General features: G+C 45.9%; 35 protein-coding genes. 22 read left to right on the plus strand and 13 right to left on the minus strand.

All coding sequences use genetic code 11. From position 1 onward, the window contains the following. Window positions 1–164 precede the first annotated feature (164 nt). The 3 genes from AB5935_RS13530 (at window position 165) to AB5935_RS13540 (ending at window position 2,866) form a co-directional block, all read left to right on the plus strand. Window positions 165–1,517 (plus strand): MATE family efflux transporter, encoded by a 1,353-nt coding sequence (locus tag AB5935_RS13530; RefSeq protein ID WP_368327456.1) that lies wholly within the window; start codon window positions 165–167, stop codon window positions 1,515–1,517. A gap of 35 nt (window positions 1,518–1,552) precedes the next feature. Continuing rightward, the gene (locus AB5935_RS13535; RefSeq protein WP_007831010.1) at window positions 1,553–2,137 is read left to right on the plus strand and encodes a Crp/Fnr family transcriptional regulator; all 585 of its coding nucleotides are present in this window, start codon (window positions 1,553–1,555) and stop codon (window positions 2,135–2,137) included. A 189-nt stretch (window positions 2,138–2,326) separates the two neighbouring features. After that, on the plus strand, window positions 2,327–2,866 hold the full coding sequence (locus AB5935_RS13540) for a beta-class carbonic anhydrase (protein ID WP_007843492.1): 540 nt from the start codon (window positions 2,327–2,329) through the stop codon (window positions 2,864–2,866). Window positions 2,867–2,990: 124 nt separating this feature from the next. Here the strand turns inward: AB5935_RS13540 and AB5935_RS13545 are convergent, their stop codons facing one another. Continuing rightward, entirely contained in the window at window positions 2,991–4,406 is a 1,416-nt protein-coding gene (locus tag AB5935_RS13545) for a Gfo/Idh/MocA family protein (protein WP_007831013.1), read from the minus strand. A 281-nt stretch (window positions 4,407–4,687) separates the two neighbouring features. Continuing rightward, entirely contained in the window at window positions 4,688–5,659 is a 972-nt protein-coding gene (locus AB5935_RS13550) for a hypothetical protein (RefSeq protein ID WP_038611510.1), read from the minus strand. A 758-nt stretch (window positions 5,660–6,417) separates the two neighbouring features. On the opposite strand from AB5935_RS13550, the gene AB5935_RS13555 reads away from it, so the two are divergent. The 4 genes from AB5935_RS13555 to AB5935_RS13570 are packed head-to-tail and all read left to right on the plus strand — an operon-like array spanning window position 6,418 to window position 8,501. Next, window positions 6,418–7,098 carry a zinc ribbon domain-containing protein gene (locus tag AB5935_RS13555; RefSeq protein WP_007831021.1) on the plus strand — a complete coding sequence of 227 codons (681 nt, stop codon included), beginning with the start codon at window positions 6,418–6,420 and terminating at the stop codon, window positions 7,096–7,098. Between the two features lie 5 nt (window positions 7,099–7,103). Further along, window positions 7,104–7,448 (plus strand): DUF3795 domain-containing protein, encoded by a 345-nt coding sequence (locus tag AB5935_RS13560; RefSeq protein ID WP_007831023.1) that lies wholly within the window; start codon window positions 7,104–7,106, stop codon window positions 7,446–7,448. A 2-nt stretch (window positions 7,449–7,450) separates the two neighbouring features. Beyond that, on the plus strand, window positions 7,451–8,068 hold the full coding sequence (locus tag AB5935_RS13565) for a DJ-1/PfpI family protein (protein ID WP_007846893.1): 618 nt from the start codon (window positions 7,451–7,453) through the stop codon (window positions 8,066–8,068). A gap of 4 nt (window positions 8,069–8,072) precedes the next feature. Beyond that, window positions 8,073–8,501, plus strand: a complete 429-nt coding sequence (locus tag AB5935_RS13570; protein WP_007831026.1) for a hypothetical protein — start codon at window positions 8,073–8,075, stop codon at window positions 8,499–8,501. Between the two features lie 865 nt (window positions 8,502–9,366). Here AB5935_RS13570 and AB5935_RS13575 read toward each other — a convergent pair. From AB5935_RS13575 to AB5935_RS13610, 8 genes are all read right to left on the minus strand, one after another. Beyond that, complete coding sequence (locus AB5935_RS13575) at window positions 9,367–9,867, minus strand: NUDIX hydrolase (protein ID WP_007831028.1); 501 nt, start codon at window positions 9,865–9,867, stop codon at window positions 9,367–9,369. 117 nt (window positions 9,868–9,984) lie between these two features. Beyond that, on the minus strand, window positions 9,985–11,481 hold the full coding sequence (hutH, locus tag AB5935_RS13580; protein ID WP_007831029.1) for a histidine ammonia-lyase: 1,497 nt from the start codon (window positions 11,479–11,481) through the stop codon (window positions 9,985–9,987). A 34-nt stretch (window positions 11,482–11,515) separates the two neighbouring features. Next, the gene (locus AB5935_RS13585; protein ID WP_007831031.1) at window positions 11,516–12,139 is read right to left on the minus strand and encodes a cyclodeaminase/cyclohydrolase family protein; all 624 of its coding nucleotides are present in this window, start codon (window positions 12,137–12,139) and stop codon (window positions 11,516–11,518) included. 20 nt (window positions 12,140–12,159) lie between these two features. Then, window positions 12,160–13,404: an imidazolonepropionase gene (gene hutI, locus AB5935_RS13590; protein WP_007831037.1), complete on the minus strand. Its 1,245-nt coding sequence runs from the start codon at window positions 13,402–13,404 to the stop codon at window positions 12,160–12,162. Window positions 13,405–13,418: 14 nt separating this feature from the next. Continuing rightward, complete coding sequence (ftcD, locus tag AB5935_RS13595) at window positions 13,419–14,321, minus strand: glutamate formimidoyltransferase (protein WP_008655302.1); 903 nt, start codon at window positions 14,319–14,321, stop codon at window positions 13,419–13,421. A gap of 8 nt (window positions 14,322–14,329) precedes the next feature. Further along, a complete protein-coding gene (locus AB5935_RS13600) occupies window positions 14,330–16,327 on the minus strand; it encodes a urocanate hydratase (RefSeq protein WP_007846896.1) in 1,998 nt (665 codons plus the stop codon). 243 nt (window positions 16,328–16,570) lie between these two features. Further along, entirely contained in the window at window positions 16,571–17,602 is a 1,032-nt protein-coding gene (locus AB5935_RS13605) for a helix-turn-helix transcriptional regulator (RefSeq protein ID WP_038611506.1), read from the minus strand. A gap of 165 nt (window positions 17,603–17,767) precedes the next feature. Then, a complete protein-coding gene (locus tag AB5935_RS13610; RefSeq protein WP_229570797.1) occupies window positions 17,768–20,629 on the minus strand; it encodes a UvrB domain 3-containing protein in 2,862 nt (953 codons plus the stop codon). Between the two features lie 339 nt (window positions 20,630–20,968). Here AB5935_RS13610 and AB5935_RS13615 point away from each other — a divergent pair, with 339 nt between their 5' ends. Then, window positions 20,969–22,204: a site-specific integrase gene (locus tag AB5935_RS13615; RefSeq protein WP_368242013.1), complete on the plus strand. Its 1,236-nt coding sequence runs from the start codon at window positions 20,969–20,971 to the stop codon at window positions 22,202–22,204. A gap of 11 nt (window positions 22,205–22,215) precedes the next feature. Continuing rightward, window positions 22,216–22,578 (plus strand): hypothetical protein, encoded by a 363-nt coding sequence (locus tag AB5935_RS13620; protein WP_004291423.1) that lies wholly within the window; start codon window positions 22,216–22,218, stop codon window positions 22,576–22,578. Window positions 22,579–22,655: 77 nt separating this feature from the next. On the opposite strand, the gene AB5935_RS13625 is transcribed toward AB5935_RS13620, so the two are convergent. Further along, window positions 22,656–22,961 (minus strand): helix-turn-helix domain-containing protein, encoded by a 306-nt coding sequence (locus tag AB5935_RS13625; RefSeq protein ID WP_004291424.1) that lies wholly within the window; start codon window positions 22,959–22,961, stop codon window positions 22,656–22,658. 31 nt (window positions 22,962–22,992) lie between these two features. Beyond that, window positions 22,993–23,292, minus strand: a complete 300-nt coding sequence (locus tag AB5935_RS13630; RefSeq protein ID WP_004291426.1) for a helix-turn-helix domain-containing protein — start codon at window positions 23,290–23,292, stop codon at window positions 22,993–22,995. 201 nt (window positions 23,293–23,493) lie between these two features. On the opposite strand from AB5935_RS13630, the gene AB5935_RS13635 reads away from it, so the two are divergent. The 13 genes from AB5935_RS13635 to AB5935_RS13695 all read left to right on the plus strand — a co-directional run bounded on the left by AB5935_RS13635 (window position 23,494) and on the right by AB5935_RS13695 (window position 46,836). Then, the gene (locus AB5935_RS13635) at window positions 23,494–23,856 is read left to right on the plus strand and encodes a helix-turn-helix domain-containing protein (protein WP_004304264.1); all 363 of its coding nucleotides are present in this window, start codon (window positions 23,494–23,496) and stop codon (window positions 23,854–23,856) included. A 3-nt stretch (window positions 23,857–23,859) separates the two neighbouring features. After that, the gene (locus tag AB5935_RS13640) at window positions 23,860–24,210 is read left to right on the plus strand and encodes a helix-turn-helix domain-containing protein (RefSeq protein WP_004291454.1); all 351 of its coding nucleotides are present in this window, start codon (window positions 23,860–23,862) and stop codon (window positions 24,208–24,210) included. 20 nt (window positions 24,211–24,230) lie between these two features. Beyond that, window positions 24,231–25,802, plus strand: a complete 1,572-nt coding sequence (locus AB5935_RS13645; protein WP_004291455.1) for a DUF3945 domain-containing protein — start codon at window positions 24,231–24,233, stop codon at window positions 25,800–25,802. Window positions 25,803–25,862: 60 nt separating this feature from the next. Beyond that, window positions 25,863–27,950: a type IA DNA topoisomerase gene (gene topB, locus AB5935_RS13650; RefSeq protein WP_004291456.1), complete on the plus strand. Its 2,088-nt coding sequence runs from the start codon at window positions 25,863–25,865 to the stop codon at window positions 27,948–27,950. Between the two features lie 27 nt (window positions 27,951–27,977). Continuing rightward, window positions 27,978–28,565, plus strand: a complete 588-nt coding sequence (locus AB5935_RS13655; protein ID WP_004291461.1) for a DUF1896 domain-containing protein — start codon at window positions 27,978–27,980, stop codon at window positions 28,563–28,565. Next, the gene (locus tag AB5935_RS13660) at window positions 28,555–34,371 is read left to right on the plus strand and encodes an N-6 DNA methylase (protein ID WP_004291462.1); all 5,817 of its coding nucleotides are present in this window, start codon (window positions 28,555–28,557) and stop codon (window positions 34,369–34,371) included. The genes AB5935_RS13655 and AB5935_RS13660 overlap by 11 nt, the downstream gene beginning before the upstream one ends. 657 nt (window positions 34,372–35,028) lie before the next feature. Then, window positions 35,029–36,954 carry a tetracycline resistance ribosomal protection protein Tet(Q) gene (gene tet(Q), locus AB5935_RS13665; RefSeq protein ID WP_004291466.1) on the plus strand — a complete coding sequence of 642 codons (1,926 nt, stop codon included), beginning with the start codon at window positions 35,029–35,031 and terminating at the stop codon, window positions 36,952–36,954. Continuing rightward, window positions 36,954–39,272, plus strand: a complete 2,319-nt coding sequence (locus tag AB5935_RS13670; RefSeq protein WP_004291467.1) for an ATP-binding protein — start codon at window positions 36,954–36,956, stop codon at window positions 39,270–39,272. The genes tet(Q) and AB5935_RS13670 overlap by 1 nt, the downstream gene beginning before the upstream one ends. Then, window positions 39,265–40,587 (plus strand): sigma-54-dependent transcriptional regulator, encoded by a 1,323-nt coding sequence (locus AB5935_RS13675; RefSeq protein ID WP_004291471.1) that lies wholly within the window; start codon window positions 39,265–39,267, stop codon window positions 40,585–40,587. Before AB5935_RS13670 ends, AB5935_RS13675 begins: the two co-directional genes overlap by 8 nt. 279 nt (window positions 40,588–40,866) lie before the next feature. Continuing rightward, on the plus strand, window positions 40,867–41,289 hold the full coding sequence (locus AB5935_RS13680) for a dihydrofolate reductase family protein (protein WP_004291474.1): 423 nt from the start codon (window positions 40,867–40,869) through the stop codon (window positions 41,287–41,289). Window positions 41,290–41,527: 238 nt separating this feature from the next. Beyond that, window positions 41,528–42,133 carry an RteC domain-containing protein gene (locus AB5935_RS13685; protein WP_004304269.1) on the plus strand — a complete coding sequence of 202 codons (606 nt, stop codon included), beginning with the start codon at window positions 41,528–41,530 and terminating at the stop codon, window positions 42,131–42,133. 301 nt (window positions 42,134–42,434) lie between these two features. After that, complete coding sequence (locus tag AB5935_RS13690) at window positions 42,435–43,565, plus strand: ATP-binding protein (protein ID WP_004291480.1); 1,131 nt, start codon at window positions 42,435–42,437, stop codon at window positions 43,563–43,565. A gap of 16 nt (window positions 43,566–43,581) precedes the next feature. Next, window positions 43,582–46,836, plus strand: a complete 3,255-nt coding sequence (locus tag AB5935_RS13695; RefSeq protein WP_004291481.1) for a P-loop NTPase fold protein — start codon at window positions 43,582–43,584, stop codon at window positions 46,834–46,836. 131 nt (window positions 46,837–46,967) lie between these two features. Here the strand turns inward: AB5935_RS13695 and AB5935_RS13700 are convergent. Then, window positions 46,968–48,142 (minus strand): TraM recognition domain-containing protein (locus AB5935_RS13700; RefSeq protein ID WP_229113043.1); only part of this gene is annotated, 1,175 nt, incomplete at its 5' end.

The raw sequence follows: 48,142 nt of genomic DNA on the forward strand, positions 1-48,142 counted from the left end.
GAGCTAAAGAGGCGTTGCTTTTTGTTTAGCGGGTGCAAAGGTAAGAATATCTTTTAAAAGAACAAATTTTTTCATAGGAAAAATTGTTGGAAATTACCATTTGGTAATTTTTACTCCGAAATAACGCTCTATCTTTGCATCCGCTAAACAAAAAAGTGAAGTTTATGAAGGATAGTATTGATTTTGGTAGTATGGAAATTCCGAAATTGTTTCGGAAATTGCTGATACCTACTGTGCTGGGGATGGTATTTTCGGCTGTGTTTGTGATAACAGATGGTATTTTTGTAGGTCAAGGGATAGGTAGTGACGCATTGGCGGCAGTGAATATTACTGCTCCTTTGTTTTTGATAAGTACAGGTATCGGATTGATGTTTGGTGTTGGTGCATCGGTGGTGGCATCTATTCATTTATCTCAGGGACAGTTGAAAGCTGCCCGTATCAATGTGACGCAGGCTGTTGTGGTTTCTTCTTTGTTTTTGGCTGTGTTGTGGGGAGTGGTATGTTTGTTTGCTCCACAAGTAGCTGTGTGGTTGGGAAGTTCGGAACGACTGTTGCCTTTGGCGGTGGAATATATGTATTGGTTTTTGCCTTTTCTGGTATTTAGTGCTTTACTAAGTTCAGGGATGTTCTTTGTCCGTCTGGATGGTTCTCCTAATTATGCCATGTTGTGTAATGCTATTCCGGCAGTGGTGAACATTCTATTGGATTATGTATTTATTTTTATTTTCAAATGGGGAATGATGGGGGCGGCGCTGGCTACCAGTCTGGGCTATATTTTGGGAGCCGGAATGATTGTAGTTTATTTAAGTCGCAGAAAAAATGTGATTCATTTTTGCCGGGTGAAACTTAGCAAGAAGAGTGTGCGGCTCACTTGGCGCAATGTAAGATATATGTGTCATTTAGGAGCTTCCACCTTTTTGTGCGAGGCGGCCATAGCCTGTATGATGTTTGCAGGTAATTATGTGTTCATTCATTATTTAGGCGAAGATGGAGTGGCTGCTTTCAGTATTGCCTGTTATTTCTTTCCCATTATATTTATGGTATATAATGCTATAGGACAATCGGCTCAACCCATTTTAAGCTATAACTTTGGAGCGGGCGATGCCATGCGGGTACGCTCCGCTTTCCGTCTGGCACTGGGAACGGCCGTGACCTGTGGACTTGTGTTTTTTGCGTTAACAGCTTTGTTCAATCATCAGATTGTGGCTATGTTCATTGATCGTTCTTATCCTGCATACGATATTGCTGTGGCGGGACTGCCTTTGTTTGCGTCTGGCTTTATTTTTTTTGCTGTAAACATTGTTTCCATTGGCTATTTCCAAAGTGTAGAGCGGGCACGTCCGGCTATGATGATTACAGTTTTGCGTGGGTTTGTTTTTATGGTACTTTGTTTATTTGGCTTGCCGTTGCTATTGAAGGTGCCAGGGATATGGCTGGCGGTTCCTTTGGCGGAAATACTTACTTTTTTAGTGATAATGGCGATTTATTATCGTAAACATCAGTGGGTTCGCAGATGATTTTTTACCTTTGTGGTAATTAATCGGGTGGATATATGGATGCATTCATACAGAAGTTTTGTGAGAAATATAGTTTGCCAATAGCTTTGAGCTTGCAGTTGTTGGATAATATGGAGAAGTTCACTTTTCGTAAAGGAGATTTTCTTGTACAGGAAGGCGGGCGGAACTCAAACTTCTATATTGTAAGTAAAGGAATCTGGCGGGGGCATTACCTTAATGACGGGGTAGATGTTTCCGTCTGGTTTGCTTCTGAAGGGGAGGCCATCTTCTCGTCATGGGGATATGTGGAAAATACAGCTTCGTTGGTTTCTATCGAAGCGATGTGTGACAGTGAACTTTATGGTATTTCGAAGGCAAAACTCGAAGTATTATATGCCGAATCTGTTGAACTGGCTAATTTTGGAAGACGATTGTTCGAACAGCAGCTTTTAGGGCTTGAAAGTTGGATGATAACGGGAGGAAGCCCCCGGGCCAAAGAACGTTATCTTACTTTGTTGGAAGAGAATCCGGAACTGTTGCAGTATGTACCTCTGAAGCATATCGCTTCTTATTTATGGATTACCCCACAGTCGTTAAGCCGTATCCGTGCCGAATTGGGGAGAAGGAAAAAAGACCAATGACAATTTTAGCATTTACGGGGTTGGTTTTTTCGTATGGAAACGCATTGCTCTCTTAGCTTTTTCTTGTATGGTTCATCCTTGCCTTGATGGATGGTAGAAAAGTTGGTATCCGATAAATATTTATCTTAAAAGTGTCATTGCATTTTATTTTTGCGTAAGTTTGTAGTGAATCCTAAAAAACTTATGGCAATGATAGATGATATTTTAGAGTTTAACAAGAAATTTGTTGAGAGCAAGGGGTATGAGAAATATATTACCAACAAATATCCTGATAAAAAAATAGCTATTCTTTCTTGTATGGATACCCGATTGACGGAATTGTTACCTGCTGCTTTGGGCATCAAGAATGGTGATGTAAAAATTATCAAGAATGCAGGTGGGGTTATCTCGCATCCGTTTGGTAGTGTAATCCGTAGTCTGATGGTGGCTATTTATGAGTTAGGTGTAAAGGAAGTTATGGTTGTTGCTCATTCTGATTGTGGGGCCTGTCACATGAATAGTAATGAGATGATAGAACACATGAAAGCACGTGGCATCAAGCAGGAAACCATTGATATGATTCGTTTCTGTGGTGTAGATTTTGGAGCATGGTTGGATGGTTTTGAGGATACGGAGAAATCGGTGAAAGGGACTGTACGGGCTATTATGGAGCATCCATTAATACCTGAAGATATTATGGTGAGGGGATTTATTATTGATTCGGTGACGGGTGAACTGACAAAAGTATAAAATGTGAGCTTTTTTATACAATCATGTTCATGTGACTTTGTGCATTATAAGAAAGAGAGGTATTTCTGCCCGATGCAGTATGTACCTCTCTTTTTATGGAAGTCTGTATTTATTTCATGTCTTTTTATTGAGCGAAAGCATGATGATATCCATCCACTTTGTTCCAATTGCCACGGGTAAAGTCGGGTACGGCAACAGGTGCATTTCCGTTTTCTATAGAAAGACGGGTCAAGTCGGCCATACAGCACCATTCTGCTAAATCATAAACGTCCATGTCCAGAGGAAGTCCGTTGCGCAAGCAATATACCAAGCGATAATCCATAATGAAGTCCATCCCTCCATGTCCACCTATTTTCTTTGCTGTTTCTTCTAATTCTTGGTGGATAGGATGTTTGTATTGGCTCATCAAAGTTTCTTTTACTTTTTCGGGAACAGCCGAGTGCATACTCAGATTTTCGTGATCGGGTATGCTGGTGCTGTCAATTTGATCCGGGCGGAAACAATATTGCTCGATGGGATATTTGTTGGCAAAACCTTTGGTACCGGTCAGCTGATACATACGGCTATAGGGACGCGGATTCATTACATCATGTTGTATGTGGATGGTTTTGCCGTTTTCTGTGCGGATAAAAGTCATGGTATGGTCGCCGTTTTGGAAATCGGGTGCTTCTTCTTTCTGATATTGTTTTACCAGCTCGGGACCGGTTACAGCTTTGGTGTCCATGGCTACCAGTGTCTTCATGCGGTCACCGCGGTGAATGTTGAGCAATTGGCAGGCAGGACCTAGGCCGTGTGTGGCATAAACGTCTCCACGGAACTCCCGGTTGTAGTCCAAACGCCAGTTGTTCCAGTAATAAGGCCAGAATTCTTCCAGATTATGGATGTATGAACCTTCTACATGGAGCACTTCGCCGAAAAGACCTTTTTGTGCCATATTTAATGTCGTCAGTTCGAAGAAGTCATAAACACAGTTTTCAAGTTGCATACAGTGTTTACGGGTCTTTTCGGAAGTATTGATAAGTGCCCAAATTTCATCCAGTGACATGGCGGCAGGTACCTCGATGGCTGCATGTTTTCCATGTTCCATGGCATAGATACCCATTTCAGCATGGTGTTTCCAGTCTGTTGCAATGTATACTAAGTCGATATCGTTTCGCTCGCACAGTTGTTTCCATGCATCTTCGCTGCCAGAGTAGAGGGCAGGGGCTTCCATACCGGCGTTAGTTACAATTTTTTGTGCTTTTTCCGCATTTTCAGGCAATAAGTCGCAAAGAGCGACAATTTTAGTTCCCGGTATGTGCGTCCAACGTTCTACCGCACTGGGACCACGCATACCCAAACCGATGAAACCTACACGCACAGTGTCAAGTTTAGGAGTTATTAGTTCGATTACATCCTGTTGTCCCGCAGGACGTTCGGGAACTGGAACTTCAAGAGGTGCATACTCTTTTGTTGCAGTTGTTTCTTTGGGAATTGGGGTACAGCCGGCGAGGCATAATAACGCTATACCGACGAAGAAGGTAGATAGGTTTTTAATCATGGCTCTATTAATTGAAATTTATAGGTTAATAGTAGATGGTTGCAAAAATAGGAAATATCGTTGGAAAAACCTCATAAAATCGGCAGATTGCAGCAACTAAAATTGATTATTAAGAAGTTAGTGGCAAATCGGAGAAATTGGGAAGATGGTATAAAACGGTCTTAAAGCGGATTGCAGCAGGAAAACGGTTTCCTAGCCGTTACCCGAAAGCAATGCAGATTTAACACACTCCATTTCGTTTGCGGCATTCTGCGTAGGTTTGCTTATCAAGAGATAATTCGTTAATTTATTTCACATAAAAGTTTTATCGGAAATTTTACGTTTCTAAATATTTCCATGTGTCTATCTATATCATTTAAAATATCTTCAAATCTCTCAAGATTCGATAAATAGTCATAACCTCCCGACCTGTTAAAGTTTTCTTTTATTTTTAATTTGCCAATAACTTCAAACTTGTCTTTCATAAGTGTCATATCCTTATGAGTAACTAATTTAAATGGAAATCCAAAAAAGAACTCTTTTTTTCCTTCAAAAATTTCAATGGAATCATTGCTATAAGTTCTTTGCCTTTGTGCTTCTGTCAGTAGTATGGCATTGTGTGTATGATAATCCCAAAGTATGTCGATTTTGGGTTGTTGCTTTAAGATTTCTTTTCTACTCGGTCTACCCATTAGGTGTCCGACTATAAATTCATCTTTTAACGTTTCAATTGTTGGTTTTTGTTTTCCCTTGTAGGTTGTAAGTACAAAATCATAGGTTATTTGTGATTTTTCTTGCGTGATTTGTGCACAAATTATAGCACAATAATTGTTGTCTGAAAGTTTAAAGGACAGAACATCATTTGATTCAAAATATAGATTTTTTACAACTCTGTATTTTTTTCTATTTCTAACTTTTTTGTTTGGTGCAGATATTTTTTCTAAAAATCGGTCAAGGACTTTTTGTCTTTTTTTGCCTTCCTTTTCGTCTACATCTTTTGTCCAAAGATTTACACCTGCTTTGAGTTCAATAACTCGTTTCACTTCATTTAAGATTTCATCAGTCAGTTCTCCGATTTCCCAAAATGCCAAGGCGTAAGCTGTAACAAAAATTTCGTGATAAAAATCCGTTTCATCTCCATAATCTTCTTTTATGAATGGAATTTCTTTCTTAATTATTTCAGCACTTGCTCCATTATCATACAATTCCATTATATATTCATAGGTGTCGTGTGCTAAATCTCCATCAATTATTTTTACTCCGTCTGTTGCCATTTCGATTTTATGTTTTTACTATCCCGCTTGCCGATAAATATACGCACTGAATTATTTAAAATACGCAATGCGTAAAAAGTATATTGCAAGTGCGAAGAGTTATCTCCCCCCCCCAAAGGTACTAATTCTTGGGGATACAGACGTTGTTTTCCGTGTGAAACTAATATCAACTTACTTTGCTTTCCTTGATTATCTTGAAAAACATAATAAAATTTATGGAACTTTCCTTATGTGGAAAAGCTACTGCCGTTGATTGACTTCTGCCGGAACATATTGAGATTCTCGGAAAAGGTATTTTCAAATATGTGTGAACGATGTTCCACTTGTGCAATGGTTCAGGCAGAATGCGAATGAATGGAGGAACGGTTTGGGGACTGCATCTACTAAACAGGATAAAGAACTGAAAATATAGAATGCACCCTAAATTCTATTCCAAAAGTAAATAAAAGCATTAGAAGATAAAAGATTATCAGAAAAATTTCCGACTTTTGTAGTCGGATAGAGGCAACTCTTTTCAAAACATACGGGAAAAAAAGAAGCGTTATGTTTATCTTGTAGGTTGGAAACGTAGGAAATTTCGGACTTGGTACAAGGGATAGCATAGTGGTTCTCACGCCATAGCGTGGGCTGCTATTATCATATCTGTGCCAAAGGTTTCCTACGACCTCCAACTTAGACGTGGTAGCATTGCAGTTCCACGCTCTCGCATTTTATAACCGCCTATAAAGGGACTGATAGGCATCGAATAGAATACATATATGGAACAACAGTTTTGTCAAAGTTGTGGTATGCCCCTAACTGATGAAAACAGAGGGACAAATGCCAATGGGAGCAGTAGTGAGGATTATTGCGTGTATTGTTACAAAAAAGGTGAGTTTACCCAAGATTTCACAATGAGCCAAATGATTGAGTTCTGCCTGCAATTCTTAGACCAATGGGCTGTGCAGACCGAATGTAAGTTGAGTCCCGTACAAGCAAAGGAACAAATGCTTCAACACTTTCCCTACCTGAAACGGTGGAAAGAAAAAGATGAACGGACACTAACGGAAAAGGCAACCCACTTGCTTGCCCAATGCGAAAATGTGACCATCGCATCCATTGATGCCGACGGTTATCCGCGACCTGTGCAGATGTCCAAGATACATGCCAAAAGTTTTAACGAAGTCTGGATGGCGACAAGTGTCGGCTCCATGAAAGTGAATGATTTTAAGGCGAACAACAAGGCGGGTCTTTGCTATGACCATTACGGGGATGGCGTTGCCCTGCGTGGTACGGTAGAAATTATTACGGACGATACTATCCGCAAGGACATATGGCAGGACTGGTTCGTTCATCATTTTCCCGATGGACCAAGTGATCCCAATTATGTGCTTCTACATTTCATGGGTACGGAAGCCACCTTTTGGATAAATGGCGAATTTTCTCACTCCAACATCTGATATTTATGAAAACTATTGCACCTGATAATAAAAACATAGCCGCTTGCGGTCTTTATTGTGGAGCCTGCCGTAAGTTCTTGGCGGAGAAATGTTCCGGATGTAAACCAAATAAAAAAGCAACTTGGTGTAAAATCCGCTCATGTTGCCAAGAAAACAAGTTTAATACTTGTGCTGAATGCTCCCATGATGTCAGGGAATGCAAGTTGTTTTCCAATTGGATAAGCAAAGTATTTGCATTTTTGTTTAATTCTGACCGTTCTGCTTGCATTAGCTATATTAAGGAACAAGGTGAACAAGCCTTTGCCGAAGAGATGACAAAACGTAAATGTCAAACCATCAGAAGAAAATAAATATGAAGAACGAGGTGTTATATCTATTGTTAAATAACTATGCTGACCATGAAGCCGTGTTCCTAGCTTCGGCTATTGCGTGTGATGAACGTAGTATAAAAGAAAATCCCAAATACATGAACAAAGTCGTAGCTCCTACATTGGATGTTGTACGCTCATGCAGTGGTTTCCATACTTTACCCGACTATTCTTTTGAAACGATGCCTAATGATTATGCCGCTTTGGTGCTAATTGGTGGTTTCGGCTGGTTCGACGAACTGGAAGCAGATAAAGTCGTGCCAATCGTTCGCCGTGCCATAAAGAAGGGGATTATCGTAGGAGCTATCTGCAACGCTGCTTCTTTCCTTGCCAAACATGGTTTCTTAAATGAGATAAAACATACGGGAAATGGTTTGGAACAGCTACAATTATGGGGAGGAGGCAATTATACCAATAAGGCAGGTTATATGAATGAGCAAGCTGTATCGGACAAACGCATTGTTACGGCAAATGGCACAGGTTACTTGGAATTTGCTAAAGAGTTGTTGTTATTGCTGGAGAATGATACCCCTGAACAAATAGAAATGTTTTACTGCTTCAACAAAGAAGGATTGGTAAAGCTGTTCAGTCAATTACCTTGATAGTATGGATTTGTCAGATTGGTTCAAAGGTTTTGAGAAAGGTATCGCTCGACTCTCATCGGAACAACGAGCAGCCTTCTTTTCAGAATGTAGCAAGAATTGCGTGGATGGTGGTGTGCTTTCCATTTACAGGAAACTCTACAAGGATGCCAATGGAGATATGGATGTTTTCTTTCAGATGGCAGATGAATTGCCGGGAGTAAAAAGCGAGATTGTAGAGAAAGGTCGTGTCTATCATCTTATTTTCTTGGAATGTACTTGTGGCTTGTGTAAAAAAGGATATGTCACCACACCTTTGCTTTGTGAATGTTCACGTCAGAGTGTTCTTTATTCTTTGCAAAACCTTTGGAAAGAACAGAAATTTAGAGTAACACTTTGCCATTCTATTTTGCAGGGTGGACAGAACTGTAAAATAAAAATTGAATTGATATAGGATACTATTCTACCGCGAATCATGCAGCAGGTAAAAAGAAAATGAGTTCATCTTTCTTTTTGCCTGCTATATTTTACTATATTTGCATCTGTAAGAGTTACCCAAACCAGCAAAGTGATGCAGATCACGGTAATTAGGATGGTTGCCAACTCATTATCCTAAAATGAGGTGAATTTTCTAACTCTCTTGATTTCAAAGAGGTATATTCTTTTTGAAGAAATACAATATATTTTTAATGTTAGTGTATTGCTTGTCGGATAAATTGATTTCACTTATACTGTATTTATAACAAAAAAGCAGTCTTGAAAAGTCAAGACTGCTTTTTTGTTATAATTGTAATTCAATTCCCTCAATCAAAAAGTACGGTTCTTATTTAGGTCTATAACCATACATTAATGCGGCATTAATTTCAATAGCCCTCATATATTCTTTGAAAATTTTTTTTACTCTTTTCATCCTGCTATCCTTTTTTAAAACATTAAAAACTAATCTTTTGTACCTTTTACTTTGTATCGTACCCCCAAGCACGGAGGGCGTCATTTCCCATATCTTTGAGACCTGCTTTGATGATCTCTTTCAATTTCTTCATAATGTTATCCTTTCTTTGATTAAAAAAATAGGGTTATTTTCTTACTTAATCCCTATACCCCAAGCTCTTACTTCGTTTTCACCCATTAGAGCAAGGGCTTTCTTAAAAATACTTTTTACCTTTTTCATAATCTCGTTATCCTTTCTTTTTATGTTTTACAACACAAAATTATACTGTTTTGTTCTAGATTGTATTCTGATAAAGATAAAATGTATGCGAAAATGGCAAATTCTTGATGCAGGTCAAGAATTTGCCATTTTTGATTAAAAAACTATTTCAGAAGCCTAGCTTCTTAAATTCATTTTCAAAATTAGGTGTAAATATTTCTTTTCCAATATTGCTCCTGATCTCTTCTAGTGACCAAAAACGGCCGCCATCCAGTTCCTCGCTGGGAATAATGAGACCGTCATAAGTGGTTTTATGCGAGAATACCAATTCTTTTTCCCGGGTGGATTCGAATACATAGCTAGTCAGTAATTCGGGAGTAAAGTCGGTGATGCCCAGTTCTTCTTTTACTTCACGTTTCAAGGCTGTTTCCACACTTTCACCCAAATCTATGTGTCCGCCTACGGCTGTGTCCCATTTGCCTGGCTGAATATCTTTCCAGTCAGGACGCCTTTGCAAATAGAGTTCGCCTTTACTGTTGAATACATGCAAGTGGACTACCGGATGTAGCAATTTACTTCCATTATGACATTCTCCACGGGTTGCAGCTCCTGTTATGTTTCCTTGTTCATCTACTATAGGAAACATTTCTTCTTTATTATCATAATTCATCTTCGCTATTTTTTGTTACTGCAAAGATATGAATTCGGACTCGGATTATATGGATCTTATAGTTTTTAATAGTAAAAAGGGATGTGAAATCTTTATAATCCGATTCCGAAATGCCGTTTAATAATTTACTTGATGCCGTTTTAAAAAAGCTACTGTTTTATGTATTTCCTTATACATCACAATATCTTCTTTTATAAAAGGTACCTCGTTGCGGTAGGTGGCGAGAAACTTCTCAATAAACGGTGAACTACGGAGCGGACGGCGGAAATCTATACCTTGTGCGGCGTTCATCAATTCGATGGCAAGTATATGTTCCAGATTATCCATCACTTTGTAGAGCTTGGTGGCGGCGTTGGCTCCCATACTTACATGGTCTTCCTGTCCGTTGCTGGATACTATAGAGTCGCTACTGGCGGCATAACAGTACATTTTATTCTGGCTTACCATGCTGGCAGCCGCATATTGGGGAATCATGAAACCGGAGTTAAGTCCCGGATTGGCAACTAGAAATTCGGGCAATCCGCGAAGTCCCATAATGAGTTGTGCCACACGCCGTTCGGATATGTTTCCCAGTTCGGCCATAGCAATGGCAAGATAATCATATACCAATGCCAGGGGCTGTCCGTGGAAGTTGCCACCTGAAATGATAAGGTCTTCATCGGGGAAGATAGTGGGATTATCGGTAACTGAATTTATCTCGGTCAACAGTACTGAAGCTACGTGGTTGATGGCATCTTTGGTTGCACCATGAACTTGTGGGATGCAACGGAATGAATAGGGGTCTTGTACGTGTTGTTTGGGCTGTACGATGATTTCACTGCCTTCCAGCATTCTTCGGAATGCGGCTCCGGTTTCTATCTGGCCTTTATGCGGACGCATTTGTTGGATACAATCCATGAACGGATCGATGCGGCCGTCAAAGGCTTCCAGGGAGATGGCGGCAATGAGGTCGGCTTTCTTGGAAAGACGGAAGGCTTTGAGTATGGCATACACTCCGTTGGCACTCATAAACTGGGTACCATTGAGCAGAGCCAGTCCTTCTTTGCTTTTCAATTTGACTGGTTCCCAACCAAACTCATCAAGCACGCTGATAGCTTCGCAGCGTTTGCCTTTATAATACACATCGCCTACGCCGATCAACGGAAGGAAGAGATTGGCGAGCGGGGCAAGATCTCCTGAGGCTCCCAATGAACCGCGGTCATAGACAATGGGCATTACATCGTTATTGAAAAAGTCGATAATGCGCTGTACAGTGATGACTTGTACGCCACTGTGTCCCAAAGAAAGAGCATGAGCTTTTAATAAAAACATCAGCTTCACAATGACATGGGGCATTTCTGCGCCTACACTGCAAGCGTGGCTTTTTACCAGGTTCTCTTGCAAAGTACTCAGTTCATCGGAAGAAATATTACGGTTGCACAGGCTGCCGAATCCTGTAGTGATGCCATAGAGAGGGACATCGGATTCCTTGATCTTTCTGTCCAGGTAATCCCGGCATTTCTGAATCCGGTCTTTAGCTTCGGGAGCCAGTTCCAATTTCAGATTTTCATTAATAATACGTTCGATGATGTCAAAAGTGAGGTCACCCGAACCTATTTGATATACATTCTTCATGGTCTGATTCTTTTTTTAACCGCGGAGGTTGGGATTAAAACATGGTTTTCACATAGTCCAGTATTTTCTGTTCTTCGGCAATGGTCGTCTGTTCTATCATATCGGCCTCTTCGCTCATCTCTTTGACGAATTTTTCGTCTTTGATAGAAGTGAGGTTGATACGTACATTCAGCAAGGCTCCCAGAATGGCAGTCCGGGCACACATCATGGACACGCAGGCATCGGTTACAGCGTTGCTGTTCCCTTTTCTGGCTACCACATCAATCATGGGCAGAATGGAGTGGACGGTACGTGCCACCTCCATAGGCACTTGGGCGGCATATTTGCTTTCCTTCTGTATGGTTTCACTGCGGATAGCCTTTTCTTCATCCGTTTCTTTTGGAAGTTTGAATGCGGAGAAAACACGGTCGTATGCTTCTGAATCACGGTCTACATCGGTTATCAGCTGGCGGGTGAGTTCTTCGAAACGAACAGAAAGATCTTCCATAATTTCGTTCACTTCTACATATTTCTTGCGGCCTATGGTAAGATTGGCTACCATAGCTGCCAGTGAGGTGGCAAGGGCTCCATTGAGTGCTGAAACACTGCCGCCACCGGGGACAGGATCATTACTGAGTACTTTATTGATAAATTCTTTGATGGTAAGTTCTGTTAACATGGCTATTAGTATTTAATTGGTTAATTTGAATTTAGAATACGTCCTCCTTTGATGGTCAGCTTGACTGCGTTCATACCTGTATAATAAGGTAATATATGGGGGGTGTCGGTTCCCAGTAAAACAAAGTCTCCCTGTTTTCCGGCTTCTATGCTTCCGATGCGGTCGGCGCGTCCGAGAGCTGCCGCACCGTTCAGTGTGATGGCTGTGATAGCCTCTGCAACGGTCAGTTTCATATAGATGCAGGCTAGAGCAAAAGTCAGCGGGATGGAACCGGAGAAACAACTGCCTGGATTTAGATCGGTGGCAAGGGCTACGGCACAGCCGCTGTCTATCATTTTCCTGCCACGGGCGTAGGGCTCTTTTAGTGTAAAGGCAGTTAGTGGCAATAGAGTGGCTACTACATTATTTTGTGCCAAAGCTTTTATGCCTTCATCGGATGCTTGCAACAGATGGTCGGCGCTGAGGGCCTTCAATTCTCCTGCCAGTTCTGCTCCTCCAAAGCTGACAATTTCATCAGCGTGCAACTTGGCACCGAAGCCTAGAGCTTGCGCAGCTTTCAATAACTTTCGAGACTGATCTACAGTGAATACCCCTTTTTCACAGAAAATATCGCAATTTTCGGCCAATTGTTTCTGATGAATCATGGGCAACATTTCGTTAATCAGAAAATCAATATATGCGTCACTTCGCCCTTTGTATTCTTCGGGTAAGGCGTGAGCACCTAAAAAAGTGGTGGCAATATCTACTTTCCGGTCGGGACATTCATTGATAACTTGCATGACACTGAGTTGTTTCAGTTCTGTATCACGATCCAGACCATATCCGCTTTTTCCTTCCACAGTGGTGACCCCCATCCGGCTCATGGTATCCAGAAACCATTCGGCTTTATGTTTCAGTTCTTCAAAGGAGGCTTCCCGGGTGGCACGTACAGTATTGATAATGCCTCCGCCACGTTCCATGATGCTCATATAACTGTCGCCGTTGAGCCGCCAGATGAATTCGTCGGGGCGAAATCCTCCGAAAACCAAATGGGTATGAGAGTCAACGAATCCTGGCAACAATACATTCCCTCTGGCGTCAAGTACTTTATAGCCGGGCTTTTCATGGCTTATACGGTTTTCGCCAACATAGGTAATAATACCGTCGGTTATTCTTACCGTTCCGCAAGGAATGTTGAGAAGTTCGTTCATGGCTTCTCCTTTCCGGGCGGTTCTGCCTTGCGGAGTAACGATGTGGGCATTGATGATAATCAAGTTGTTGCTCATAACTTTGTTCTTGTTTATTCCATGATACGTGCTTCCAGCACTTGTTGCATGGAGAAGTTTTCCAATCCCAGATAGTAAGAGGCAGTGTCTATCAAGGCCTCCATAGGAACAAGTCCTACGATTTCGCTGCCGATGATGCTTACTCCGTAGCGTTTGGCTTCAAAACGTACCATTTCGAATGCCCGGTAGATAGCGGTTTTACTATAGTCGGTGAGATTCATGGATACCTGAGTGATACCCCGATCCTTCAGTTCCACGCCCATGGCCTTGCAATAGCGCAGTCCGCCACCGATAAAACGGATTTTCTTGGCAATGTCATGCGCTATTTCTAGGCTGGGAGTATTGAGATTTATATTGTAGGCAACTAAGGGCATACGGGCTCCGATGGCTACAGTTCCAGCAGTGGGGTGACGTTCCGCAGGACCAAAATCGGGATGCCATTCGGGTTGGTGAATCTTTTCCTTCATTCCTTCGAATTCTCCTTTACGGATGACAGCAAGATTTTCACGATGTGGTGCACTAGCTGATTTTTCATATAAGAATACAGGGAGATTATATTGAGAGGCCACCCGTTGTCCCACTTCTTTGGACACCGCTATAGCATCTTCCATGGTACATCCTTTGATGGGAATGAATGGAACTACATCTACAGCTCCCATACGGGGGTGCTGTCCTTGGTGATGGTTCAGGTCAATTAGTTCTACTGCTATACCGATAGCTTCTATCACAGCTTCTTTCAAGGCGTCCGGTTCTCCAACGACGGTAACTACCAGCCGGTTGTGGTCTTCATCGTTACTATAATCCAATAATTTTACGCCTGCCTTGGCACGAAACGGAGATACAATCTCGTCTATTTTTTGTAAGTCACGTCCTTCGCTGAAGTTGGGGACGCATTCCATAATTTTTGTCCAGTTCATAATATCACTTATTTAATTCCTTTATCTTTTAATATTTTATTGATTAATGAGTCTTCTGCTAGATGCGGCAGGGTGATATGATAACCATCGGCATGGCTTTCGTTGAACTCCGCCGAAGTTTCCATGGCATGAGGGTTGCGTGCCCACGAACGGCGTGCCACTCCTCCCATTACATCCCATAACATGGATGAGCGGAGAATACGGTCTACCCGTTCACTGCCGTCGCATACCATTCCGAATCCGCCATTGATGGCTTTACCTATACCTACACCACCTCCATTGTGCAAAGCGACAAGGCTCATGCCCCGGGCACAATTTCCGGCAAAGCATTGCACAGCCATATCTGCCATTACATTGCTGCCGTCCTTGATATTGGAAGTTTCCCGGAAAGGAGAGTCGGTACCGCTTACATCGTGGTGGTCACGTCCCAACATGATAGGACCTACCTCGCCCCGGCGTACCATTTCATTGAAACGCAGTGCGATATTCATACGTCCCAGTGCGTCTTGATACAGAATTCGTGCTTGGGTCCCTACCACCAGGTTATTTTTTTCGGCGTCGCGAATCCATATCCAGTTGTCCATATCCTGTCCGCGGCGATCTTTAGGGATACACTCCATAGCAGCATGGTCGGTCTTTATCAAATCTTCCTTTTTTCCGCTCAGGCATACCCAGCGGAAGGGGCCGTAACCATAATCGAAAAGTTGGGGTCCCATGATATCCTCTACATAGGACGGCCAGATGAATCCATCCTTCTCGTCTGTTCCATTGCGTGAGATTTCTTTCACTCCAGCGTCATAAATCGCTTTCATGAAAGAATTGCCATAATCGAAGAAATAAGTGCCCCGTGCCACCAGTTCCTTGATAACATGGAAATGGCGGCGCAAAGTTTCGTCCACCATTTTATCAAAAGTTTCTCTGTCTTCTTTCAGCATACGGGTACGTTCTTCGAATGAGATACCTGCAGGACAATAACCGCCTTCGTAAACGGCATGGCAGGAAGTCTGGTCACTGAGAAGTTCGATGTGGATGTTGTGATGTAGCGCATACTCCAACAGATTGACTACATTGCCATGGTAGGCTATGGAGCAGGGGATTCGTCGGGCCATGGCATCGGTAGCCAGCCGGTAGGCTTCAGACAAATCGGATGTGATATGCTGTACCCACCCTTGGCGGTGGCGGGTTTCTATGCGTGAATAATCTACTTCGGCTATGATGGCCACTGCTCCGGCTATCTCTGCCGCTTTGGGTTGTGCGCCACTCATTCCGCCTAATCCGGAGGATACGAAAAGATGGCCGTTCAGGTTACCGTTCTGAGGTACTCCTAATTTCATGCGGCCGGCATTTAATAAGGTGTTGAATGTGCCGTGTACAATGCCTTGGGGACCGATGTACATCCAGCCTCCGGCCGTCATCTGTCCATAATTGGCTACTCCCATCTGCGCGGCGATTTCCCAGTCTTTCTGGTTGTCGAACATGCCTACCATCATGGAGTTGGTGATGATGACGCGGGGGGCTTCGGGATGTGATTGGAATAAGCCCAAAGGATGGCCGCTTTCTACCACCAGGGTCTGTTCATTGGTCATTATCTCCAGATACTGCTTGATAAGCCGGTATTGCATCCAGTTCTGACAAACTTGTCCGGTTTCGCCGTATGTCACCAGTTCGTAAGGATAAAGGGCGATATCAAATGAAAGGTTGTTGTCTATCATGACTTGGAATGCTTTCCCTTCGATGCAATTCCCTTTGTATTCGTCAATGGGCTTTGCTTTCAAATCACCTTCGGGCCGGAAACGGTAACCGTATATTTTGCCCCTGGTAAGTAATTCGTCCGTCAATTCGGGAGCGAGTTGCTCATGCAGTTCCACAGGAATGTACCGCAATGCATTCCTCAACGCCGTTTCCGTTTGGGCGGGTGTCAAGCGGTAGCCCCGGTCGGGAGCGCGGCGGATGCCTTCCGTGAATGTAGGATAGGCAGGTAAGTCATTGGATAAAGTGATAGTCATAGTATGTAAGTGTTTTGTCACAAAGATAGCAAAACTACTGGAATACTATAAGTTTGAGAATATGTTTAGTGACATAAAGTTATATAAACTCAGTATAATATATTGTTGATTTTAGAAATACAGCGATGGCATGTGCTATGGGAGGCTCTCCGGATTTGTTTTAAGTAAAATAATTATTATTCAATACTAATAGAATAGTGATAATTGTCGCTTACAGGTATAGTATCTTCATAGTATACAGGTTTAGTCTTTATACATTTGGAGAACACGCTGTGCCATTTCTTTCATTTCTTGACGTAAGGTAACCGGAGCCATTACCTCAACGCTATCGCCAAAGGAACGTAGAAGTGAACGTAATTCATAGTTGTCTTGTACTTTCAGTCGAACCTCCCATTTGCCGTCGGCTTGTTTGCTGTTTAGCACAGATTGAGACTCATGCAGCGGCTTTGTTGTAATGTAATTCCGCGCCTGGTCGGTAACGTGCAAAATGACATTTTCCACAGGGGCGCCTTCAACTACGGAAACGCCGACCACGTCACTAAAGAACTCTTCAAAATCAAAGTCATTGTCCAGAGGCTCAAAGGTTCGGGTCGTTTCCTTTATTCCTTCAATCCGGTCTATCGCATAGTTGGACATTTTATCGAAGTCTTTGCGTTTCGCCACCAAGAACCAGCGATTATTGTACTGTTTCAAGTGATAGGGGCTCACCACAACTGTTCTGACATCTTTACCGAATGGATGGTAATTTATTTCTATTACTTTCTTTGCTACAATAGCTTCGAATATGGGCTTGTACCATTTGTCTATACCTGTAAGGTATTGGTTGTGCTGGAAACTGACTGCCTTTTGAGTCTCACTGCCTAGTTTTGAAGTGGTATAAAGTTTCTTTTCCAGGTCATCCAGCCAGTCGAACTGAGGAACACCTTCAAAGCGTTTCATGATGGCGGCGGCTTCGAGTATACAATCCATTTCTTCTTGGGAAGGACCGGATTCGGCCATAGTCTTTGAACCGACTGCATAGCGGTAATACTTTTTATGGCCGTCTTGGATTCTGTCGATAATGACTCCGTACATCAATTCCATATCGTTCATATCGTCAAAGATTTGACGACGCTGTACTCCTTCGGCACCTTTTGAACCGCTATCACCATTCTGTCGTTCAAGTGCCATACGGCAGGCCTCGATGAGATCGTTCATGTAGTATTTTCTGGTTCTGCTGCTAAAGCATTTGTCTAAAGCTCTGTATCGAGCCATCGCGTTTTTATTTGTTGCCATCGCCTTCTGTTTTATGACTGTTTTTTATTTTGGTACAAAGTAAAATAGCAACTGTGCATTCTTGCCGCACAGCTACTATAAATTTCACTTTTCCATGCGGAATAACGCCCTGTCTGTCATGGCATAAAGTTTTCAATGTCTTCTGTCCGGATTAGTCTTTCTGGTTTATTCGTTATGTCTGGTTTCGTCTATGATTTCGCCGAATTTCTCTGCGGTTTCCTTGATGTCGGTGAACTCAGATCGTTTCATGCCGCTTAAGCCGGTACTTGTCCATTCGCTGAGGTCATCAGCAAAAACACCTTTGTTCATACGGTCCAGATAGTTTGCGGATAAACCGTCAGGCATATTTTTCAGATCCATCATGCCGATACGTTGTACAAAGTATGCATAATCGCCGTCGATGATGATGTTCTTGTGCGCTGCCATCTTATAGATTGACATCCAATGACGCTTTTTGGTGAATAGCGGAGTGTAACTTTGCGCTTTCAGAATGCTGCGTTTCAAAAGGTCCATCTTCTCTTCTTCGTTCATCTTGTTAATAGGACACTCTGCCACCTTTTGGACAGGCTCATCCTCTTCGGAATTATCCCTGCTGTAAGTATCCATTTCGTAAGAGGCTGCAGGAGCTGAAGGATACATAACAGGAACGGTGACTCCCGAATTGTCAAGTTCACAACCTGCCATTTCCAAGTCTGTAATGCTGACCATTACGGCATAGATATACATGCTGACCACCATGTGGATGGCTGGAGCAACCTCTGCATCGGGGAGTTCCGGAGCATGGTGAACGTTCTCGTTTCTCCACTTTGAAATACACTTGTAGTAGGTTTCAAAAGTGTTCAATTTCGGATTTTTGCCATGATTATAGTAGAGGTTATCTATTTCATGGAAAGTCTTTACAATGGCCACCCAACCGTCTGCACCTTTTGTAGACATAAATTGTTCTCCCTCTTTCAGGTAATAGAGTTTGCGGAGGAATGCCTCATACTTGGGCAACAATGCTGCGAATATCACTTTCAAGTCTACCGGCTCGTTCTCACCACGATAGAACTTGTTCAATTGATTTGGAATCATGGTGTTCAGACCATCCAAGTTTTTCACAGTATGGGTCTTCAAGATGGCGAAAAGACAATCGAGCACTTCTTCAAGTTCACGATAGCCGTGTCCGCAGAGTTCACTGAAAGTATCTTCTAGTTTCTCAAACATCACATCTTTAAGCAACTCCTCATTATATTCAAGCACGTTACTTGTATGGAAACTTTGCCCCAGGAAGGTTACCAGCATGTTTAAGAATTCCTCATTGAATGCTTGGTTGCTGTTGAGCAGTTTCTTCAAGTTGATATACTTGCCTAACTGTGTTGCGACTTTTTTGTTGAACTCCTTTTCTACCATCTTCAACAGGCTGGAACGAGAGTTTTCTGCGCTGAATGCCTGCTTTATGTTGGGGTCATTTCTCAACTGGCGCAGCAACTCAAGGATGATCTGGTCATTTTCGTTAAGAAAACCTTCATAAGGCTCGTTCATCATGTGGATGAGATGATCGAGATGATCAAACTCCTTCTCCCCGCCGCTAATGCCAGCAGTACTTGGAGGCGTCAGTTCACCATCTTCTCCTTCTAATGTGATACAGCCCTGTTCTGCCAGCTGGATACGATACTTGTCGAGGTCAATCTTTTCCAAGATGTCCAGTGGCAAAGTCTCCTTAGTATAAGGCAGGTATTTGTAGTAGAGCTTGCAGAACATGTAGAAACGTTCCAAGTCAGGATCAAGGAATTTCATTAACTGAGCAAGCAATCCGTACTGGCGGATGTAACGGTTCACTTCCTTGCGGATGAGTTCCTGTTCCTCTTCAGGTAACGGTTTCACATATTCGTTTACCAGTTGTCCTAAGATAGATGGAATGCCGGCTATCTGTTGTTCATCTCCGCAGAGCAATAAGGTTACCACCTTATCTATATCGTTCTGTGTAAAGAGTTTCCTGCGCTCGATGTCATTCTTATATTCATAGATGTTCGACGGGTTATAGTTTCCTTGCAACCAGGTCGTATCATAGTAGGGCTCGAATGCAGCCTTTATGTCTTCGTGTTTGTTTACGAAGTCGATAATCAGGGTATCTTGCTTGTCGGGATGGCAGCGGTTCAAACGACTCAGCGTTTGGATGCACTGCACACCGCCTAGCTTTCTGTCTACAAACATAGTATGGAGTAAAGGCTGGTCGAATCCGGTCTGGAACTTGTCGGCTACGACTAAGAACCTTTGATTAGGCTGTTTGAATTCAACGGCAATGCCGTTGTCTTTGATTCCGAAGCCGTTTATTTTCTCCTCTGTATATTTGTTGCCATTGATTTCTACTTCACCACTGAATGCCACAAGTGCTTTTATCTCGCCATTGTATTTCTCTTTCAACCGGCGTGTGATGGCTTGGTGGAACAATATGGCGTTGGCGCGGCTGGAAGTCACTACAATGGCTTTGGCCTGCCCTTTCATCTTTTGGGCAGAGTGCTGCATGAAGTAGTCTACCATCATATTGGCTTTGTAGTTGATGACGTATGGGTGCTGGTTCACATATTGCATCATCAAACGGAGTGCGTTCTGCTTTTCGTATTCAGGTGTGTCTTCAGGAAGGTCTATCTTGCTTACCAGCTCAAACATGGTCTGGAAGGTGGTATAGTTTTTCAGCACGTCAAGGATAAAGCCTTCCTCGATGGCTTGTTTCATGGAATAGGTGTCGAATGCCTTTCCGTTACGGCCATAGAGTGCAAAAGTCTGTGACTTTGGTGTGGCTGTGAAAGCAAAGTAACTGATATGGCCGCTATTGATGCTGCGGGCAGCTTGCAGTTCGGCCAACATTTGGTCTTGCATATTGTTCTCGGCTTCACGGCTCTCAATTCCAAACTCTTCTACTGTTTCGCGAAGTTCATTCTTGTCGGTGAGAACTTGACGCACATTGTGCGATGCTTGCTTGCCAAAGGCTGTATGCGCTTCGTCTATGATGACAGCGAAGTGTGAACCGGCAGCCTCCTTCAACTTAGGTAATGCAAAGTTACTACAAAAAAGTGAAATGCGGAAAGATATAGTGATAGAATTGAGTTACAAGGGTTTTGGTTGAAGTGGCGATAATCCGTGAAGCCATTACAATCCCTGCCGAAGCCAAATCCTGACGCCGCTACGTTACTTGTTCGTAACCATGCCCGAAAATGCGACAAACGGGTACGAATAGCGAAACAAGGCTCTAAGGAATAGTGAGTTATCCATAACTCATGCGAAAAATCAGGTTACGGAAAAAGATTGCGCCGTTCCTCCCCGTTTTGCGTACCAACACCGGACTCTTCACCAACTAATTTTGAAACCCAAAAATTAAGGACAATGAAGAGTACATTTTCAGTAATCTACTACCTCAAGCGTCAGGTAGTGAAAAAGGACGGGACAGTTCCCGTCATGGGACGCATCACGGTGGACGGCAGCCAGACGCAGTTCAGCTGCAAACTGACTGTCGATCCGAAACTGTGGGACACCAAAGGTGGACGTGTCACGGGCAGAAGCACGGCGGCACTCGAAACGAACCGTATGCTTGACAAGATGCGGGTACGCATCAACAGGCATTATCAGGAAATCATGGAGCGTGACAACTTCGTCACGGCGGAGAAGGTGAAGAACGCCTTTCTCGGACTGGAACACCGCTACCACACGCTGATGCAGGTGTTCCGCCAGCACAACGAGGACTACGAGAAGCAGGTGGAGGCAGGCATGAAAGCCAAAGGCACGCTGCTGAAGTACCGCACCGTTTACAAGCACATGCAAGAGTTCCTCGACATCCGCTACCATGTGAAGGACATCGCCCTAAAAGAGCTTACCCCGGCTTTCATCTCCGACTTCGAGATGTTCCTGCGCACGGACAAGCACTGCTGCACCAATACCGTGTGGCTGTACGTCTGCCCGTTACGGACGATGGTATTCATCGCCATCAACAACGAGTGGCTGACGCGCGACCCGTTCCGCGAGTATGAAATCAAGAAGGAGGAAACAACACGCAGTTTCCTGACCAAAGATGAGATCCGCCTGCTGATGGAGGGGAAACTGAAAAACGCCAAACAGGAATTGTACCGCGACCTCTACCTGTTCTGCGCCTTCACGGGGCTGTCGTTCGCGGATATGCGCAACCTTACGGAAGAGAATATCCGCACCTACTTCGACGAACACGAGTGGATAAACATCAACCGCCAGAAAACGGGCGTGGTGTCCAACATCCGCCTGCTCGACATCGCCAACCGCATAATCGGCAAATACCGGGGACTGTGCGGGGACGGCAGGATATTTCCCGTTCCGCATTATAACACGTGCCTTGCCGGTATCCGTGCCGTCGCCAAGCGTTGCGGCATCACCAAGCATATCACGTGGCATCAGAGCCGCCACACGGCAGCCACGACGATATTCCTCTCCAACGGTGTTCCCATCGAAACGGTCAGCTCCATGCTCGGACACAAGAGCATAAAGACGACGCAGATTTACGCAAAGATAACCAAAGAGAAGCTCAATCAGGACATGGAGAACCTTGCCGCAAGGTTGAACGGCATCGAGGAATTTGCAGGTTGCACCATCTAAAAAGAGAAGCCATGAAACGTGACACAATCATCATCGAGGACAAGGCAGTCAGCGTAACCGGTAACGACGTGTGGATGACCGCCACCGAAATAGCCGGATTGTTCCATACGACCGTCCCGGCAGTGAACGCCGCCATCAGAGCCGTCCGCAAGTCGGACGTGCTGAACGACTACGAGGTGTGCCGCTACATGCAGCTTGAAAACGGGCTGCACGCGGACGTGTACGCCCTTGAAATCATCATCCCGGTCGCTTTCAGGGTGAATACCTACAACACCCACCTGTTCCGCACATGGCTGGTGGGAAAGGCACTCTCACAAGAGAAACGGCAGACATACGTGATGTTCATACAGAACGGAAAAGCCGGGTATTGCTGATTGCACATACCCCATAAGACAAGTAAACGGGTAGCACCACAAAAGGTGTCACCCGTTTACTTTTTCATGAAACCGCCTCACTCCAGCGGCTTGCGGTAGTTCGCTTCCAGTACCCCGCGCAGCCCCGTTTCCGGGTAAAGCACCTTCCCTCCCAAAAGTATGAAGGGCAACACGCGGTTGTTGCGGTATTCCTGCAAGGTGCGCCGGCTCACACGGAGCAGTTCCGACACCTCGCCGTCCGTCAGGTAACGTTCCCCGTCCAGCGGAGGACGGTAGCTTTCCAGAAATGCGGACAGCCATTTCGAGCCTTTGCGCATATCCTGCACCACAGAGGCTATCGGCTCGTCTTCCATCGTAAAAACATCGTTGTTCTCGTTCATCATAACTTCGGATTCAGTGGGTGAATAAATCAAATCATCTGCCGTGCGGATAGAGCGTGCCGACAAGCGGTATCAGCCGCTTCACCTCCTCTGGCTTGTAATAGAACCTGCGGTTTATCTGCGAGTAGCCGATAAGCCGCCTGTCACGCAGCGTCTGCAACGTGCGCGGGCTTATTCTCAACTGCCCGCAGACCTCCTCGCCCGTGAGCCATCTTTCCATGCGCCCCGTGTCGCTTTTGCGCCTCAGGGCGGCGACCTTCTCCGAGAGTGCGCCGAATGCCGCCACCATCATCTCGAAAGTCTTTTTCTCGATAGATACTATTTCCATATTCATGTCATTTAGAGTTTGCCGCAAAGGTAACGAAACGGCATACAAGACGTATCGTTTTCCGCTGAAAGGCTGCCTGTTGCGCCGTTTGACCGGGTTACGGAGCCATCTTCCGCAAAAATCTTACGTGAGTCACGTAGTGAGTTGTTAAAGCCCCTTTTGTTTATTGCCGAATTTTGTCGCAGAAACAAAAAGAAAGGACTGAACATGAAAGTGATAACAATGGAAAGTTCCGCCTACAAGGAGATGATGGCGCAGATTGCGAACATCGCAGGGTACATCCGCGAGGCAAGGGACGAGAAGAAACGGAAGCGGGAAACCGAAGACAAGCTGCTTGACACGGCACAGGCGGCGAAGATGCTCAACGTGAGCAAGCGCACCATGCAGCGTATGCGCACCGACCACCGTATCGAGTATGTGGTGGTACGCGGAAGCTGCCGCTACCGCCTTTCCGAGATACTGCGGCTATTGGAGGACAACACAGTAAGGAACGAGGAAGGGACAATAGACACCCTGTTCCACAACCACACGCTGCGCACGGGCGGCAAACCAAAAGGAAGGAGGACATAGGTCATGGAACTGCTCACACGAAACAACTTCGAGGGCTGGATGCAGAAGCTGATGGAACGGCTCGACCGTCAGGACGAACTGCTGCTGGCGATGAAGGCTGAGGGGAAACAGCCCACTATCACGGAAAGCATCCGCCTTTTCGACAATCAGGATTTGTGCATGTTGCTCCAGATAAGCAAACGCACCCTCCAACGCTACCGCAGCGTAGGCGCATTGCCCTACAAGACGCTGGGCAAGAAGACCTATTACAGCGAGGAGGACGTGCTGACATTCCTTTCCAACCATATCAAGGACTTCAAAAAGGAAGATATAGCCTTCTACAAGGCTCGTATCCATAATTTCTTTCATAAATAACCCATTAAAACATTTTTCAGATGGCAAAGAAAAAAGACGAAAAGGACGTGCTGGTAGTCCGTGACGAGAAGACAGGCGAGATCAGCGTGGTAGCCGGGCTGAACGCGGACGGCACACCCAAGCGCACCCCCGCAAAAGCGGAGAACGCGCAGAGTTTCCTGCAATTCGACCGACATGGCGACGTGCTGGACAACTTCTTCAAGAACTTCTTCCGGCAGTGCAAGGAACCCAGCCGCTTCGGTTTCTACCGCATTGCGGCAGACCAAGCTGAAAATCTCTTAGAGGTGATGAAGCAACTGCTGAAAGACCCCGAAGCGAACAAGGAGCTGCTCGCCCCTCACAAGGTGGACACCTCCGACTATGAGAAGAAGGTGCAGGAAGAGATGGCAGCACAACAGACAGAGAAACAAGAACCTCAAAAACAGGAGAACATGGAACAACGGAAAGAACAGCAACAGGACAAATCCGAACAGATGCAGGGCAAACGTGGCTACCAGCCCATCGACGAGAGTAAAATCAACTGGCAGGAGCTGGAGGACAGATGGGGCGTAAAGCGGGACAACCTTGAAAAGTCCGGCGACCTTACGAAGATGCTCAACTATGGCAAGTCCGACTTGGTAAAGGTCAAACCGACCTTCGGCGGCGAATCATTCGAGCTGGACGCCCGCCTCTCCTTCAAGAAGGACGGTGAGGGAAACATCAGCCTCGTGCCGCACTTCATCCGCAAGGAGCAGAAGCTGGATGAGTACAAGGAACACAAATTCTCCGACAATGACCGGAAGAACCTCCGCGAAACGGGCAATCTCGGTAGGGTCGTGGACATTGTGGACAGGGAAACGGGCGAGATCATCCCCTCCTACATCAGCATCGACCGCAAGACGAATGAAATCACGGACATTCCGGCAAGCAGGGTGCGCATCCCGGAGCGCATCGGCAAGACGGAAATCACCACGCAGGAGCGGGACATGCTCCGCGCCGGACTGCCCGTACGCGACAAGCTCATCGAGCGCAACGACGGCAGAAAGTTCGTCACCACCCTGCAAGTGAACGTGGAGCAGCGCGGCGTGGAGTTCGTGCCGGGAACCGGCAAGTCGCCCCGTACCGCACAGACACAGGAAACCAAAGGCGACACATCGAAAAGTCAGGCGCAGGGCGGGGAAAATGCCGCACAGACCAAGAAGGAGCAACGCCGCAACACGTGGACGAACGAGGACGGCAGCATCCGCCCCATCAGCAAATGGAGCGGCGTGAGCTTCACCGACCAGCAGAAAGCCGACTATGTGGCGGGTAAAGCCGTGAAGCTGGAGAACGTGACCGACAAGCAGGGCTTCCATGCCACGATGTATATCAAGTTCAACCCGGAGAAGGGACGCCCGTACCGCTACGACACGAACCCTGACAATGCACAGCAGGTTGCTCCGTCCAACGAGAGCCGCACGCAGGTGGCGGTGAACAACGATGGCAAGACCAACGAGGCTACAAAGAATCTGAGAGAGCCGTTGCAGAAAGGTCAGACCAACCCGAAGGACGCCCGCCAGCAACAGCAGCAGGAGAAGCCGCAGAAGAAAACGGGCAAGGGCATGAAAATGTAATCCCGTGTCCGCCACTGAATCCAAAATAAAATCCAAAGTATCAACAAAAAAGAAGAAGACATGAAGACAATCATTGCAGAAAAGCCCTCCGTGGCACGTGAAATCGCCCGCATCGTGGGCGCGACAAAGAGAGAGGAAGGATATTTCGAGGGAGGCGGTTATGCCGTGACATGGGCATTCGGACACCTCGTTCAGCTTGCCATGCCCGACGGCTACGGCGTGCGCGGATTTGTCCGTGACAACCTCCCGATTATTCCCGACACATTCACGCTCGTCCCCCGTCAGGTCAGGACGGAGAAAGGTTACAAGCCCGACAGCGGCGTGGTGTCGCAGATAAAAGTCATCAAAAGACTGTTCGACACAAGCGAACATATCATCGTGGCGACCGATGCCGGACGCGAGGGAGAGCTTATCTTCCGCTACCTCTACCACTATACGGGTTGCACCACTCCTTTCGTGCGCCTGTGGATCAGCTCTCTCACCGACAAAGCTATCCGCGAGGGACTGCGGAAACTCGAAGACGGCAGCAAATACGACAACCTCTACCTCGCCGCCAAAGCGCGGAGCGAATCCGACTGGCTCGTGGGCATCAACGGCACACAGGCGTTATCCATCGCCGCCGGACACGGCACGTATTCCGTGGGGCGGGTGCAGACACCAACGTTGGCTATGGTATGTGAACGCTACTGGGAGAACCGCCGCTTTACGTCCGAAGCATTCTGGCAGCTCCATATCGCAACGGACGGTTGCGACGGCGAAGTCGTGAAATTCTCATCCTCCGAGAAATGGAAAGAGAAAGAACCGGCGATGGAACTATATAATAAGGTAAAGGCGGCAGGTTGCGCCACTGTCACGAAAGCCGAGCGCAAGGAGAAGACGGAGGAAACTCCCTTGCTCTACGACCTGACCACGCTCCAGAAAGAAGCCAACGCCAAGCACGGCTTCACGGCGGAACAGACGCTTGAAATCGCGCAGAAACTCTACGAAAAGAAGTTGATAACCTATCCGAGAACGGGAAGCCGCTACATCCCCGAAGACGTGTTTGCCGAAATTCCCAAACTGCTCGCTTTCATCGGCACACAGCCCGAATGGAAAGACAAGGTGCGGGCAAAAGCCGCCCCGACACGCCGCAGCGTGGACGACGGCAAGGTGACAGACCACCATGCCCTGCTCGTCACGGGTGAGAAACCGCTCTTCCTCTCCAAAGAGGACAATACCATCTATCAGATGATTGCCGGGCGCATGGTCGAGGCATTCTCTGAGAAATGCGTCAAGGATGTGACCACTGTCACGGCGGAATGTGCCGGAGTGGAGTTTACCGTAAAAGGCAGCGTCGTGAAGCAAACCGGATGGCGTGCCGTCTATGGCGAGGAAAAAGAGGAAATTACCATCCCCGGCTGGCAGGAAGGCGACACGCTGACACCGAAAGGCTCGTCCATTACCGAAGGAAAGACCAAACCCAAGCCGCTGCATACCGAAGCCACCCTGCTCTCGGCAATGGAAACGGCGGGCAAGGAAATTGAGGACGACGCACTGCGGCAGGCGATGAAGGACTGTGGCATCGGTACTCCCGCCACACGCGCCTCCATCATCGAAACGCTTTTCAAGCGCGGTTACATGGAACGCTGCAAGAAGTCGCTTGTTCCCACCGAAAAAGGACTTGCCCTCAATTCCGTCGTCAAGACGATGCGCATCGCCGATGTTGCCATGACGGGCGAATGGGAAAAGGAGCTGGCGCGTATCGAGCGCGGGGAACTGTCCGACGACACCTTCCGCAAGGAGATAGAGGCGTACACACGTGAGATAACCTCCGAACTGATCTCGTGCGACAAGCTCTTCGGCAGCCGTGACTCCGGCTGCGCGTGTCCCAAGTGTGGCACGGGCAGGATGCGGTTCTACGGCAAGGTGGTACGCTGCGACAACACGGAGTGCGGACTGCCCGTGTTCCGGCTGAAAGCGGGACGCACCCTGTCCGACGATGAAATCAAAGACCTGCTCACCGAAGGGCATACCAAGCTGCTCAAAGGGTTCAAGAGCAAACAGGGCAAGAGTTTCGATGCTGTTGTCGCCTTTGACGGGGAATATAACACGACTTTTGTGTTCCCGGAGGCTAAAAAGGACAAGAAATTTTCAGGACGGAAGAAATAGTATTAACTTTGCCACTTGTTCAGAGTAATGAATTGTTCTTCGATACCGGATTACACTCATACTTTGGATTTAGTGGTGGCACTCGGAGGGATACCGAGTGCCTTTTTCTTCCTTTTTCCAACCGATTATCCCGTTAATTATCAATCCGCTAAATCCAAAGTAATGAACAACAAGAAGAAAAACGAGGGTCAGACCGACTTTTCCTATTACGGTCTGTACCTGCTGGACTATCTCCGCACGAACAAGTTTGAACAGGCTGACGACACCGCTTTCATACGGGAACGGGCCGACCGTGCCGCCGAAACGTATGAGAGGGCACGGCTTGAAGGCTATCCCGCCGATGGTGCGCAGGAACTGGCGATGGACACGCTGCTGCGCGGACTGCATTATTCCCGTTACGCCATCCTCCGCGAAGTCGTGGAAAACGAGTTTGCCGATGAAGTGCCGGAAGAGAAGCGTGAAGCCTTTGTCCTGAAACTGCTGCCGCTTGTCGGCAACGTGTTCTCCGTCTATGACCTCTCGGATGACAATTTCGCCCTGTCTTCCGATTACGACCTGCTCTACACGGAGCTGACGGGAGCAACCGTCCTTTACTTAGACGAATATGGCGTTTAACCGCAAACAGAAACTGCGGGACAACATCGAGGCGATACGGACGGCATTCATCCTTGACAGGGAAAATAGGACAGCGACAACCGAAGAGCGTGCCATACTTCAAAGGTACTGCGGTTTCGGCGGTCTGAAATGTATCCTCAACCCTGCAAAGGAACTGACGGATGCCGTCCGGTGGGCGAAATCCGACCTCGAACTGTTCGCCCCGACGGTGGAGCTGCACAGGCTTATCCGTGAGAACAGCAAGGACGAAACAGAGTACAAGCGGTTTGTGGATTCGCTGAAAGCGTCCGTGCTGACCGCTTTCTACACCCCCAAAGAGATAACCGACACCATCGCGGACGTGCTGGCAGATTACAGCGTCCGCCCCGCCCGTATGCTCGAACCGTCGGCAGGTGTCGGCGTGTTCGTGGATTCCATGCTGCGGCACAGCCCCAATGCGGATGTGATGGCTTTCGAGAAGGATCTGCTCACGGGTACAATCTTGAGGCATCTCTATCCCGACCAGAAAATGCGCACCTGCGGTTTTGAGAAAATCGAAAGACCGTTCAACAATTATTTCGACTTGGCGGTGTCCAACATTCCGTTCGGTGACATTGCCGTGTTCGACGCGGAGTTTCAGCGGAGCGACTCTTTCGGCAGACGCTCCGCCCAGAAAACCATCCACAACTATTTCTTTCTCAAAGGACTGGATGCCGTGCGTGACGGCGGTATCGTGGCGTTCATCACCTCGCAAGGGGTATTGAATAGCACCAAGACCTCCGTGCGTAACGAGCTGTTCAGTCAGGCCAATCTGGTATCCGCGATACGCCTGCCCAACAACCTGTTCACGGACAACGCGGGCACGGAGGTGGGCAGTGACCTGATTGTCCTGCAAAAGAACCTCAGCAAGAAGGAAATGTCGCAGGACGAGCGGCTGATGACCGTGATACAGACGGACACGAAAACCGCCCTGACCGACAACGCCTATTTCATCCACCACCCGGAACGCATCGTGCATACGATGGCGAAACTTGACACAGACCCCTACGGGAAGCCCGCTATGGTTTATCTGCACGAGGGCAAGGCAGCAGGCATCGCCGGGGATTTGCGCCGTATGCTCGACGAGGATTTCCATTACAGGCTTGCCATGCGCTTGTATTCGGGTTCAATCCGGCAGGCAGGAACGGAAGAAAAAGTTGCCGTTCAAAATAAAGTAGAGCGTCCTGCCATAAAATTGGAAACAGTATCCTCGGCGCAGACGGTGGAAACTCCGACAGAAAAGCCGCAACCCGCAGATGAAAAGCCGGAGATAGAACCGCGCCCGCAATATTCCGCAGGCGTGCAGCTCACCCTGCTTGACCTCTGGGGGATGACGGAAGAGGTCAGCCAACCGAAAACCTCCAAAAAGAAAAAGACGGTGAAAAAGGCAGTTACGGCAAAGTCCACTCCGCCCAAACCGAAAGTCACGGTTACACCGACAGCTCCAACTGCAAAACCCGCAATGGAGAATAAGGAGGTGAAAGCGGAGAACACCGCCAAGCCTGCCGACCCGGACGACATCTATGCCACACTGGACTGGGATACCAATCCTCCCATCAACGGTTTCTATGAAATGATGATGGGTTTGACGCCGGAGCGTAGGAAAGAACTTCGGGAACTGGCAAGGCAGCATAACGAGAAACAAGTGGCGGAAAAGACGGAAGTGAAAGCCGTGCCGGAAACTTCCCGTGAGCAGCCACGACAGGAGGAAACACAGCCGGAGGCAGTCGCCGCACCTGCCGTTACAGATACCCCATCGGAAGCGGTGGGGACTTTCCTTTTCCCCGACATCGAAGCGGAAAAGCCGAAGGAGGAAGTCGTGGACCTTTCTCCGCGTGCCTACCACCGCACGCCGGAGATGCACCTGCGCGAAGGGTCGCTGGTGGCTGACCGGGGGCGTCATAACATCGGCTACCTGAAAGACATCACGCCATACGGGGCGACATTCCAGCCGCTCGACCTGAAAGGATACCAGAAGGAAAAGGCGTTGTTGTATGTGTCGCTGCGTGACGCCTACGAGCGTCTGTACCGTTATGAATCGCTCCGGCGCGAGGCAAATGTTCCGTGGCGAGAGCATCTGAATACCTGTTACGATGAGTTTGTCATGCGCTACGGCAACCTCAACGCCAAGCAGAACGTGAAGTTAGTGATGATGGATGCGGGCGGGCGCGACATCCTTTCGCTGGAACGGATGGAAAACGGAAAGTTCGTCAAGGCGGACATCTTCGAGCATCCTGTTTCCTTCGCGGTGGAGAGCCATGCCAACGTAGGCTCTCCCGAAGAAGCCCTGTCTGCGTCGCTCAACAAATATGGTACGGTCAATCTCGACTATATGCGGGAGATAACCGACAGCACGGCGGAGGATTTGCTCACTGCCCTGCAAGGGCGCATCTACTACAATCCGCTCGTGACCGGTTACGAAATCAAAGACCGTTTCATCGCCGGAAATGTCATAGAGAAAGCGGAACGCATAGAGGCATGGATGGGTGACAATCCCGAAAATGAGCGTATGCCGGAGGTGAAGCAGGCGTTGGAGGCTCTGAAAGATGCCGAGCCGCAGCGCATCGCCTTCGAGGATCTGGACTTCAATTTCGGGGAACGCTGGATTCCGACGGGTGTCTATGCCGCCTACATGAGCCGGCTGTTCGACACGGAGGTGAAAATCGCCTATTCCGCAAGCATGGACGAGTTTTCGGTGGTGTGCGGCTACCGCACCATGAAAATCACGGACGAGTTTCTGGTGAAGGGGTATTACCGGAACTATGACGGTATGCACCTCCTAAAACACGCCCTGCACAACACCTGCCCTGACATGATGAAGTCCATCGGCAAGGACGAGCATGGCAACGACATCAAGATGCGCGACAGCGAGGGAATACAACTCGCCAACGCCAAGATTGACGAGATACGAAACGGCTTCTCCGAATGGCTCGAAGAGCAGTCGCCGCAGTTCAAGGAGCGGCTTGTGACGATGTATAACCGCAAGTTCAACTGTTTCGTGCGCCCGCGCTACGACGGCTCCCATCAGACCTTTCCCGACCTCAACCTGAAAGGGCTGGCAAGCCGGGGTATCAAGAGCGTCTATCCCTCACAGATGGATTGCGTCTGGATGTTGAAACAGAACGGCGGCGGAATTTGCGACCACGAGGTGGGAACCGGTAAGACGCTGATAATGTGCATCGCCGCGCATGAGATGAAGCGTCTGAATTTGGCACACAAGCCGATGATTATCGGGCTGAAAGCCAACGTTGCGGAGATTGCAGCCACCTATCAGGCGGCATATCCCAACGCACGTATTCTGTACGCTTCGGAGAAGGACTTTTCGACCGCCAACCGTGTGCGCTTCTTCAATAATATAAAGAACAACGACTACGATTGCGTCATCATGTCGCACGACCAGTTCGGCAAGATACCGCAGTCGCCGGAATTGCAGCAGCGCATCCTGCAAGCAGAGCTTGACACGGTGGAGGAAAACCTCGAAGTGCTACGGCAGCAGGGAAAGAACGTGTCGCGGGCGATGCTGAAAGGATTGGAGAAGCGCAAGCACAACCTTGAAGCGAAGCTGGAGAAGGTGGAACACGCCATAAAGTCACGCACGGACGACGTGGTGGATTTCAAGCAGATGGGCATCGACCACATCTTCATAGATGAGAGCCACCAGTTCAAGAATCTGACTTTCAACACGCGCCACGACCGTGTGGCGGGATTGGGAAACAGCGAGGGAAGCCAGAAGGCACTTAACATGCTCTTTGCCATACGCACCATACAGGAGCGCACAGGAAAAGACTTGGGTGCGACCTTCCTCTCCGGCACGACTATCAGCAACTCACTGACTGAATTGTACCTGCTGTTCAAGTACCTGCGCCCGAAGGAGCTGGAACGGCAGGACATAAGGTGTTTCGACGCTTGGGCGGCGATATTTGCCAAGAAGACGACGGATTTTGAATTTAACGTGACGAACAATGTGGTCCAGAAGGAGCGTTTCCGCTACTTCATCAAAGTGCCGGAGCTTGCCGCCTTCTATAATGAAATCACGGACTACCGCACGGCGGAGGATGTGGGCGTTGACCGTCCTGCCAAGAACGAGATACTGCACCATATACCGCCCACGCCGGAACAGGAGGACTTCATACAGAAACTGATGCAGTTCGCCAAGACGGGCGATGCCACCTTGTTGGGCAGGCTGCCGCTTTCGGAAACGGAAGAAAAGGCGAAGATGCTCATCGCCACGGACTATGCCCGGAAAATGGCACTCGACATGCGCATGATAGACCCGAATTACGAAGATCATCCCGACAACAAAGCGAGTCACTGTGCCAAGATGATCGCGGAGTATTATCAAAAATACGACGCCCAGAAAGGCACGCAGTTCGTTTTCTCTGATTTGGGGACATACCAGCCGGGCGACGGGTGGAACGTCTATTCGGAAATCAAGCGCAAACTGACGGAGGACTACGGTATACCGCCAAGCGAGGTGCGCTTCATTCAGGAGTGCAAGACCGACAAGGCGCGGAAGGCGGTGATAGACGCCATGAACGCCGGGACGGTGCGTGTGCTGTTCGGCTCTACCTCTATGCTCGGAACGGGTGTGAACGCCCAGAAACGGTGTGTGGCTATCCATCATCTCGATACGCCGTGGCGACCGTCCGACTTGCAACAGCGTGACGGACGCGGAGTTAGGGCAGGTAATGAGATTGCCAAACATTTCGCCGGGAACAACGTGGATGTAATCATCTACGCGGTGGAGAAGTCACTGGACAGCTACAAGTTCAACCTCCTGCACTGCAAGCAGACTTTCATAAGCCAGCTCAAAAGCGGTGCGATGGGTGCGCGTACCATCGACGAGGGGGCAATGGACGAAAAATCGGGCATGAATTTCTCGGAATACATGGCGTTGCTCTCCGGCAATACCGACCTGTTGGACAAGGCGAAACTGGAAAAGCGGATCGCATCGCTCGAAGGGGAACGCAAGTCGTTCAACAAGGGCAAGCGTGATTCGGAGTTCAAGCTGGAGTCAAAGACCGGCGAGTTGCGCAACAACACGGCTTTCATAGATGCCATGACGGAGGACTGGAACCGCTTCCTGTCGGTGGTGCAGACCGACAAGGAGGGCAACCGCCTTAATATAATAAAGGTGGACGGAGTGGATTCCGCCGATGAGAAGGTCATCGGAAAGCGTTTGCAGGAGATAGCCAAGAATGCCACGACCGGAGGGTTGTACACGCAGGTCGGTGAACTTTACGGTTTTCCGATAAAGGTGGTGAGCGAAAGGATACTCAAAGAGGGATTGGAGTTCACCGACAACCGCTTCGTGGTCGAGGGGAACTACAAGTACACCTACAACAACGGGCATCTGGCGATGGCTGACCCGTTGGCCGCCGCCCGCAACTTCCTCAACGCGATGGAGAGGATACCCTCCATCATCGACCAGTACAAGGCGAAGAACGAGGTGCTGGAGATGGAGATACCGCAGTTACAGGAGATAGCGGGTAAGGTGTGGAAGAAGGAGGACGAGCTGAAGCAGTTGAAGTCCGAACTTGCCGCCCTTGACCGAAAAATTCAGCTGGAGCTTGCGCCACCCACGCCCGAAGTCGCAGAAAAGGAGAATGAAGGGCAACAGCTCAAGCCGGAAGCGGAAGATGTGAGGAACAGGCAGGCGCAATATCCCGAAAATGCACCGCCGCAGATACGCAGTCCGGCGGATAGTATCGTTGCCAACCATGTCATAATCGGGCGTCCGGGACTGTATGCCAAGGAGGAAACCCGGTCCAAAGGATTGAAAATATAACCTAAGGAATTTTATCTGAAGTATTAATAAGGGCTATCCCAAAAGGTCTAAAAGTAAATTTTATCCTTTCTGCAAGTATCTATAGGATGGCAACTGCATTTTTTTCTTTTTGGGCAGCCCTTATTAAAATTTATTCTTATTTTAGGTTATATACATTCATGTCCATTTATGTAAAAAATTCCTGCTGACCTTGTTTATGTCTTGTCAGTCACCATTTGCAAAACCATATTTGACCCTCAAAGAGGCTGAATTTGATAAGTAACTTGCTACATACTCATAATAAGGAGCTAAATAGAACACGAATGGGAAATACACAAATGCTAAACTAAAGAAGATATTGGCCAAAATAAACGCTATACCGAGAGAGAAACTTGATTTTTCAACTTCCTAAAACGGTGTTGTTCAAACATTTCTACTTATTTGTACTTGCCAGTTGAACCTACGCTTCCCTAATAAAATGTCTATGGTAAAAAGTTAAAAAATCCTCCCACTTTTGTTAGATATATTTTTTTGTGTAATTTTGTAATCGTTATGCGGCAGTAATAATATACATATTAATACGAGTTAGTAATCCTGTAGTTCTCATATGCTACGAGGAGGTATTAAAAGGTGCGTTTCGACAATGCATCTACTGTAGTATATTATTGCTTAATCCAAATGAATATTATAAATTTAGGAATTCTTGCTCACATTGATGCAGGAAAAACTTCCGTAACCGAGAATCTGCTGTTTGCCAGTGGAGCAACGGAAAAGTGCGGCCGTGTGGATAATGGTGACACCATAACGGACTCTATGGATATAGAGAAACGTAGAGGAATTACTGTCCGGGCTTCTACGACATCTATTATCTGGAATGGAGTGAAATGCAATATCATTGACACTCCGGGACACATGGATTTTATTGCGGAAGTGGAGCGGACATTCAAAATGCTTGATGGAGCAGTCCTCATCTTATCCGCAAAGGAAGGCATACAAGCGCAGACAAAGTTGCTGTTCAGTACTTTACAAAAGCTGCAAATCCCGACAATTATATTTATCAATAAGATTGACCGTGCCGGTGTGAATTTGGAGCGTTTGTATATGGATATAAAAACAAATCTGTCGCAAGATGTCCTGTTTATGCAAACTGTTGTCGATGGATCGGTTTATCCGGTTTGCTCCCAAACATATATAAAGGAAGAATACAAAGAATTTGTATGCAACCATGACGACGATATATTAGAACGATATTTGGCGGATAGCGAAATTTCACCGGCTGATTATTGGAATACGATAATCGCTCTTGTGGCAAAAGCCAAAGTCTATCCGGTGCTACATGGATCAGCAATGTTCAATATCGGTATCAATGAGTTGTTGGACGCCATTTCTTCTTTTATACTTCCTCCGGCATCAGTCTCAAACAGACTTTCAGCTTATCTCTATAAGATAGAGCATGACCCCAAAGGGCATAAAAGAAGTTTTCTTAAAATAATTGACGGAAGTCTGAGACTTCGAGACGTTGTAAGAATCAACGATTCGGAAAAATTCATCAAGATTAAAAATCTAAAGACTATTTATCAGGGCAGAGAGATAAATGTTGATGAAGTGGGTGCCAATGATATCGCGATTGTAGAAGATATAGAAGATTTTCGAATCGGAGATTATTTAGGTGCTAAACCTTGTTTGATTCAAGGATTATCTCATCAGCATCCCGCTCTCAAATCCTCCGTCCGGCCAAATAAGCCCGAAGAGAGAAGCAAGGTGATATCCGCTCTGAATACATTGTGGATTGAAGACCCGTCTTTGTCCTTTTCCATAAACTCATATAGTGATGAATTGGAAATCTCGTTATATGGTTTGACCCAAAAGGAAATCATACAGACATTGCTGGAAGAACGATTTTCCGTAAAGGTCCATTTTGATGAGATCAAGACTATCTACAAAGAACGACCTATAAAAAAGGTCAATAAGATTATTCAGATCGAAGTACCACCCAACCCTTACTGGGCCACAATAGGGCTGACTCTTGAACCCTTACCGTTAGGGGCAGGGTTGCAAATCGAAAGTGACATCTCCTATGGTTATCTGAACCATTCTTTTCAAAATGCCGTTTTTGAAGGGATTCGTATGTCTTGCCAATCTGGTTTACATGGATGGGAAGTGACAGATCTGAAAGTAACTTTTACTCAAGCCGAGTATTATAGCCCGGTAAGTACACCTGCTGATTTCAGACAGCTGACCCCTTATGTCTTCAGGCTGGCTTTGCAACAGTCAGGTGTGGACATTCTCGAACCGATGCTCTGTTTTGAGTTGCAGATACCCCAAGTAGCGAGTTCCAAAGCTATTACAGATTTGCAAAAACTGATGTCTGAGATTGAAGACATCAGTTGTAATAATGAGTGGTGTCATATTAAAGGGAAAGTTCCATTAAATACAAGTAAAGACTATGCCTCAGAAGTAAGTTCGTACACTAAGGGCTTAGGCATTTTTATGGTTAAGCCATGTGGGTATCAAATAACAAAAGACGGTTATTCTGATAATATCCGCATGAACGAAAAAGATAAACTTTTATTCATGTTCCAAAAATCAATGTCATTAAAATAATGGAGCGGTCAGGAAATTTCTATAAGGCAATACGGTTGGGATATATACTTATCTCCATTCTTATCGGATGTATGGCATATAATAGCCTCTATGAATGGCAGGAGATAGAAGCATTAGAACTTGGCAATAAAAAAATAGACGAGCTCCGAAAAGAAATAAACAATATCAATATTCAAATGATAAAATTTTCTCTATTGGGTGAAACAATACTGGAATGGAACGATAAAGATATCGAGCATTACCATGCACGGCGTATGGCAATGGACAGTATGCTCTGCCGTTTCAAGGCCACCTATCCAGCAGAGCGCATCGATAGTGTGCGCAGTCTTTTAGAGGATAAGGAACGACAGATGTTCCAGATAGTCCGGTTAATGGATGAACAACAATCTATTAACAAGAAGATAGCCAATCAAATTCCGGTTATTGTACAGAAAAGTGTGCAGGAACAGTCCAAAAAGCCAAAACGAAAAGGTTTCTTAGGCATATTCGGCAAAAAAAAGGAAGTAACTCCAGCAGTATCAACCACTATCCTTCATTCGGTCAATAGAAACGTAATCAGCGAACAGAAAGTGCAGGATCGCCAATTGTCGGAACAAGCCGACAGCCTTGCAGCTCGTAATGCAGAACTTAACAGACAACTGCAAGAATTGATTTGCCAAATAGAAGAAAAGGTACAAACCGAACTGCAAAGCCGGGAAAACGAAATAGTTGCCATGCGTGAAAAGTCATTTATGCAAGTAGGCGGTTTAATGGGATTCGTTCTTCTATTGTTGTTAATTTCCTACATCATCATACATCGTGATGCAAAAAGCATTAAACAATACAAGCACAAGACAACTGATTTGATAAGGCAACTGGAACAATCCGTACAACGGAACGAGGCACTGATAACGTCAAGGAAGAAGGCGGTACATACTATCACCCATGAACTGCGCACACCGCTGACAGCAATAACAGGCTATGCCGGACTGATACGGAAAGAACAGTGTGAGGATAAGTCCGGGCAGTATATCCAAAACATACTGCAATCCTCCGACCGTATGCGGGATATGCTTAACACTTTGCTTGACTTCTTCCGCCTGGACAACGGCAAGGAACAGCCCCGTCTGTCACCCTGCCGGATTTCAGCAATCACGCACACACTTGAAACGGAGTTCATGCCTGTTGCCGTGAACAAAGGGCTGTCCTTGTCCGTGAAGACTGGACACGATGCCATTGTATTGACCGACAAAGAGCGAATAATACAAATCGGGAATAACCTGCTGTCAAACGCTGTCAAGTTCACAGAAGAAGGCGGTGTTTCTTTGATTACTGAATATGATAATGGAGTTCTGACACTGGTCGTTGAAGATACAGGTACAGGCATGACAGAAGAGGAACAGAAACAAGCGTTCGGTGCGTTTGAACGTCTATCAAATGCCGCCGCAAAGGAGGGTTTCGGGCTTGGGCTTGCCATAATGCGTAATATTGTGTCGATGCTTGGCGGAACAATCCGTTTAGACAGCAAGAAAGGGAAAGGCAGTCGTTTCACAGTTGAAATTTCTATGCAGGAAGCTGAAGAACAGCTTGGATATACAAGCAATACACCTGTTTATCATAACAATAAATTCCATGATGTTGTCGCCATTGACAATGATGAGGTATTACTTCTGATGCTGAAAGAGATGTATTCCCAAGAAGGAATACACTGCGACACTTGCACCGATGCTGCGGCACTGATGGAAATGATACGCCAGAAAGAATACAGCCTGTTGCTGACAGACTTGAATATGCCCGATATAAACGGTTTCGAATTGCTGGAACTGTTGCGTTCGTCCAACGTGGGCAATTCACCAACAATCCCGGTGGTTGTGGCAACCGCTTCGGGCAGTTGTAACAAAGGGGAACTATTGGCAAAAGGCTTTGCCGGATGCCTGTTCAAACCGTTCTCCATATCGGAACTGATGGAGGTTTCCGACAGGTGTGCCATAAAAGCGACACCGGACGGGAAACCGGACTTTTCCGCCTTATTGTCCTATGGCAATGAAGCCGTCATGCTGGAAAAGTTGATAACTGAAACAGAAAAGGAAATGCAGGCGGTACGGGATGCAGCAAAAGAAAAAGACCTGCAAAAGCTGGATTCCCTGATCCACCACCTGCGCAGTTCGTGGGAGGTGCTCCGTGCCGACCAACCGCTGAATGTACTTTACGGATTGCTTCGTGGCGATGCTCTCCCGGATGGTGAAGCGTTAAGCCATGCCGTGACTGCCGTGCTGGATAAGGGAGTGGAAATAATACGGTTGGCAGAAGAGGAAAGGAGAAAATACGAAGATGAATAAGACAAAAATAATTGTGGTGGAAGACAACATCGTGTATTGCGAATATGTCTGCAATATGCTGTCACGGGAGGGCTACCGCAATATGAAGGCTTACCACCTCTCAACCGCGAAGAAACATCTGCAACAGGCAACAGATAATGATATCGTGGTTGCCGACCTGCGTCTGCCTGACGGCAGTGGCATAGACCTTTTGTGCTGGATGCGAAAGGAGGGAAAGATGCAGCCCTTCATCATTATGACCGACTACGCCGAAGTTAATACCGCCGTGGAAAGCATGAAACTCGGCTCGATAGACTATATTCCCAAACAGCTTGTGGAGGATAAACTTGTCCCCCTGATCCGTTCCATACTGAAAGAACGTCAGGCAGGACAACGCCGTATGCCTATATTCGCCCGTGAAGGTTCCGCCTTTCAGAAAATCATGCACCGCATAAGGCTGGTAGCCGCCACCGATATGAGCGTGATGATATTTGGTGAGAACGGCACGGGCAAGGAGCATATTGCCCACCTGTTGCATGACAAGAGCAAACGTGCAGGCAAGCCATTTGTGGCGGTGGACTGCGGTTCACTCTCCAAAGAGCTTGCACCGTCGGCTTTCTTCGGACACGTCAAAGGTGCATTTACAGGTGCGGACAATGCCAAGAAAGGATATTTCCATGAGGCGGAAGGCGGCACGTTGTTTCTGGACGAGGTAGGAAACCTCGCGTTGGAAACCCAACAGATGTTGCTCCGTGCCATACAGGAGAGGCGGTATCGCCCGGTCGGAGACAAGGCAGACCGGAATTTCAATGTCCGCATCATCGCTGCTACCAATGAAGATTTGGAGGTATCGGTGAATGAAAAGCGTTTTCGGCAGGATCTTCTGTACCGCCTGCACGACTTCGGGATAACCGTTCCTCCGTTGCGTGACTGTCAAGAAGACATTATGCCGCTGGCAGAGTTCTTCCGTGATATGGCAAACAGAGAGCTGGAGTGTAGCGTGAGCGGGTTCAGTTCCGAAGCACGTAAAGCGTTGCTGACACACGCATGGCCGGGCAACGTGCGGGAACTTCGGCAGAAAGTTATGGGTGCTGTATTGCAGGCGCAGGAAGGTGTTGTCATGAAAGAGCATCTGGAACTTGCCGTGACGAAACCGACCTCTACTGTCAGCTTCGCCTTGCGCAATGACGCGGAGGATAAGGAGCGGATATTGCGTGCGTTGAAACAGGCAAACGGCAACCGGAGTGTCGCCGCAGAACTGCTCGGCATAGGCAGGACAACACTATACAGCAAACTTGAAGAGTATGGACTTAAATATAAATTCAAGCAATCATAGCCCGTAATTCACTGAATTTGGCTATCTTTGCATAACATTTGAGAAAAACGGCGATTGGCAGGAGCTTTTCGCCGCCAACATATAGGATAAGACCGCAAGGCGTTTCAAGCGAAAATCTGGTAAATTGGAACTACGGAGACGATTGCGTGATGCTTATGCTATGCTTACGCATAGCGTGCATTCACGTACTCTCCGTAAAGGCTTTACCAGAGCCATCGCTTGAAGGTAGTGTGAATTGCACGCTACTTTTTTACCCTTGCCTAACGAAAGGAAACGATTATGGGTAAAGTTCAGATTCTCGCCGTACTGACGATGGACGGATGTCTTTCTTCAGAGTTATATGATAAAGCACATCAGGATTTGTGCCTTGACCGTTGCGGTCTTGATGAAATCAGGAAGAAAGCCTTTTACCGTGTGACACCGGACTATTCCATTTCAATGCTGCACGAATGGAGAAAAGACTGCACAAACATCCGTTACCTCGCGGAAGCCACACCGGACACGGCAGACTATATAAACGGACTGCTGCGGATGCACGCTGTGGATGAAATCATACTATACACCGTTCCTTTCATATCCGGAAGCGGACGACATTTTTTTAAGTCGGCTCTGCCAGAGCAACACTGGACGCTTTCCTCTTTGAAAAGCTATCCCAACGGTGTATGTCGCATTATCTATATCCTTGATAAAAAAGCAAGATAGCCAAAATGTGCGGCAAGCATACATTTCTATTTTCAGGAATAGAATAAATGTTCCGATTACAAACAATTTAAGTCGGAGATAATTTGTCCTTGTGAAAAAATACTGAATTTTATACCTCTGAAATCCAGCACTTTGTAAAATTGAGTGTTGGATTTTTTATTTTCTGCCGCGTTTTTTGCCAATTATATTCATGTGCGCACGCAGAAAACAAAGTGTAATTTTCAAAATTGACAGAACCATGAATTATTTCTTGCTGGCGGAAACCGACTTTTTCCGCCTGATAAACGAAGCTGGCGACTGCAATATGGAAACGGCATACACGGCTTTCGCCACCCAAGTGATCGAACTGTGCAACGGCGGCATGGACATGAACCTTACCGTCATCGCGCTTGCCTACATCGAAATCGAGTTGCAGCACCATCCCGTACGTAATCTGTCAGAAGAAAAAAGAGAGATTGCCGCCTACGTCAGCAAGGCTCTGTCTTTCGTAAGAAAGATGCAGAAATTCCTTGCCACGCCCCAAGTGCCACCACTAATATCCGCCAACAACGCAACAGAAACCACCGCCAGCCTTCTTCAATGGACGGGCAATGCCATCGACCTCGTGGAACTTATCTACGGCATAGACGTGATGGGCTGCATCAACAACGGCAATATGCCGCTCAAACAGCTCGCCCCACTTCTCTATAAGATATTCGGGGTTGATTCTAAAGACTGCTACCGCTTCTACACTGATATCAAACGCCGGAAGAACGAAAGCCGCACCTATTTCATTGACAGGATGCAGGAAAAACTGAACGAGAGAATGTTGCGTGATGAGGAGTTGGAGCGGATGAGAAAATAAAAAAATATCCATTACATATGAGAAGACAGGAATACTCGTATCCTGTCTTTTTATTTTCATTTAATTATATATTAATTAGCACAATATATGTGAGTTTTTCATTCCTATAAGGACAAATTTCAGAAACGTATGTCTGGTAAATTATTGAGTCATCATAGTATGAACATATATCATTACTAAAAACAATGAAACAACTTCCATAAGATTGTGGTTGTAAAAATCGCCATTTAATAGCCCGTTTTTTTTGTAAAATTCGCCAATTAAAAAAATATGATTATCTTTGCATTATATTTTATAAGGTATGGAAACAGTAAATAGAATACTTCAAGAGAAGATTACAGCACGAATCGCGCCCAATAAAGCAGTACTGATTTTTGGTGCTCGCCGTGTTGGTAAAACGGTAATGATGCGTAAAATTGTGGACAACTATTCAGGTAGGACGATGATGCTCAACGGCGAAGACTACGACACATTAGCACTATTGGAGAATCGCTCAATAGCCAATTATCGGCATTTATTGGATGGTATTGATTTGCTGGCTATTGATGAGGCACAGAACATACCACAAATCGGTAGTATTCTGAAGTTGATAGTTGATGAAATACCGGGAATAAGTGTCTTGGCAAGTGGTTCTTCGTCATTCGATTTGCTGAATAAGACTGGTGAACCGTTGGTCGGCCGCAGTACGCAATTTCTCCTTACACCATTCTCGCAACGGGAAATCGCACAGACGGAAACGGCACTTGAAACCCGCCAGAACCTCGAAGCGCGCTTGATTTACGGTTCCTATCCCGAAGTAGTAATGATGGAGAACTATGAACGTAAAACAGACTACCTACGTGATATTGTCGGTGCATACCTGCTTAAAGATATCTTAGCAATTGACGGCTTAAAAAATTCGAGCAAGATGCGCGATCTACTGCGATTGATAGCTTTTCAGTTGGGCAGCGAAGTTTCTTACGAAGAGTTAGGTAAACAACTCGGCATGAGCAAGACGACCGTTGAAAAATACCTCGACCTATTGGAAAAGGTCTTCGTTATCTATCGTCTGGGGGCTTATTCGCGTAACCTACGCAAGGAGGTTACAAAAGCTGGCAAGTGGTACTTCTACGACAACGGCATTCGCAATGCCATTATCGGGGCTTTCTCACCGCTGGCCATTCGGCAGGATGTCGGTGCGCTGTGGGAGAACTACATCATCGGAGAGCGGCGCAAAGCGAACTTCAATGAGGGACTGCACAGGGAGTTCTATTTCTGGCGCACCTACGACAAACAGGAAATCGACCTGATTGAGGAGAGTGCCGACAGTCTTACCGCCTTGGAGTTCAAGTGGGGAAATAAAATGCCGGCCGCACCGAAAGCCTTCCAAGAAGCCTATCCCTATGCCGAGTTTCATGTGGTAAATCGGGAGAATTATTTGGAGTTCGTATAATCAATAAATTACGTATATGGAAACAAAACTACAATCCAAACAGCAATATCCGCGGTTTATCCAAAATAAACCGTGTGGTATTGACAAATTCGATGGAGGTTCGCAAGAAAGGTTGGCAAAAACTATTGCTCGCCATTTTTGTCAGAATGATTCATTGGATGAGGAATGTACTTTACCTCGAATTATCGGCATCGAAGGTATTTGGGGATCTGGAAAATCCAACGTGGTTAAAATGTTGGAACGTGAATTATCAGACGACTATTACTTTTTTGAGTATGACGCATGGGGACATCAAGAGGACTTGCAACGCCGCTCTATATTGGAATTGCTTACAAGCAAACTTATTGATGATGGTATCCTATCTGGAAATGCAACAATAAAAGTCAAAGGTGGAGGTACGAAAACCGTATCATGGTCTGAAAAGCTGAAATATTTATTAGCCCGTAAAACGGAGACCGTAACCGAAAAATATCCCCTTATCAGTAATGGTATGGTTGCGGCATTTTTGGTTGCAGTTTTAACTCCGATATTTACATTTATTGCGTATGCAGTAAAACCTACACCCACAACATGGTGGTTTTCTTTATTGTCTATTATCATAGCTGCACTGCCAGTTCTTATTGCATTGTGCGTTTGGAAATGGGCATATAGCAAAGATCATAAATATGGATGGAGTTATATGTTAGCTATTTATCAAGATAAAGTCGAAAAGGACGTTTGCTATGAGACTTTGAGCGAAGACGAACCAACGGTTTACGAGTTCAAAACATGGATGCAAGACATTTCTGATTTTATCAAGGAAAAAGGACAACGTAAATTAGTCCTTGTTTTTGACAACATGGATCGTCTCCCCGCTGAAAAAGTAAAAGAATTATGGTCTTCTATCCATACGTTCTTCGCCGATAGCGGTTTTGAAAATGTTTGGGCTGTTATTCCTTTCGATGAAACACATTTAGCTTGTGCATTCGGAGATGAGACCGACGAACAAACGAAACAACTGACCAAGTATTTTATCAATAAAACTTTCCCTATTGTTTATCGTGTTGCTCCTCCTGTTATTACCGACTATCGAAGTATATTCAACAAACTGTTTGTTGAAGCATTTGGAGAAACAGAAAATGAAGCGAAAGAAACTATAAATCGGATATTCAGATTGGTAAATCCTAATGCCAATGTTAGGGAAATTATATCATATATCAATGAGATGGTCGCTCTTAAACAAGAGTGGTGTAACGAAATTTTGATGATAAACATAGCATTGTTCTGTTTGAAGAAGACGGATATTCTGGCAAATCCAGTAGAACAAATATTGTCCGGCGACTATCTGAATGGCATTCAAACAATAATTAACAATGATCTGCAAACACAACGCGAAATTGCAGCTTTGGTATATGGTGTCGATGTTGAAGATGCTCGACAAATTCCATTGAAAAAATATATTGAAGGCTGCATCAACGGAGAAGAAGACCACGACATAAATCAATATGCAGAGACTAATAAACAATTTGACACTGTATTAGAAGAAGTTATACAATGTATGGACAATGCGCTTATCGATAAGATTATACATTGTTTGCATAAATTAACTCGAAAGAGCGATGTTATTCTGCGTGTATGGCAAAGAATAGCACAATTGAAATTAAAAGAATCCATAGAGAAGCAGGTGTTCCCTGTCGAATACCAAGAACTGCTGTTGCATTTAGACACGGAAAGCCAAAACCATGTGATTGCTCAATTATATAAGAAGATAGTTCGGTTCAATGACTTCAATGGCGGCGACTATTTCAAAACGTTAGATGCAATAGACAGGTTTATTGCGCAAAATAAGTTGGCGTGCGATTTTACGTCATTGATTGAAGCAAAAACAGTCAAGCCAAATACATTTATCGATTATATTCAAGCTGCAAATGCAACAGATGCTGCCTATCGGGATAACGCGACAACTAAAGCATATAAATATTATCAAGTAGCAACAAATTCGGAGGCGCTCGATAATTATTTGGCAAACTTACTACCCGATAATTTCGACCATGCAGATATTGTAAAAACGTTAAAAGATAATTCTACCTATACGTTTCCAACGCTTTTGCAAGCGATCACGAATTGCATTGATGAACAGAATGTAAATAAAGATAATATAGGGGCTATATTTACAACCTATCGTTTATTGGCATCTGACGAAGAAAGACCTTTACCTGTAACGTTAGATTCAACCTACATAAATCAGTTGCATTCTGAATTAGAAACTGATGGCCGAAACATTAAAGAGTCTGGATATTACGATTTAGTCGCCATGCAATTGGCACATGGTCATTCCGTTTCCTTAATAGAGGGTGGAGATATAAAATATGTTGCAGAACTCATGGACTATTATGTGGATCATGGAGACTTATTAGTAAATAGTGTGGGATGGAATATACCGCTATTAAATGAAACACTACAATACATGGTAAATCATAAACTTGGCTATAAATTATTGCTCTCAGACATATTGCCCCAATTTGAAGATATTAAGAACAGAATAGGTGTAACGGATGAGGTATTTATCGAGCATTTAGCAGAGTGGAATACCGATTTGGATAAGTATATCACTAAGAACAATATTAAAGATGTAATTCCTGACGCATCTTTTTACGATTTGACCACTAAAATAAGCAATGTCCTGACCGATCATATCAATAAAATAGCGTTCGAAGCGTTGTCTGAAATAAGTGTTGATACATTATACGCCCAAAGAACAGCACATACATCATATTATTGGTTTGTCGCAATAAAACATTTACTGGCTAAAATCAAATCCTTGCCAGATAACTTGACTGAATTTGGCAAAAAGATTCTGATGGATATTGCTTCTGGAACTCAAAGTTTGAATCCTTTCCCTAATTGTTTCAAGAATATAGTTGAAAGATTGGATAAACGAAAAATTAAATCGACAGTTACCGATATAAGAAATGATTTCTGCATCGGTAAAAAGACTATCAATGCAATAAAGTTTCAATTTTTCGAAACATGGCTTAGATCGCATGGTAATTTGAAAAGTCAAGCTGGAGACGTTATTGATAAAATAGTGAAACCTGTAATTTCCGATGGGGCATGCCGTTCATTGATTCTGCAAAACAAAGATTTTTATATGGATTTAATAAATACAGCAGGGGATGATGCTTATGAATTGAAAAAGAGTCTCCGAAACCTCATACAAAAAGATTCAGATCCGCAATTGGTTAAATTTGTCAATTCGATAGATTCAGTACCTGAGGTTGAAACCGCGTAAGTATTTGTCTAACAAGTCCGAATTTTACGATTTTACCCGTCAGAACTGAAGTGCCCCCCAAAAAAATTGTATCCAACTTTTGGGGGTCACTTCAAACTTCGATAGGGATAATTTTCAATTTTGGGGACTTGTTAGACAGTCTCATTATCTGGTAGCAGTTTACACAGCACCGGATCGTTTTTGATACGCTCCAGTTCCTCCTGCACAATCTGCTTCACCTCTTCCTTGATGCGCCGGTAGTTCGCCTGCACCGTTTCCTTCATGCGGTCGTTGCCGTCCTCGTCCGTGAAGTTTGTAATGACGGGAATTTTCTTGTAGGCACTTTCTTCCCGTTTCACCTTTTCGGCATCCACCACAATCTCGCAATGAAAAATCTTCTGCTCGATACGCTCGTTGAAGTTGTCGGATACAGAACCGACAAACATTCCCTGCGTAAGCCCGGAAATCTTACTCGGTGGAATGAGCGCGTCCATCTGCGTGTTGATGGAGGTGGAAACATCCTGCCGGTTGATGGAGATGGACTGCCGTTTCTGCAACACCTTACCGAACCGCTCGGAGAGCGTCTTGGCTGTTTCCCCCACCACCTGACCGGAGAAAATATTGCCGACAGTGTTCATCACCACTTTCGCCTCTTTGTCCCCGTAGTCACGCACTAACTGGCTGAAATCCTGAAAGCCCAGACACACGGCAACCTTGTTGCTTCGGGCGGTAGCTATAAGATTGTCCAACCCTTTGAAGTATATTGTGGGCAACTCGTCGATGATGACCGATGACTTCAGCATCCCCTTCTTGTTGATGAGCTTCACGATACGGGAATTATACAGACCGAGTGCCGCACCGTAGATATTCTGACGGTCGGGATTGTTACCCACGCAGAGGATTTTCGGCTCTTCGGGATTGTTGATGTCCAGCGTAAACTCGCTGTCTGACATCACCCAGTAGAGCTGCGGTGAAATCATCCTCGAAAGCGGGATTTTTGCCGACGCTATCTGACCCATGAGCTGCTCCGCAGCCCCTCCAAGCCACGCATCCATGAACGGCGAAAGGTAGTTCTCCAGCTCCGGATAAGAGGTCAGTATCGGAAATATATCCTCGTAACGGCGGTTCAGAAACTCGATAGCATGGGGAAACGTGCAAAACTTCCCGTTCTGATAGATTTTGAGATACCAGATAATACTGGCAAACAGAATGATAGGTGACTCCACGAAGAAGTCGCCCTGCTTTTGCACATCGGGTAAGTCAAGGGCATTACTGCCCCTTTCTCCCCTAAGAACCGTACGTGAGAGTTTCCCCTCATACGGCTCAA

Source organism: Phocaeicola sp. RTP21198st1_B8_RTP21198_201120 (assembly GCF_040929485.1).
In the GTDB taxonomy this organism is placed as follows: domain Bacteria; phylum Bacteroidota; class Bacteroidia; order Bacteroidales; family Bacteroidaceae; genus Phocaeicola; species Phocaeicola dorei.

Coding starts and splice junctions, on each gene's coding strand:
- AB5935_RS13530 (WP_368327456.1), top strand. CDS start 165: ATGAAGGATAGTATTGATTTTGGTAGTATGGAAATTCCGAAATTGTTT.
- AB5935_RS13535 (WP_007831010.1), top strand. CDS start 1,553: ATGGATGCATTCATACAGAAGTTTTGTGAGAAATATAGTTTGCCAATA.
- AB5935_RS13540 (WP_007843492.1), top strand. CDS start 2,327: ATGATAGATGATATTTTAGAGTTTAACAAGAAATTTGTTGAGAGCAAG.
- AB5935_RS13545 (WP_007831013.1), bottom strand. CDS start 4,406: ATGATTAAAAACCTATCTACCTTCTTCGTCGGTATAGCGTTATTATGC.
- AB5935_RS13550 (WP_038611510.1), bottom strand. CDS start 5,659: ATGGCAACAGACGGAGTAAAAATAATTGATGGAGATTTAGCACACGAC.
- AB5935_RS13555 (WP_007831021.1), top strand. CDS start 6,418: ATGGAACAACAGTTTTGTCAAAGTTGTGGTATGCCCCTAACTGATGAA.
- AB5935_RS13560 (WP_007831023.1), top strand. CDS start 7,104: ATGAAAACTATTGCACCTGATAATAAAAACATAGCCGCTTGCGGTCTT.
- AB5935_RS13565 (WP_007846893.1), top strand. CDS start 7,451: ATGAAGAACGAGGTGTTATATCTATTGTTAAATAACTATGCTGACCAT.
- AB5935_RS13570 (WP_007831026.1), top strand. CDS start 8,073: ATGGATTTGTCAGATTGGTTCAAAGGTTTTGAGAAAGGTATCGCTCGA.
- AB5935_RS13575 (WP_007831028.1), bottom strand. CDS start 9,867: ATGAATTATGATAATAAAGAAGAAATGTTTCCTATAGTAGATGAACAA.
- hutH (WP_007831029.1), bottom strand. CDS start 11,481: ATGAAGAATGTATATCAAATAGGTTCGGGTGACCTCACTTTTGACATC.
- AB5935_RS13585 (WP_007831031.1), bottom strand. CDS start 12,139: ATGTTAACAGAACTTACCATCAAAGAATTTATCAATAAAGTACTCAGT.
- hutI (WP_007831037.1), bottom strand. CDS start 13,404: ATGAGCAACAACTTGATTATCATCAATGCCCACATCGTTACTCCGCAA.
- ftcD (WP_008655302.1), bottom strand. CDS start 14,321: ATGAACTGGACAAAAATTATGGAATGCGTCCCCAACTTCAGCGAAGGA.
- AB5935_RS13600 (WP_007846896.1), bottom strand. CDS start 16,327: ATGACTATCACTTTATCCAATGACTTACCTGCCTATCCTACATTCACG.
- AB5935_RS13605 (WP_038611506.1), bottom strand. CDS start 17,602: ATGGCAACAAATAAAAACGCGATGGCTCGATACAGAGCTTTAGACAAA.
- AB5935_RS13615 (WP_368242013.1), top strand. CDS start 20,969: ATGAAGAGTACATTTTCAGTAATCTACTACCTCAAGCGTCAGGTAGTG.
- AB5935_RS13620 (WP_004291423.1), top strand. CDS start 22,216: ATGAAACGTGACACAATCATCATCGAGGACAAGGCAGTCAGCGTAACC.
- AB5935_RS13625 (WP_004291424.1), bottom strand. CDS start 22,961: ATGATGAACGAGAACAACGATGTTTTTACGATGGAAGACGAGCCGATA.
- AB5935_RS13630 (WP_004291426.1), bottom strand. CDS start 23,292: ATGAATATGGAAATAGTATCTATCGAGAAAAAGACTTTCGAGATGATG.
- AB5935_RS13635 (WP_004304264.1), top strand. CDS start 23,494: ATGAAAGTGATAACAATGGAAAGTTCCGCCTACAAGGAGATGATGGCG.
- AB5935_RS13640 (WP_004291454.1), top strand. CDS start 23,860: ATGGAACTGCTCACACGAAACAACTTCGAGGGCTGGATGCAGAAGCTG.
- AB5935_RS13645 (WP_004291455.1), top strand. CDS start 24,231: ATGGCAAAGAAAAAAGACGAAAAGGACGTGCTGGTAGTCCGTGACGAG.
- topB (WP_004291456.1), top strand. CDS start 25,863: ATGAAGACAATCATTGCAGAAAAGCCCTCCGTGGCACGTGAAATCGCC.
- AB5935_RS13655 (WP_004291461.1), top strand. CDS start 27,978: ATGAATTGTTCTTCGATACCGGATTACACTCATACTTTGGATTTAGTG.
- AB5935_RS13660 (WP_004291462.1), top strand. CDS start 28,555: ATGGCGTTTAACCGCAAACAGAAACTGCGGGACAACATCGAGGCGATA.
- AB5935_RS13670 (WP_004291467.1), top strand. CDS start 36,954: ATGGAGCGGTCAGGAAATTTCTATAAGGCAATACGGTTGGGATATATA.
- AB5935_RS13675 (WP_004291471.1), top strand. CDS start 39,265: ATGAATAAGACAAAAATAATTGTGGTGGAAGACAACATCGTGTATTGC.
- AB5935_RS13680 (WP_004291474.1), top strand. CDS start 40,867: ATGGGTAAAGTTCAGATTCTCGCCGTACTGACGATGGACGGATGTCTT.
- AB5935_RS13685 (WP_004304269.1), top strand. CDS start 41,528: ATGAATTATTTCTTGCTGGCGGAAACCGACTTTTTCCGCCTGATAAAC.
- AB5935_RS13690 (WP_004291480.1), top strand. CDS start 42,435: ATGGAAACAGTAAATAGAATACTTCAAGAGAAGATTACAGCACGAATC.
- AB5935_RS13695 (WP_004291481.1), top strand. CDS start 43,582: ATGGAAACAAAACTACAATCCAAACAGCAATATCCGCGGTTTATCCAA.